The 56,022-nt window shown below is 59.4% G+C and carries 53 protein-coding genes and 1 pseudogene (2 of these 54 only partly in view); 23 read left to right on the top strand and 31 right to left on the bottom strand.

Features of this window, described 5'->3' with window-relative positions:
- A protein-coding gene (locus DA915_RS11085; protein WP_060725150.1) for a methyl-accepting chemotaxis protein crosses the window boundary here: on the bottom strand, positions 1-1,292 show its 5' portion. 973 nt of this gene lie to the left of the window's left edge; only the first 1,292 of its 2,265 coding nucleotides appear in the window; the start codon lies at positions 1,290-1,292; the stop codon falls past the left edge of the window.
- A 189-nt stretch (positions 1,293-1,481) separates the two neighbouring features.
- Here DA915_RS11085 and DA915_RS11080 point away from each other — a divergent pair, with 189 nt between their 5' ends.
- From DA915_RS11080 to DA915_RS11065, 4 genes are read left to right on the top strand one after another with little or no spacing between them, the layout of a single operon-like run.
- On the top strand, positions 1,482-2,321 hold the full coding sequence (locus DA915_RS11080; protein ID WP_107675827.1) for a glycosyltransferase family 2 protein: 840 nt from the start codon (positions 1,482-1,484) through the stop codon (positions 2,319-2,321).
- A 20-nt stretch (positions 2,322-2,341) separates the two neighbouring features.
- A complete protein-coding gene (locus tag DA915_RS11075; protein ID WP_020011353.1) occupies positions 2,342-2,629 on the top strand; it encodes a lipid-A-disaccharide synthase N-terminal domain-containing protein in 288 nt (95 codons plus the stop codon).
- Complete coding sequence (locus DA915_RS11070; RefSeq protein WP_192886463.1) at positions 2,604-4,112, top strand: glycosyltransferase family 39 protein; 1,509 nt, start codon at positions 2,604-2,606, stop codon at positions 4,110-4,112. The genes DA915_RS11075 and DA915_RS11070 overlap by 26 nt, the downstream gene beginning before the upstream one ends.
- Positions 4,102-4,950: a phosphatase PAP2 family protein gene (locus tag DA915_RS11065; RefSeq protein WP_060725148.1), complete on the top strand. Its 849-nt coding sequence runs from the start codon at positions 4,102-4,104 to the stop codon at positions 4,948-4,950. The genes DA915_RS11070 and DA915_RS11065 overlap by 11 nt, the downstream gene beginning before the upstream one ends.
- A 233-nt stretch (positions 4,951-5,183) precedes the next feature.
- Here DA915_RS11065 and DA915_RS11060 read toward each other — a convergent pair whose 3' ends face one another.
- From DA915_RS11060 to lgt, 6 genes are all read right to left on the bottom strand, one after another.
- Positions 5,184-6,116 carry a ribose-phosphate pyrophosphokinase gene (locus DA915_RS11060; RefSeq protein ID WP_003522877.1) on the bottom strand — a complete coding sequence of 311 codons (933 nt, stop codon included), beginning with the start codon at positions 6,114-6,116 and terminating at the stop codon, positions 5,184-5,186.
- A gap of 220 nt (positions 6,117-6,336) precedes the next feature.
- Complete coding sequence (locus DA915_RS11055; protein ID WP_107675826.1) at positions 6,337-7,086, bottom strand: hypothetical protein; 750 nt, start codon at positions 7,084-7,086, stop codon at positions 6,337-6,339.
- Between the two features lie 89 nt (positions 7,087-7,175).
- Positions 7,176-8,327 carry a Xaa-Pro peptidase family protein gene (locus DA915_RS11050; RefSeq protein WP_107675825.1) on the bottom strand — a complete coding sequence of 384 codons (1,152 nt, stop codon included), beginning with the start codon at positions 8,325-8,327 and terminating at the stop codon, positions 7,176-7,178.
- A gap of 1 nt (position 8,328) precedes the next feature.
- Positions 8,329-9,123, bottom strand: a complete 795-nt coding sequence (gene pgeF, locus DA915_RS11045; RefSeq protein ID WP_004430337.1) for a peptidoglycan editing factor PgeF — start codon at positions 9,121-9,123, stop codon at positions 8,329-8,331.
- 151 nt (positions 9,124-9,274) lie between these two features.
- A complete protein-coding gene (locus tag DA915_RS11040; protein WP_107675824.1) occupies positions 9,275-10,375 on the bottom strand; it encodes a class I SAM-dependent methyltransferase in 1,101 nt (366 codons plus the stop codon).
- A 15-nt stretch (positions 10,376-10,390) separates the two neighbouring features.
- On the bottom strand, positions 10,391-11,203 hold the full coding sequence (lgt, locus tag DA915_RS11035) for a prolipoprotein diacylglyceryl transferase (RefSeq protein ID WP_162687105.1): 813 nt from the start codon (positions 11,201-11,203) through the stop codon (positions 10,391-10,393).
- A gap of 310 nt (positions 11,204-11,513) precedes the next feature.
- Here lgt and DA915_RS11025 point away from each other — a divergent pair, with 310 nt between their 5' ends.
- From DA915_RS11025 to DA915_RS11010, 4 genes are all read left to right on the top strand, one after another.
- The gene (locus DA915_RS11025; RefSeq protein WP_003522871.1) at positions 11,514-11,777 is read left to right on the top strand and encodes an accessory factor UbiK family protein; all 264 of its coding nucleotides are present in this window, start codon (positions 11,514-11,516) and stop codon (positions 11,775-11,777) included.
- Between the two features lie 427 nt (positions 11,778-12,204).
- A complete protein-coding gene (locus DA915_RS11020; RefSeq protein ID WP_003522870.1) occupies positions 12,205-12,705 on the top strand; it encodes a YbjN domain-containing protein in 501 nt (166 codons plus the stop codon).
- Between the two features lies 1 nt (position 12,706).
- Entirely contained in the window at positions 12,707-13,525 is an 819-nt protein-coding gene (gene proC, locus DA915_RS11015; protein ID WP_107675822.1) for a pyrroline-5-carboxylate reductase, read from the top strand.
- A gap of 11 nt (positions 13,526-13,536) precedes the next feature.
- Positions 13,537-13,878 (top strand): tRNA-binding protein, encoded by a 342-nt coding sequence (locus DA915_RS11010; RefSeq protein ID WP_107675821.1) that lies wholly within the window; start codon positions 13,537-13,539, stop codon positions 13,876-13,878.
- A 14-nt stretch (positions 13,879-13,892) separates the two neighbouring features.
- Here the strand turns inward: DA915_RS11010 and DA915_RS11005 are convergent, their stop codons facing one another.
- The 4 genes from DA915_RS11005 to DA915_RS10985 form a co-directional block, all read right to left on the bottom strand.
- Entirely contained in the window at positions 13,893-15,272 is a 1,380-nt protein-coding gene (locus DA915_RS11005; RefSeq protein ID WP_087744670.1) for an ATP-binding protein, read from the bottom strand.
- 31 nt (positions 15,273-15,303) lie between these two features.
- Positions 15,304-16,017: a response regulator gene (locus DA915_RS11000; protein WP_020011341.1), complete on the bottom strand. Its 714-nt coding sequence runs from the start codon at positions 16,015-16,017 to the stop codon at positions 15,304-15,306.
- A 2-nt stretch (positions 16,018-16,019) separates the two neighbouring features.
- The gene (locus DA915_RS10995) at positions 16,020-16,547 is read right to left on the bottom strand and encodes a MarR family winged helix-turn-helix transcriptional regulator (protein WP_060725260.1); all 528 of its coding nucleotides are present in this window, start codon (positions 16,545-16,547) and stop codon (positions 16,020-16,022) included.
- Between the two features lie 214 nt (positions 16,548-16,761).
- Positions 16,762-17,361 (bottom strand): DUF1236 domain-containing protein, encoded by a 600-nt coding sequence (locus tag DA915_RS10985; RefSeq protein WP_004430356.1) that lies wholly within the window; start codon positions 17,359-17,361, stop codon positions 16,762-16,764.
- Positions 17,362-17,594: 233 nt separating this feature from the next.
- Here DA915_RS10985 and DA915_RS10980 point away from each other — a divergent pair, with 233 nt between their 5' ends.
- Positions 17,595-18,239, top strand: a complete 645-nt coding sequence (locus DA915_RS10980; protein WP_107675820.1) for an MBL fold metallo-hydrolase — start codon at positions 17,595-17,597, stop codon at positions 18,237-18,239.
- An 86-nt stretch (positions 18,240-18,325) separates the two neighbouring features.
- Here DA915_RS10980 and DA915_RS10975 read toward each other — a convergent pair whose 3' ends face one another.
- The 4 genes from DA915_RS10975 to DA915_RS10955 all read right to left on the bottom strand — a co-directional run bounded on the left by DA915_RS10975 (position 18,326) and on the right by DA915_RS10955 (position 21,425).
- A complete protein-coding gene (locus DA915_RS10975) occupies positions 18,326-18,541 on the bottom strand; it encodes a cold-shock protein (RefSeq protein ID WP_003494703.1) in 216 nt (71 codons plus the stop codon).
- Positions 18,542-18,986: 445 nt separating this feature from the next.
- Positions 18,987-19,889 carry a DMT family transporter gene (locus tag DA915_RS10965; RefSeq protein WP_004430381.1) on the bottom strand — a complete coding sequence of 301 codons (903 nt, stop codon included), beginning with the start codon at positions 19,887-19,889 and terminating at the stop codon, positions 18,987-18,989.
- Between the two features lie 151 nt (positions 19,890-20,040).
- A complete protein-coding gene (locus tag DA915_RS10960; RefSeq protein WP_080868451.1) occupies positions 20,041-20,352 on the bottom strand; it encodes a hypothetical protein in 312 nt (103 codons plus the stop codon).
- A gap of 146 nt (positions 20,353-20,498) precedes the next feature.
- Positions 20,499-21,425 (bottom strand): EAL domain-containing protein, encoded by a 927-nt coding sequence (locus DA915_RS10955; protein ID WP_107675819.1) that lies wholly within the window; start codon positions 21,423-21,425, stop codon positions 20,499-20,501.
- Between the two features lie 210 nt (positions 21,426-21,635).
- Here DA915_RS10955 and DA915_RS10950 point away from each other — a divergent pair, with 210 nt between their 5' ends.
- Positions 21,636-22,838, top strand: a complete 1,203-nt coding sequence (locus tag DA915_RS10950) for a pyridoxal phosphate-dependent aminotransferase (RefSeq protein ID WP_004430390.1) — start codon at positions 21,636-21,638, stop codon at positions 22,836-22,838.
- A gap of 163 nt (positions 22,839-23,001) precedes the next feature.
- Here the strand turns inward: DA915_RS10950 and DA915_RS10945 are convergent, their stop codons facing one another.
- Positions 23,002-24,108 carry a calcium:proton antiporter gene (locus DA915_RS10945; protein WP_107675818.1) on the bottom strand — a complete coding sequence of 369 codons (1,107 nt, stop codon included), beginning with the start codon at positions 24,106-24,108 and terminating at the stop codon, positions 23,002-23,004.
- 193 nt (positions 24,109-24,301) lie between these two features.
- On the opposite strand from DA915_RS10945, the gene DA915_RS10935 reads away from it, so the two are divergent.
- Positions 24,302-24,568 carry a DUF2188 domain-containing protein gene (locus DA915_RS10935; RefSeq protein ID WP_004430396.1) on the top strand — a complete coding sequence of 89 codons (267 nt, stop codon included), beginning with the start codon at positions 24,302-24,304 and terminating at the stop codon, positions 24,566-24,568.
- Positions 24,569-24,603: 35 nt separating this feature from the next.
- On the opposite strand, the gene DA915_RS10930 is transcribed toward DA915_RS10935, so the two are convergent.
- Positions 24,604-25,548 carry a LysR family transcriptional regulator gene (locus DA915_RS10930; protein WP_004430398.1) on the bottom strand — a complete coding sequence of 315 codons (945 nt, stop codon included), beginning with the start codon at positions 25,546-25,548 and terminating at the stop codon, positions 24,604-24,606.
- A gap of 89 nt (positions 25,549-25,637) precedes the next feature.
- Between DA915_RS10930 and DA915_RS10925 the strand changes: the two genes are divergently transcribed.
- Positions 25,638-26,675, top strand: a complete 1,038-nt coding sequence (locus DA915_RS10925) for an NAD-dependent epimerase/dehydratase family protein (RefSeq protein WP_107675817.1) — start codon at positions 25,638-25,640, stop codon at positions 26,673-26,675.
- On the top strand, positions 26,675-27,064 hold the full coding sequence (locus tag DA915_RS10920) for a DUF6220 domain-containing protein (protein WP_080866322.1): 390 nt from the start codon (positions 26,675-26,677) through the stop codon (positions 27,062-27,064). Before DA915_RS10925 ends, DA915_RS10920 begins: the two co-directional genes overlap by 1 nt.
- A gap of 54 nt (positions 27,065-27,118) precedes the next feature.
- On the opposite strand, the gene DA915_RS10915 is transcribed toward DA915_RS10920, so the two are convergent.
- The 4 genes from DA915_RS10915 to trxB form a co-directional block, all read right to left on the bottom strand.
- Positions 27,119-28,231 carry an alkene reductase gene (locus DA915_RS10915; RefSeq protein ID WP_060725136.1) on the bottom strand — a complete coding sequence of 371 codons (1,113 nt, stop codon included), beginning with the start codon at positions 28,229-28,231 and terminating at the stop codon, positions 27,119-27,121.
- A 123-nt stretch (positions 28,232-28,354) separates the two neighbouring features.
- Complete coding sequence (locus tag DA915_RS10910; protein ID WP_080790196.1) at positions 28,355-28,645, bottom strand: helix-turn-helix transcriptional regulator; 291 nt, start codon at positions 28,643-28,645, stop codon at positions 28,355-28,357.
- A 600-nt stretch (positions 28,646-29,245) separates the two neighbouring features.
- Positions 29,246-30,142 carry a LysR family transcriptional regulator VtlR gene (locus DA915_RS10905; RefSeq protein WP_034498849.1) on the bottom strand — a complete coding sequence of 299 codons (897 nt, stop codon included), beginning with the start codon at positions 30,140-30,142 and terminating at the stop codon, positions 29,246-29,248.
- A 24-nt stretch (positions 30,143-30,166) separates the two neighbouring features.
- On the bottom strand, positions 30,167-31,141 hold the full coding sequence (gene trxB, locus DA915_RS10900; RefSeq protein WP_004430412.1) for a thioredoxin-disulfide reductase: 975 nt from the start codon (positions 31,139-31,141) through the stop codon (positions 30,167-30,169).
- A 254-nt stretch (positions 31,142-31,395) separates the two neighbouring features.
- Here trxB and DA915_RS10895 point away from each other — a divergent pair, with 254 nt between their 5' ends.
- A complete protein-coding gene (locus tag DA915_RS10895; RefSeq protein ID WP_004430414.1) occupies positions 31,396-31,863 on the top strand; it encodes an Lrp/AsnC family transcriptional regulator in 468 nt (155 codons plus the stop codon).
- Between the two features lie 31 nt (positions 31,864-31,894).
- Here the strand turns inward: DA915_RS10895 and DA915_RS10890 are convergent, their stop codons facing one another.
- Together DA915_RS10890 and greA are read right to left on the bottom strand one after the other, a co-directional pair.
- On the bottom strand, positions 31,895-32,950 hold the full coding sequence (locus DA915_RS10890) for a glycosyltransferase family 4 protein (protein ID WP_087744650.1): 1,056 nt from the start codon (positions 32,948-32,950) through the stop codon (positions 31,895-31,897).
- Positions 32,951-33,038: 88 nt separating this feature from the next.
- Entirely contained in the window at positions 33,039-33,515 is a 477-nt protein-coding gene (gene greA, locus DA915_RS10885; RefSeq protein ID WP_004430419.1) for a transcription elongation factor GreA, read from the bottom strand.
- A gap of 221 nt (positions 33,516-33,736) precedes the next feature.
- On the opposite strand from greA, the gene DA915_RS10880 reads away from it, so the two are divergent.
- The 3 genes from DA915_RS10880 (at position 33,737) to DA915_RS10870 (ending at position 37,701) form a co-directional block, all read left to right on the top strand.
- The gene (locus DA915_RS10880; protein ID WP_107675816.1) at positions 33,737-34,969 is read left to right on the top strand and encodes a putative DNA modification/repair radical SAM protein; all 1,233 of its coding nucleotides are present in this window, start codon (positions 33,737-33,739) and stop codon (positions 34,967-34,969) included.
- Entirely contained in the window at positions 34,969-36,417 is a 1,449-nt protein-coding gene (locus tag DA915_RS10875; RefSeq protein WP_107675815.1) for a UdgX family uracil-DNA binding protein, read from the top strand. The genes DA915_RS10880 and DA915_RS10875 overlap by 1 nt, the downstream gene beginning before the upstream one ends.
- Before the next feature lie 144 nt (positions 36,418-36,561).
- Complete coding sequence (locus DA915_RS10870; RefSeq protein ID WP_107675814.1) at positions 36,562-37,701, top strand: GGDEF domain-containing protein; 1,140 nt, start codon at positions 36,562-36,564, stop codon at positions 37,699-37,701.
- Between the two features lie 35 nt (positions 37,702-37,736).
- Here DA915_RS10870 and DA915_RS10865 read toward each other — a convergent pair whose 3' ends face one another.
- The 3 genes from DA915_RS10865 to DA915_RS10855 all read right to left on the bottom strand — a co-directional run bounded on the left by DA915_RS10865 (position 37,737) and on the right by DA915_RS10855 (position 42,606).
- Positions 37,737-37,922, bottom strand: coding sequence for a hypothetical protein (locus DA915_RS10865; RefSeq protein WP_107675813.1), 186 nt, complete (start codon positions 37,920-37,922; stop codon positions 37,737-37,739).
- Positions 37,923-38,138: 216 nt separating this feature from the next.
- Entirely contained in the window at positions 38,139-41,627 is a 3,489-nt protein-coding gene (gene carB / locus DA915_RS10860; protein ID WP_107675812.1) for a carbamoyl-phosphate synthase large subunit, read from the bottom strand.
- A 157-nt stretch (positions 41,628-41,784) separates the two neighbouring features.
- The gene (locus DA915_RS10855; RefSeq protein WP_020808736.1) at positions 41,785-42,606 is read right to left on the bottom strand and encodes a LytTR family DNA-binding domain-containing protein; all 822 of its coding nucleotides are present in this window, start codon (positions 42,604-42,606) and stop codon (positions 41,785-41,787) included.
- 92 nt (positions 42,607-42,698) lie between these two features.
- Here DA915_RS10855 and DA915_RS10850 point away from each other — a divergent pair, with 92 nt between their 5' ends.
- Together DA915_RS10850 and DA915_RS10845 are read left to right on the top strand one after the other, a co-directional pair.
- On the top strand, positions 42,699-43,187 hold the full coding sequence (locus DA915_RS10850; RefSeq protein WP_107675811.1) for a DUF2306 domain-containing protein: 489 nt from the start codon (positions 42,699-42,701) through the stop codon (positions 43,185-43,187).
- A 98-nt stretch (positions 43,188-43,285) separates the two neighbouring features.
- The gene (locus DA915_RS10845) at positions 43,286-44,218 is read left to right on the top strand and encodes a neutral zinc metallopeptidase (protein WP_004430442.1); all 933 of its coding nucleotides are present in this window, start codon (positions 43,286-43,288) and stop codon (positions 44,216-44,218) included.
- Between the two features lie 30 nt (positions 44,219-44,248).
- On the opposite strand, the gene DA915_RS10840 is transcribed toward DA915_RS10845, so the two are convergent.
- Both DA915_RS10840 and DA915_RS10835 read right to left on the bottom strand, forming a co-directional pair.
- Positions 44,249-44,728, bottom strand: a complete 480-nt coding sequence (locus tag DA915_RS10840) for a DUF2938 domain-containing protein (RefSeq protein ID WP_107675810.1) — start codon at positions 44,726-44,728, stop codon at positions 44,249-44,251.
- 306 nt (positions 44,729-45,034) lie between these two features.
- A pseudogene (locus DA915_RS10835) lies at positions 45,035-47,118 on the bottom strand (methyl-accepting chemotaxis protein).
- Between the two features lie 328 nt (positions 47,119-47,446).
- Here DA915_RS10835 and DA915_RS10830 point away from each other — a divergent pair.
- Complete coding sequence (locus DA915_RS10830) at positions 47,447-48,844, top strand: MATE family efflux transporter (protein ID WP_107675809.1); 1,398 nt, start codon at positions 47,447-47,449, stop codon at positions 48,842-48,844.
- Positions 48,845-48,881: 37 nt separating this feature from the next.
- Here DA915_RS10830 and carA read toward each other — a convergent pair whose 3' ends face one another.
- Positions 48,882-50,087: a glutamine-hydrolyzing carbamoyl-phosphate synthase small subunit gene (gene carA, locus DA915_RS10825; RefSeq protein ID WP_004430447.1), complete on the bottom strand. Its 1,206-nt coding sequence runs from the start codon at positions 50,085-50,087 to the stop codon at positions 48,882-48,884.
- Positions 50,088-50,422: 335 nt separating this feature from the next.
- Between carA and DA915_RS10820 the strand changes: the two genes are divergently transcribed.
- Entirely contained in the window at positions 50,423-50,875 is a 453-nt protein-coding gene (locus DA915_RS10820) for a GatB/YqeY domain-containing protein (protein ID WP_004430448.1), read from the top strand.
- Between the two features lie 285 nt (positions 50,876-51,160).
- Here the strand turns inward: DA915_RS10820 and DA915_RS10815 are convergent, their stop codons facing one another.
- Positions 51,161-51,490, bottom strand: a complete 330-nt coding sequence (locus tag DA915_RS10815; RefSeq protein WP_107675808.1) for a BrnA antitoxin family protein — start codon at positions 51,488-51,490, stop codon at positions 51,161-51,163.
- Entirely contained in the window at positions 51,453-51,734 is a 282-nt protein-coding gene (locus DA915_RS10810) for a BrnT family toxin (RefSeq protein WP_107675807.1), read from the bottom strand. The genes DA915_RS10815 and DA915_RS10810 overlap by 38 nt, the downstream gene beginning before the upstream one ends.
- A 198-nt stretch (positions 51,735-51,932) precedes the next feature.
- Here DA915_RS10810 and dnaG point away from each other — a divergent pair, with 198 nt between their 5' ends.
- A complete protein-coding gene (gene dnaG, locus DA915_RS10800; RefSeq protein ID WP_107675806.1) occupies positions 51,933-53,918 on the top strand; it encodes a DNA primase in 1,986 nt (661 codons plus the stop codon).
- A gap of 393 nt (positions 53,919-54,311) precedes the next feature.
- Positions 54,312-56,022, top strand: the 5' portion of a protein-coding gene (gene rpoD / locus DA915_RS10795) for an RNA polymerase sigma factor RpoD (protein ID WP_003494761.1). Its footprint extends 344 nt past the window's final position; only the first 1,711 of its 2,055 coding nucleotides appear in the window; it begins with the start codon at positions 54,312-54,314; its stop codon lies beyond the right edge, outside the window.

The raw sequence follows: 56,022 nt of genomic DNA, 5'->3' as shown, positions 1-56,022 counted from the left end.
TGGGCGCGTTCCTCGTCCAGTTCCTCGCCTTTGCGATGGGCTTCTGTTTCCATGCGCTGCTTGTCCAGAATGCCCTGGCGGAAGGATTCCAGCGCGCGCGCCATGGTGCCGATCTCATCGCCGCGCGAAACGGCCTTGATCTCGATATTGTTCTCGCCGCCGTTCAGCCGCTCCATCAGCCCGGCAAGGCCGGTCAGCGGTTTGGTGAGACCAGCGGAAACGAAAATGCCGATCAGCGTCATGATCGCAAGCACGGCCAGTGTCGCAAGCGTCGCCCAGAAGGCGAGATCGTTGGCGGCGGCGAGAACCTTGCTCTCCTGCTGACCGATGGCCAGAAGATGTTTCTGTCCGAAGACGGAGACCGGGCGATAGGCATAGAAGATGTTGCCCGCAGGTGTCTGCGCCATCACCGTTCCGGCGTCGTTTGCGTTGGAAAGAGCCGCGAGGCTTTCGGAAACGGCGGCATCCGCGCCGCCCGAAAGAACGCCAGCCCGTCGTTTGCCGTCGGCGTTGAGAAGAACGGCGTCATCGATGGTCTTGCCGGTTTCCTCAGGCGTCACGACCGCACCGATGCGATCGGCGGCGATGCGCATGATGACGGCGCCCTTGCGCTGCAGCTGGCCCCAGTTGGAGACGGCGAGCGGCATGCCGATCATGGCCGAATCATTTTCCCCGCCGCTGAAACCGGTGGTGCTGACGACACCGTCCTTGCCGGCCTCGATGCGGTCGAACAGCTCCTTGATCGCGGCGTTCTGTGGTTCCGTCACGCTGGTCAGGAAGTTTTTCCCCTTGGTCACGGTGTAGATAATGAGACCGCTCTTGTCGATCACATAGATGTCGCTGACGCGGGTGTTGCGCCAGACGCTGGCGATGGTGGAGTTGATGGTGGCATGGCGAATGGCGTAAAGCAGTCGCAGACCTTCACCGTTGAAGGAGGCGCGCTCCTCCTCGGAGACGCCTTCGCGGCGGAACGCCTGGAGGATCGCATCCCTTTCCGTCGGCACGACCGTGGTCATCGTCTCCAGCGCCTGCGCGACCGCGGCATTTTGCGACAGTTCGGAAATGCTCTGTTCGACACGCAAAGTATAGGCGTCAAGCTGTTTGGATTGGTTGCTTGCAACCGTTTCGAGCCTGATTTCGCTGGCGTCGATCAGGCCCGACTTGCCCATTTCGTAGGACAACAACCCCACGGACAGGCATGAAACCAGCGTAGCGCCCGTGACGAGCGCGGCAAATTTGGCTTTTATCGACAATGATTTAGCTTTTACAGCAGTCGGATTCCCACCCGGCATCCTGTTTCCTCCCCCAAAAAAACGTGAGCGCACGGTGACAAAAATTGCTTACGGCCGCGTTAAAAGCACTGCGAATTGTACGATTATTTCCCGCATACCGTGAAAAAATAACCGGCCGCCACTGAGGCGTTTCCCGTAATAAAACTGCAATAGAACGGGCGCATATCGGGTGAAGTTCAACGGCTGTTCATGTTCATGCAAGCTTTTCGCGCTCCTTCTCTCGCCACTATCAATGATGTCTGCGGACTGAATGCAGACGGATATGACGGAGCCAGCGTGAGACCGAGGCCGGATTTCGCCGTTGTCGTGCCGATGCACAATGAGGAAGCGAGCGTCGAAACGCTCGTGGCGGAGATCGTTGCTGCCTGCCAGCCGGTTGGCGCCTTCGAGATCGTGGTGGTGGACGACGCATCTGCCGACGGCACGGTCCAGGCGGTGCTTGCGCTCGGTGACCGTTATCCGATGTTGCGGCTCGTCCGGCATGACCGCCAGGGCGGGCAATCGGCGGCGATCCACAGTGGCGTGCAGGCGGCGCGTGCGCCTGTTATCTGCATGCTTGATGGAGACGGGCAAAACCCGCCGGACAATCTGCCGGCACTTCTTGCGCCGCTTCTGTCCGCCAGCGCCTCGAGCCGGCTCGGCCTCGTCGCCGGCCAGCGTGTCGGCCGGCGTGATACGCTTGGAAAACGCCTTTCCTCCCGCTTCGCCAACGGGCTTCGGGCGCGGATATTGAAGGATGGCACGCGCGATACAGGCTGCGGTCTCAAGGCCTTCCGCCGCGACGCCTATCTCGCCTTGCCCTATTTCGATCATCACCACCGCTATTTTCCGGCGCTGTTCAGTCGCGACGGCTGGCAGGTCGCCCATGTCGATGTCACGCACCGGGCGCGGCTGCATGGAAATTCCCATTACACCAATATCGGCCGCGCGCTTGTCGGCATCCACGATCTGATCGGTGTCGCCTGGCTGTTGCGCCGGCGCAAGCGGTCAAGCTGGGCTGAAACTTTCAAAACGGAGACATTGCCGTGAATGCACCGGCTTTATGGTCCATGCTGCATGTGAACAGCTGGAAGGAATTTCTGTGGGTCTGCACCGGCTTCATGGGCCAGATGCTGTTTACCATGCGTTTTCTGGTTCAATGGATTTCCTCGGAACGGGCCAACCGCTCGGTCATTCCCGTGGCCTTCTGGTATTTTTCCGTTATCGGCGGTCTGGTGCTTTTGTCCTACGCCATCTGGCGGCGCGATCCGGTCTTTATCATCGGGCAGGCCTCCGGCCTTTTCATCTATGCCCGAAATCTCTGGTTGATTCATGCAGAACGCCGCCAGCATGCATGAGGCGGCGACGATGCCTTATGCGCAGGCAGGCGATGAGCGCCGATGGCTGACATTTGCGTTTTCAGCGATTGTCCTCGTAACCGCCCTGCGCGTCCTTGGTCTGGCCTTCAACCGCACCGACCTTTTTGTCGATGAGGCGCAATATTGGCTCTGGGGCCGCGAGATGGCGCTCGGCGCCTATTCCAAGCCGCCGCTGATCGGTTGGCTCATTCGCGCGGCAACCATTCTGGGCGGCGGCGAGGGCACTTTTCAGGTGCGGCTGGCCGCACCCGTGGTGCATGGCGTGGCGGCGGCGGCGATCCTTGTGCTGGGCCGTATGATCTATGATGTCACGCTGGGCTCGCTGGCTGCGGTGATCTATCTGACCTTGCCGGCCGTGACGCTCGGCAGCCTGCTGATCTCGACCGATACGCCGATGATGCTGTTCATCGTGCTGTCGATGATCTCGGTGCGGAAGCTTGCGCTCGCCCGTAGCGAGGGCAGGGCGGCGTTTGGCGGGAGCATCGCTCTCGGTCTCTGCTTCGGCCTCGGGCTGATGTCGAAATATGCGATGATCTATTTTCTGCCCTGTTTCATTGCAGCCGGCTGGCTTTGCGAGGCATGGCGCATCCGGCTGCGTGACGCGGCGATTGCCGCACTGGTCTGCGTTGCCGTCATCGCGCCCAATCTGTGGTGGAACGCTGCGCATGATTTCATGACCGCACGCCACACGGCCGACAATGCGAACTGGCATGGCGTCCAGCTGAAGATCGGCTCCGCGCTGGAGTTCTTCTTCTCGCAGGCGGGCGTGGTCGGACCATTCGTTTTCGCTGGCATGATCGTCGCGACAATCCGCGCCAGGACCGGTGAAGCCCGGGCGCTGGTCGCGCTTTCGGTGCCGATCGTTCTGCTGATCACCGCGCAGGGTTTGATGTCGCGGGCGCTCGCCAACTGGGCGGTCGGAGCCTATGCGGCCGGCGTGCTTCTGGCGGTGCCGGTGCTGGCGTCGCGGCGCTGGCTCACCGTGTCCACCCTCGTGCTTGGTGGCATCGTGGCCGTCGTGCTGCCGCTGATGACCATTGCCGGAACGCAATTGCGCCTGCCGAAAGGTGAACTGGCGATGGCGCGGTATCTCGGGCGCGCCGAGCTGGTGTCGACCGGCCTGTCACGGGCGCGTGAGGCGGGGGCGGATGCCATCGTCGCCAATGATCGTTCGATACTGGCCGAGCTTTTTTATCAATTGCGGGACGAAAAACAGGTGCTGACGCGGGCATTGCCCGAAACCGGCGTGCCCTCCAGTCACTATGCGCTTCTTTATCCGCTGAAAGCTGGCGAGGCGAAAAATCCCCTGTTCCTGGCAAGCGCGGATGGCCTGCCGGCCTGCCTTGTCGGCGAAGCGCCGGTTGCGCGCTGGACCGCCGGGCCGGGTTTCCTCGAGGGCAGGGAAATCGGCCTCTGGCGCCTGCTACCGAAATGCATGCCGGAGGGCAGCAATGGACAATGATCTTTCGCATATGCGGATCACGATCTGGCTGACACTCGCCACATTGGCGATCGTCATCCTGTTTGCGACTTTTCCCTCCATCGATCTCAGGTTCTCCGCGCTGTTTTTCTCTCCCGTCGAGCAGCCATGGTCCGGCCGGGAACCGTTTCCCGAATGGCTGCGGGATACGCTGCGTGAAGGTACGGAGCTTGCCACTCTTCTGGTTTTCGTGATCCTTGTCGGCAATCTGCGGCTGGGTACTCTACAGAGAACCGGATGGCGCGTCTGGGCCTTCCTGTGCGGGCCCGTGATCCTCTGTGCCGGTCTTTTCGTCAATGGCGTGCTGAAGGCGACCATCGGTCGCGCCCGCCCGTTCAGCGTTACCGAGTTCGGCGGGCAGCAGCTTTTCACGCCGCCTTTCCAGTTCAGCACGCAATGTTATTCAAACTGCTCGTTTTCCTCAGGTGAAACCGCCCTGATCGCCAGTTTCTTCCTGCCGCTCTGCGTGCTCGTCTGGCCCCGGCTGCAATGGCCCGGACGGTTCATGATGGGAAGCATTGCCGTCGGTATGATCATCCTCATGTCCGGTTTGCGCATTGCTGCCGGTGGGCATTTCCTCAGCGATGTGGTGATGTCCATCCTCTTTTCCGCCCTGACGACCCTGTTTCTCTACCGGGTACTGGCGGTAAACCGACACCGTCACCTGTTCACCGGTGACGCCGTCTCGGCCGATACGGTCAGCATCTGGCGTAACGGTCGCCATGCCGTCCTGACCCGGGTTCGGCGCTGGTGGCCGAAAATCAAGGCCGCCGCCTCCCGTCTGCAACGGCCCCCGGATGCGGGTGCGGCCTCGTCTTAAGCGGAAGGTCGGGGCGCTGCATCAATGCGATGAATGGCGAAGAACGCCAGACACTCCTGCATCATCCTCGGGCTTGTCTCGAGAATCTGCAATCTAATGATTTTAGTCAAGATGATTGAAGCTTCGGCGCAGGGCCTAGGATGACGCCGAGAGAATGTCAGCCCCATCGGCAGCCTGCCCGGAAATTAAACCGGGCAGCAGTTGGCAGCGCTAAGGGCGATTGGCGAAGTTCTTTAGTCGAACAGGCCGGAAACCGACTGTTCCTGTGCAGTGCGGTTGATTGCCTCGCCGAGCAGGCCTGCGGTGCTGACCACGCGGATATTATGCGCGGACTGGACACCGGTGGTCGGCTGGATGCTGTCGGTGATGACGAGTTCGCGCAGCTTCGAGGAAGCCACACGCGCAACCGCGCCGCCGGAAAGCACGCCGTGGGTGATATAGGCGGTGACGCTGGTCGCGCCCTTTTTCAGCAGGGCTTCCGCAGCGTTACAGAGCGTGCCGCCGGAATCGACGATATCGTCGATGAGGATGCAGTCCTTGCCGGAGACATCGCCGATGACGTTCATGACTTCGGATTCGCCCGGACGGTCACGGCGCTTGTCAACGATGGCCAGAAGACAGTCGAGACGTTTGGCGAGTGCGCGGGCGCGGACCACGCCGCCGACATCTGGTGAAACGACCATGACATTGTTGGTGTCGTAATGGTCCTTCACGTCGCGGGCGAGAATTGGTGCTGCGAAGAGATTGTCGGTGGGGATATCGAAGAAGCCCTGAATCTGGCCGGCATGAAGATCGAGGGTGAGAACGCGGTCGGCGCCGGCTTCGGTAATCAGATTGGCAACGAGCTTGGCGGAAATCGGGGTGCGGGGCCCGGCCTTGCGGTCCTGGCGGGCGTAACCGAAATAGGGTAGCACCGCCGTGATGCGCTTGGCCGAGGAGCGGCGCATGGCATCGATCATGATGAGAAGTTCCATCAGGTGATCATTTGCCGGGAAAGAGGTGGACTGGACGATAAAAACGTCCTCACCACGCACATTTTCGCTGATTTCTACGAATATTTCCTGGTCAGCAAACCGCTTTACAGTGGCATTTCCGAGAGGAACATTAAGATACTTGCAGATCGCTTCGGCAAGGTGCCGGTTCGAATTGCCTGCGAAAACCTTCATTGCGGCCGCCTGTTTCCATGCCATCGCCTTGCGCCACGGGGCTCAATCCACCGTAACCAAGCGTCGTTCAAGGGGAGGAACATCCGGCTGAAAAGCCTTTGCCGGATACGCCTTGTTGCCATGCGCGCCTTAATAGCGCTGTTGCTTCCGATTGCAAGAGGACTCCGCGCTTTCGCAATGATTTTCGTGAAATCTCTGTGACTTCTCCCGTCGATTCACCTCATCCGCGTTGAGATTGCTTCCATGACGAATAATCGTTGAGTGTTTTTGCAGCGATATCCTGCATGACCCTGTCGGTCACGGCGGCCCATGGATCGCTGCCTTTTGCCGCCACCGCCTCCTGTCCCTGCAGGCGATGCAGCCGCACGCCATTGGCGTCGAGAATGTCCCAGACGTAAACGATATTGACCTTGCCGCCATCGGCAAAGGCGGAGAAATATCCCTTCAGGATATTTTCGGCCGAATTGTCGTTTGAGGCGCGGATGGTCAACCCCTTCGCCCGCGCTTCGGCCCCGAGCTGACGCGATAGCGGCGTCACCGCCTGAACGGGTGCGCCGATGATGGGCAGGAAGCGGATCGAGTTTGCCGAGGAGGCGGGCGCAAGTGACGCCGTCTGCTGCGAGGGGGCGGATTGCGCGGTTGCGGCGGGCTGGGCTGCGGTCTGGTTCTGGCGAAGCGGTTCGCCATACTGGCTGCCATTGGACAGCGCCTGTGCCTGCGCCTGCAACGAGTTTTGCGGTGCATAGGCGGGAACGGATGTCGCGGTTGCCGGGGTGCCGGTGGGGGCGCGGTCGGCGGCGGCCGCCATCTGATCGAGATCGCCCTGCGTTACCGGCGTCGATTGCGAAGCGTTATGGCCGACATCCACCTGCGGTGTCAGCGCTTCCGTCGTGTTGCAGCCTGACAGGGCCAGGACAAGCGCTGGAACAATGACGGCCAGACAAAGGGGGGGAAACCCCGTCCGGCTCATGCGATTTTCCCTCTCATGTTCCGCTCCTTCTTGCCCAAGGTGGCGCAATGTAAGGGCGGTTTTCCCGCTCTGTCAAACCCGGTGGCGATTTAAGCTGTGAGAAGATCGAGGTTGTGTCGCGAGAGTGGCTCCGGCGCGCCGTCGGTGGTCAGATAGGTCTGGCCAAGTGTCATGGCCGTGCCGGAATCGGAATCCATCACGATCATATGCACGAACAGCGTCATGTCGGCGGTGATTTCCTGCGGATTGCCGGCGTGGAACATCTGATGCTCCATCCAGGAGGGCGAGAAACGCGCACCCAGCGAATAACCGCAGGAGTTCAGCCGGTGGCGGGTCAATCCTCGTTCGTCCATGACGCGGGCATGGACGTCGAAGACATCGCCAAAAGTCTTGCCGGGGTGGAGCACTTCTTCGATGGCGGTGAGGTTTTGCAAGCAGGCGCTGTTAAGCTCCTTCTGGCGGAAATCCTGTTCGCCGATCACCACCGTGCGCATCATGGCGGCATGGTAATGGGCGCTGACACCAGCCCATTCGAGCGTCAGCTGATCCTTGTCATCGAGCCTGCGACGGCCTGCCTTGTAACGGCACAGCAGCGCATCCGCGCCGGAGCCGATGATGAATTCATTGGCGGGATAATCGCCGCCGCCAGCCAGCACCGCGCCCTGCATCGCCGCCAGGATCGCGGCTTCGTCCGCGCCGGGCTTGATCAGCGGTAAAGCCGCGTCCAGCGCATCGTCGGCCAGTTGGCCTGCCTTGCGCGCATAGGCGATCTCGGCGGGGCTTTTGACGAGCCTGAGCGTGCTGACGAGATAGGAGGCGTCGCTCATCTGGCAGAAGCTGGCGAACTGGTTGTCCAGTAGCCGGGCGACACGGCCGGTCATGCCATGGGTGTCGTACTCCACCCCGATCTTTGCGCCGAGCAGGTCGAGATCGCTCAGCAGGTTCTTCAGGTCGAGTGTCGGGTCGGCATTTGGCCGATCGACCCAGATGAGGATATTTTCGACGATGGAGGTATTGCGGGCCTGCCGCAGATCCGCTGAACGGGTCAGCAGCGTCATGGAGCCGTCCGACTTGACCACCAGCGTCTGGAAAAAGCAGTAGCCGAAAGTGTCATAGCCGGTCAGCCAATACATGCTTTCCTGCGCGAAAAGCAGCAGCGCGTCCAGCTTCTCTTCGGCCATTTTCGCGAGCAGCCGCTCGCGACGGGCATCGAATTCCGAAAGCTCGAAATGCAGGGCCATATCAGTCCTCCAGAATTGCGATTGCGGAAATCTGCCGGCCATAATCGGGTTCGGCGCGGTGGGTCGTACGGCGATAGGAATAGAACCGCTCTTCGTCCGGATAAGTGCAGAGGCCGAGATTTTCCGCCTTCACGCCGGCGTTGGTCAGGCGGTCGATGGTGAATTGCTTGAGGTCGAACAGGGCGTGGCCCTGTTTCTCCGTCTCGGCGAAATAATCCGCATAGGCCGGATCGATATCGGTGAAGCGCGCCACATATTCCGGCCCGACCTCATAATTGCTCTGGCTGATGGAAGGCCCGAGCGAGGCAGCGATGCGCTCGCGGCTGGCGCCGAGCTTCGTCATGGTCTCGATGGTATTTTCAAGCACGCCGAAGAGCGCGCCCTTCCAGCCGGCATGGGCGGCACCCACGACACCCGCTTCCACGTCGGCAAACAGGATCGGGCCGCAATCGGCGCTCAGCACGCCCAGCACGAAACCCGGCGTTGCCGTCACCATGGCGTCCGCCTGCGGGCGGCTGCCGTCATAGGTGTCATCGACCACGAGGACATCGGGGGAATGGACCTGATGCACGGTGGCGAGGCGGCCTGAGGGCAGGCCGAACCATTGCGTCACGCGCCGGCGGTTTTCCTGCACCTTTTCGGGTTCATCCTGGGAGCCGAGGCCGACATTGAGGCCCTGATAAAGCCCTTCCGAGACGCCGCCCTGCCGTGTGAAGAAACCGTGGCGGACACGGTTTTCACCTGACGCGGCGAGCAGGGGGGACTGGAGCGGGAGCGGCAGCGTTGCGTTCTGCATGGTGCGGGAGTTCCTTGGAGAATATCGCTGTTGGCCAGTGAGCTACGGTTAAGCGAGATGTTTCCGGTTGCCGCGGCGTTGCGCGGCGCGTGTGATGCAGTGTGCCTGCTTCGTGTGTCGCAGCGATGTTGGCCCAGAGGTTATTGCGCTGTCAATCCACCGCGCGAAACGGCAGAAGATGAAGCGCGGGACTTGAAACGGCGATGACCTTGAAAAGTTCCCCCATCTTGCCGGCGCCTTCACCGGCGAGGCGATTGACCGCTTCGGCAATTTCAAGCGTCTGGTCGGGCGTCGCCTTCGCCGCAAGCGCGCCTGCTCTTTCCTTGAGGCCGAGGCCATACAGAAAATCGCCCTGTCGCAGCGCGCCGTTGACATGCACGCCGGTCGCTTCGGCTGTTTTCACAAGGCTTTCGAAATCGACATGGCTGGTGAGATCGGCTTCGCCGGGATGTGCAAGCGCCGGGTCGAAGGCGTGGTTGCGCATGGCCTGCAGCGTATCGCCATAACCGGCGACCAGATGGCCGTAATCAATGGCGAGCGCCGTGCCGCCATGGGCGGACAGGCGCTGGCAGATTGCGGTCATCACGGCTTCGCGGGCCGGTGCAATCTCGAATATGGCGCCGAGCGGCTGCTGTTCGGGCTGCGGCGGCAGCAGGGACGGGTCTATGCTGGCAAGACCCGTCGAGAAGACGAGTTCGTCATTGGCATCGAGGCTGACCACGCGCTCGCGGAAACCCTGCGGCGTCCTGACGAATTGCCGGATCGGAATGGCATCAAAGAGTTCGTTGGCGACAAGCAGCAGGAAACCATCCGGCACATCGTCGAAACTGTCATGCCATGTCAGCCTGTCCGCATGTTCGGCCAGCGTTTCCTTCTGGATGGTGGAAAGGCGGGGGCTGGTTTCGACCAGATGCACTCGCATCGTCTCATAAAGCGGCGGCGCGATGCGGCGGACGACGCGCAGCATATCCGACATCATGGTGCCGCGGCCGGGGCCGATTTCCACCAGCTGCGTTTGTGCGGGCGCACCATGCCGCTGCCAGGCATGGACCACGAAGACCCCGAGCATTTCGCCGAAAAGCTGGCTGACCTCTGGCGCGGTGATGAAATCACCCGAACGGCCGAAGGGTTCGCGGCTCTTGTAATAACCGTGTTCAGGATCGGCGAGGCAGAGCGAAAAGTAGTCGGTAACGCTGAGCGGACCGTTGAGCCGGATAAGTGATTTGATACGTTGCGCAAGCGGTGTCGTCATGGGCAATCATACCGCTTAGGCGCTTTTTGTCGCGCTGCGCGCCCGCAGGACCGCCCAGAGGCCGAGAGCGAACATCGGGGTGGAGAGCACCATGCCCATTGTCAGCCAGTTGCCGGCGAGATAACCGATCTGGGCGTCTGGCTCGCGGAAAAATTCCACGAAGATGCGTGACAGCGCGTAACCGCAGACGAAGATGCCGGTGACGGTGCCGGGCGTCTTCAGCGCCCTGAAGGCGTAGATGGCGATTGCCAGGATGATGACGAGCACGAGCCCTTCAAGGCCCGCTTCATAAAGCTGGCTCGGGTGCCGCGCAAAGGGGCCGCCCGTCGGGAACACGACCGCCCATGGCACGTCGGCAATACGTCCCCACAATTCACCATTGATGAAATTGGCGATGCGCCCGAACAGCAGGCCGATGGGCGCGACGGCGGCGACGACGTCGAACATGCTCCAGACCGGAATACCGTTCTTGCGGGCGAAGAGGATCATGGCGATCGTCGTGCCGATCAGGCCGCCATGGAACGACATGCCGCCGTTCCAGATCTCGATCGCCCTGATGGGGTTGGCGGCCACGGCTGCCATATCGTAAAACAGGATGTAACCGATGCGCCCGCCGAGTACGATGCCGCCGGCTGCCCAGAGGATGAAATCATCAAGATGCTGCGCCGAGACGGGCGACACATCGTTCGGCCACAGGCGATCCGTGCGGGCGAGGCGGCGGGCGTAAAACCAGCCGAGCATGATGCCGGCAACATAGGCAATGCCGTACCAGTGGATCGAGAGCGGGCCGAGGGACAGCGCCACCGGATCGATATTGGGGAAGGGCATGATGGCGAGTTGGGTGGGAGCGGCTAACAATCCGTATATTCCGTCATCGTTGCTGGGCGGACAACGGAACGATCCATTGCCTCAAGAGGGGCCGGGCGATGATGCTCACCGGTCTCCCTGACGCCAAGGAAAATGGCGATTGCGGTGGCGGCGGTCAAGGTGATTCTTCAAGCTGCTGCTTAAGATACCGAAGGCCACGCAAGCTCTTGCGATTTTTCGATTTCGCTTGCAAGGCGGCGGTGGAGTGCCTACCTGAAGACTATCAACAGCGGGCAAGACGATGCCCCTGAACCGACGAAGGACAAGCGCCATGAGCACGACAGGCACCAATCGTTTTCTGGATGAATTCGCCAAGCTGATGACCGACGCGGCCGGCGCGGCGCAGGGCGTGCGCAAGGAAGCCGAAGCGGCTTTTCATGCCCAGGCGGATCGCTGGCTGAACAGTCTGGACGTTGTCCGCCGCGAGGAATTCGATGCGGTTCGCGAAATGGCCATTCAGGCGCGTGATGAAAACGACGCGCTGCGCGCCCGTATCGAGGCTCTGGAAGCGAAGCTTTCCGCCGCCAAGGACTGATTTTTAGCGCCTTTTCTGACGGGTCCCGGATCGCTTGCGATTCCGGGACTTTTTATTTGCGGCTCATAGCGCCCGAAATGACTCCCGGTTGTTAAAAAACGGGCCTCGGACGCGAATTTTTTGGGCCTGTGGACACTTCCAAAAAACGCAGTCGGCAGAGTCGCTTATGTATCTCGCCTGAGGTGATGGGGGAGAAGATATCCACTGTTCAAAAAGCAAAAATGGCGGGGAAGGGGTGGCAGCAGGACTCGGCCATTATACACTGATTTTAAATGATGATTCGAAAAGACCTGGTAAGCTCCAGACAGGGTGAATGCGTAATTCTGGTGGTGTCGGGCAATCGTCTCAAATGTTTATCCCGGTTTGTATGTGCGTTTTGTGCCCGGCGTTCAAAACAGGACATCCCTACCGGCTGAGAAGGTGCCGCATGAGTCTGATAGAATTTGAAATTGAGCGTCAGTCCAATCCCGTGGACATGATCGAAATTGTCGCTGCCTCGAACGACTGGTCGTTCGAGCGTTCCGGCGAAGACGAGATCGCCATGACTGTCGCTGGTCACTGGGCGGACTATCACGTCTCCTTTTCATGGATGGAGGAGTTCGAGGCGCTGCATCTGGCCTGCGCCTTCGATATCAAGGTGCCGGACCAGCGCGTCAACGAAGTCATTCGTCTGCTCTCGCAGGTCAATGGTCAGGTGCTGATGGGTCATTTCGATCTGTGGCGGCAGGAAGACGTGGTGATCTTCCGCCAGTCCCTGCTTCTGGCCGGCGGCGCCGAACCGAACAACCAGCAGGTTGAAGTGCTGCTTTCCAGCGCGCTTGAGGCCTGCGAGCAATATTACCAGGCATTCCAGTTCGTCGTCTGGTCGGGGCTGGATGCGAAAAGTGCAATCGAAGCGGTCATGTTCGAGACCGTCGGGGAAGCGTAACATGGTGTACAAGGCTTCCGGGCCGCTCGTCCTCGTTGGCGCCGGCAATATGGGCGGCGCCATGCTTTCAGGCTGGCTGAAAAAGGGTGTGCCGGGATCGCAGGTCATCGTCATCGACCCGCGCCCTTCCGACGCCATGCGCACGACGATTGCGGAAGCCGGCGCCACCCATGCCGAAAGCGTGCCTGGGGGCGTGAAGGCCGGCATTCTTTTCGTGGCGGTGAAACCGCAGATGATGGAAGCCGTGCTGCCGTCGCTGAAGCCTCTGCTCGGCCCGGAAACGGTTGTGGTCTCCATCGCGGCTGGCACCACCATTGCCACCTTCGTTTCGCATTTCGGTGCGGTTGCCGCCGTGCGGGCCATGCCCAATACGCCGGCCATGGTCGGCCGCGGCGTAACGGGGGCCTATGCCAACGAACTGGTGACGCCCGAGCTTAAAGCCGTGGTGGACGGATTGCTGAAGGTCAGCGGTCCGGTCGAATGGGTGGATGCCGAAAGCGATATCGATGCGGTGACTGCGGTTTCGGGTAGCGGCCCTGCCTATGTCTTTTATCTCGTGGAATGCATGGCCGAGGCCGGGCGCAAGGCCGGTCTACCGGCGGATGTAGCCATGCGTCTGGCGCGTGAAACCGTGGCCGGCGCCGGCGAACTCCTGCACCAGTCTTCCGACGAGGCTGCGCGCCTGCGCCAGAATGTTACCTCGCCGGGCGGCACCACGGCTGCGGCGCTGTCCGTGCTGATGGCCGAGGACGGCATGCAGCCCCTGTTCGACAGGGCGGTCGCTGCCGCGAAAATGCGCGCCGAAGAGCTGGCGGGCTGAAGGGGCGAGCCATGAGCGGTGAAATTTCCTATGCCTATTTCGAGAAGGTCGATATCCGCGTCGGCACCATTGTCGAAGCAGAACCTTTTCCCGAAGCGCGCAAGCCGGCCTTCAAGGTAAAGATCGATTTCGGGCCGGACATCGGCATCAGGAAATCCTCGGCGCAGATCACGGTGCATTATACGCCGGAAAGTCTTGTCGGGCGGCAGGTTCTTGGTGTGGTGAATTTTCCGCCGCGCCAGATCGGCCCTTTCCGGTCCGAAGTCCTGACACTCGGTTTTGCCGATGCCAATGGCGATATCGTTCTGGCCGCGGTTGAGCGGCCGGTGCCGAACGGCGAGAAGATGTGCTGACCGGCGCTATGCCGCTAAGCCGGAATTTTCACGATTACCCGCAATCCGCCCATCGGGCTTTCATCCAGAGATACGTCGCCGCCATGGCTGCGGGCGATGTCGCGAACGATGGAGAGGCCAAGGCCCGTGCCCGAGGCGTTGAGGTTGCGCGCCTCGTCCAGCCGGAAGAACGGCTTGAACACATCCTCGCGTGAGATTTCCGGAATGCCGGGGCCATCATCGTCAAACGTCATGATGATGGAGCGTGGCGCCTTGCGGATATCGACGTGGAGGTTGCTGGCGTAGCGCCGCGCATTTTCGGCGAGATTGGCGACGAGCCGTGAAAGCGCATTTGGCCGCGCGATGATCCGCTCGATATTATAGAGTTCGTAGCTGAATTTCTTGCCGTGCAGCTCGAAATCATGGCCGATTTTTTCGAGAAGGGCTGGAAGTTCCAGCGTGCCGACATCCTCTTCGACATCGGTGCGGGCAAAGGTCAGATAGGCCTCCAGCATCGACTGCATGTCCTCGACATCCTTGTCGAGCCCCTCGAGATCGGGATTGTCGCCGGCGAGCGCCAGTTGCAGCTTGAAGCGGGTGAGGATGGTGCGCAGGTCATGGCTGACGCCGTTCAGCATGGCGGTGCGTTGCTCCATCTGCCGCTCGATACGCTCGCGCATCAATATGAAGGCGAGGCCCGCACGCCGCACTTCGTCCGCGCCGCGCGGGGAATAGGCGGTGATCTTCTGGCCTCTGCCAAAGTTCTCGGCCGCCTTGGCAAGCGCTTCGATGGGCTTGATCTGGCCGCGCAGAAACAGAATGGAGATGGCGATCAGCACCAGCGATGCACCCACCATCCAGACAAGGAAGATATGAGTGTTGGAGGCATAGGCCGCGCTGCGGCTGGTAAAGACGCGCAGGGTCTTGTCTTCCAGCTGGACGCGGATTTCGACCAGCGAGCCGTTACCATAGGTATCGATCCAGAACGGCCGGCCGATCTGCTGGGTTAGTTGATCTGCCAGAATCCTGTCGAGGATGGAAAACAGCGGCTCAGGTCTCGGAGCAGGCAGATCCGCCTTCGGTTCGATATAGACGCTCAGAGCCAGCTTGTCGCGGGCGATGCGGATGACGCGCTGATAGTCATCTTCCTCGGGGTCCGTCTGCAGAAGCTCGATGATTGCGGCGATATCGCGCGTCACGGCGGAGGAGAGGCGTTCGGTCACCAACTGCCAATGGCGTTCCATGAAGACCGCCGCGACCACGCCCTGAAGCAGTATCATCGGCAGGATGATGATGAGCAGGGATCGCGTGTAAAGGCCGGTGGGCAGCCAGTGGCGCAACCATCTACCGGAAAGGCGCCAGGCCTTGGCCACGCCGCTTTTTTTGACCGTGCTCAGAAAATCGAGGCTCGCCATGGCCGTGCGTTCGCCTTTCCTTTGGTGCTCGTCAGTCCACGCTCAGGCGATAACCGATGCCGCGCACCGTTTGCAGATAGACAGGATTGGCAGGGTCGTCCTCGATCTTGCGGCGAAGACGGTTGATCTGCACGTCGATGGTTCTTTCACCCACTTCCGATTCCGCTTCCACCAGTTCGTGGCGTGGAATGGTGTCGCCGGCGCGCAGTGCAAAAAGCAGCATGATTTCCTGTTCGCGATCCGTCAGGCGGATCGTTTCGGGGCCGCGCCGCAATTCCTTCTTCGGAATGGAGAAGCTGTAGGGACCAAACATGATCTGTTCGATCTTGGGCGTATCTGGCGAGGTGTTGCGCCGCAGGATGTTGTTGATACGCAGGACGAGTTCGCGCGGATCGAAGGGCTTGGCGAGATAGTCGTCCGCGCCCGCTTCCAGCCCGGCAATGCGCGAATCCGCCTCCGAACGGGCGGTCAGAAGGATGACCGGCACGGATTTGTCCTCGTTCAGCGAGCGGGTCAGCGAAAGCCCGTTTTCGCCCGGCATCATCACGTCGAGGATGAGCAGATCGAAGCGGATGCCTATCATTTTACGCCGTGCTTCGGCCGCATCGGCTGCCACGGAGATGCGGTAACCCTTGTCGCCAAGGAAGCGCTGCAGGAGATCGCGAATGCGGGCGTCGTCGTCGACGATCAGGAGATGGGCCGCATCGTCATCCGCTGGCGGTCGTTTTGTCGGAGCTTGCGCCATCGTCACTCGCCTTCCACGTTTGTCGGGCTGCGCATCTGCGCCAGGAATTTGCGCACGCAGGCACGGGCGTCAGGCCCGAGCCCTTCCAGCGCCCGGTCGATGCGGCGCGATTGCGGCTCGCTCAGCGCCAGCGCCAGTTCGCGGCCCGTCAGCGTCGGATAAAGCCTGCGCTGGCGACGGTCTTCCGGGCCTGCCATCTGACGGATGTAACCGTCGTCGATCAGTTGCTTGAGCACGCGGGCAAGGCTCTGCTTGGTGATCTGCAACGTGTCGAGCAAATCCGCCACCGTCATGCCCGGCTGCCGGCTGACGAAATAGACCACCCGATGATGCGCCCGGCCATATTCCAGCTTCGACAGAATGACATCGGGATCGGAGACGAAATCGCGATAGGCGAAAAACAGCGCCTCGATCGTATCGAAGTCGATCTTGCCGTCGTCCACCTTCGGAAGTGCCGGTGTCTGTCTGGCGGCTGCGGTTTTGAGCGATTGCGGTGGCACTGCGGTTCCTTCATATTCTGCGGCTGACATACGTCGATGCGCCAATATTCTGTAAACATAGCCGAAAATGCGTCCGCTCGGGAGAATGCCGCGATCATTTTCTGTTGCGGTGGATAATATGCTGCGGGTGCGGGTGCAACTGGAATCCTGAGTGGCCTTTACCGGAAATAGAAAAGAGCGCGGAAAGCCCACGCTCTTCATTTGTTTCATGTCGCCCGATGGGCGATTTGCCCGGCAGAAACCTCTACTGATAAACGTAGACGATCCGCCGCGTCGAAGGTTCGACGAGAACCGGCACATCGTTCACCCGGACATAACGATACTGGTAGTCGGGGATTTCGACGAGACGTGTATCTGACGGCAATACACTACCGACAGCTATGTCGCCGTCATAAGTGACGGTATCCGCTGGATGCTCGTCAATATAGGTCATCACCGATTGCGGCGGGTCCACCTCGCCAACGCGACCGAGGTTTGGATCGCCGGGATTGGGTTCGGCCTGTACGCTCGAGGTCTTTTCATAGGTGACCACCGGCACGCTGAGGTCCGAGCGGCGCTGTTCGAGAATGACGGGAGAGCCCTCATACATGACATTCAGATAATCCGCATGAGCCCAGCCGCGCAGACCGTTGACTTCGATGCGGCACCAGCTGCTGCCTTCCATGCAGCCATCCAGAACCGCATTGCTGCCGCGGGTGGCCAGCCCCACTTCGGGATAGTCTTCACCGGGGCCCGAGCGAACGGAAATATCCGATGCTGTCGTGGCGACCATGGCGGCGTTCGCGTAACCAGCCATCAGGGCGAAGGCGCCGCCAGCCATGAGCATTTTAAGCGTCTTGTCCATGTGTCTCACTCCTTTTCAAGACTGGAGCTAGAACGTCGCAGCCATCAGGGCGTTCCACATTTTTCGCCGGCAATTCCCGCCATATGCGGAGGACTTCTTGTTATCATGCTGTATTTCATGGTTATTTTTAGAATGGGTGGGTCGCTGAAAGCGGGTGTCATTTCCGCCGCCATTGTGCCGCAGGCGGTCGCGGGCTATAGGAGGCGCAACCTTTCAGACAGGAGATGCAGGATATGGGAAAGTTGCAGGCGGGCATTATTCCGGTCACGCCATTCGAGCAGAATTGCACCATCCTGTTCGATCAGGACACCAAGGAGGGCGTCGTCGTTGATCCCGGCGGGGATGTGGACGTCATTCTTCAGGTCGTTGCTGAAAACGGCATCACGCTCAAGGAAATATGGCTGACGCACGGGCATCTCGACCATGCCGGCGGCGCCGACGAACTGCGCGAGAAGCTCTCTTTGCCAGTCATCGGGCCGCATGAGGACGACCGGCCGCTGCTCGAGAGGATCGAGGTGCAGGCCGAAAAATACGGTATCAGCGGTTTGAAGAATGTCGTGCCCGACAGATGGCTGAAGGATGGCGACAAGGTATCCTTCGGAGACCACGTCTTCGAGGTCTATCATTGCCCGGGCCACGCACCCGGCCATGTCATTTACTACAACCGCGACCAGCAATTCGCCCATGTCGGCGACGTCTTGTTTTCGGGATCGGTTGGGCGCACGGACCTGCCGGGCGGAAACCACGAACAATTGATGGCGTCCATTCGCGACAAGCTGCTGCCGCTCGGCGATGATGTCGGCTTCATCTGCGGCCATGGCCCCGGTGGGCGGCTGGGCGAAGAGCGGCGTAACAATCCCTATCTCAAGGGTATCTGAGGTCCCGGCGATTTACGCCTATGGACGGCACAAAAAAACCCGGCATTCCTGCCGGGCTTCAACTAGAAAAGAAAGCCGTTTTAGGGTCAGCCAGCAATCTGCAGATTGACTGCCTTCGGGCCCTTGCCGCGACGATCCGGTTCCGTGTCGAAGCTCACTTTCTGATTTTCTGAAAGTCCGGACAGGCCGGAAGCCTGTACAGCAGAGATGTGAACAAAGATATCAGCGCCACCATTGTCTGGCTTGATGAAGCCGAAGCCTTTGTCTGTATTGAAGAATTTTACGGTGCCAGTTTCGGCCATGCATCAGGTCCTTTTCGCTCTGCCCGCGTTCAGCTACAGGCAGCATTACAGTTTTGCCCCGCGTGGGCGTTGGCAGGCAGTTTTTGACTATTGAGAAAATGGACCTTCGCAGCGGGAAGTAATGGCGTTCTCATCCAACGTTTTTCGTCCCACCGCCCGAGGTTTATAGCGTCCCCAGTGCGCAAATTTATAGGCCTTCCCATGCTCGCAAATTGCCCGAACCGCGGTAGAGTGATGCGTTTATCAAAAATTGGCAAGCAAAAGTTTTCACGGGCTTTTTGTCAGATAAAAAACCTGCGGTAGAATAACATCGCGCAATCGCATATTTTTTCTGCAGGGGCGACAATTGATGAAATAATTGCCGTTTACCGCAGGATTTCACGGCAAAATTTGAATGCTGTACCCCGCATTTATGGCGGAATAAGAAAAATAAGTTCTTTTTGCGTCAGGCCGCTCCGGCCATGGGTTTTTGCCGTTTGCGCGTCAGTTCCGGCACCAGTTCGACGATCAAAATCGCGACGAATATGATCAGGCAGCCGATGTAGCCGGCGCCTGAAATGGTTTCGTTGAGGAAAATCGAGGCCAGCAAAGCGCCGAAAAGCGCCTCCGAAGACAGGAATATCGCGGCCTGCGGGGCCGTCGTGTAACGCTGGCCGATGACCTGCAGCACGAAGGCGAGGCCGGAGGAGACGAGGCCGACATAGAGGATTTCCGCGAGCGACGCCTCGATGGAGGCCATGCTTATCGGTTCGAACACGACACCGATCATGCAACTAAGAAGGGAGCAAACGGCGAACTGGGTGCAGGAAAGCGCCAGCGGCCTTCCGCTTTCGGAGACGAAGCGCCCGGCCAGCGTGATCTGGATCGCCCAGAAGAAGGCGCAGATGATGCTGAGAATATCACCCGTTGTCAGCGTCTCGAAGGCACCGCCGGAGAGCAGGAATATGCCGCCCAGCATCATCAGCGCGCATGGCCAGACGATCCAGTGGGGATGACGCCGGTAAAGCACGACGGCAATCACGGGCACGAAGATGACGTAGAGCCCGGTCAGGAAGCTGGAATTGGTGACGGTCGTGGTCAGGAGCCCGACCTGCTGGGTGGTGGCGCCGCCGAACAGGGCGAGGCCCACGAGAATGAAGCTGCCGATTTCGCGCCGGCGCGGCGGCGATTTCAGCGACCGTGTTTCCATGAGCGCGAAGGGCAGCACGGCAATGGCGGCAATGGCGAAACGCAGACCGACGAACCAGAACGGGCCGATCGAGGCCATGGCGGAGGATTGCGCGACAAAGCCGCCTCCCCAGATTGCTGCGGCGAGCAGAAGCAGCATATTGGCCTGAATACGCGTCATTGTTGGCACCAGCAGAGCAGGGCCGAGAGATCATTCAGTCACGGCCGTGGCAAACAGGGGATTTTTGGAATGTCGATCCGGCGACGCGGACGACTGTTCCCGGGTGCTTTAGCAGCAACATGCCGAGGCCGCAAGTCGAGGGGAAGGCCGCTTATTTGTAGCGGCGGGCCTCGTCTTTCAGACTGCGCCGGGTGAGCGTCAGGCCGCCAATGCCAAGGCCGATGAAGGCTGCGGCTGACAGGACGATGAGCAGGATGTGAGGGCCGGCCTTCGTGGTTGCCGCTACCTGAGGGATGGCGGATGTGTGCAGGGTGTCGATCGCCTGAGCAGCCGCGTTGGCCGAGGTTGCGATGCCGGCGGCCATGGTGACGATGACAAGAAAAGCCGCAACGGCCATCCAGAGGGAAAACAGCGTTCTCTGCGCCCTTAACCTTTCAACGGAAGTCCGATCGTTGGTAAACATGGCTGTCGCCTCTTGTCCCTGTTCTTAAAGGATAAAAGAGGCTTCGAAATGGACGGCTTGGAGACCGAATTCTGGCGTTCCGCGGCATTTATTGCGGCAATATTGTGGCAAAGCCTGATATGGCGTCCTTTTGACCGGATATGGCGTCAGAGGCCGCGTTTTCCGAAGGTCCTGACCTGGCGCAGAGGATGCGGATCGACCGGGCGGTCTTCCCGAGAAAATGCGGTTGGTGCAGCATTTCTCTCCGCCCTTGACGGGGCGAAATATTCACTGCCGAGTTCCGGGAAACGTGTGTCGAAACTGGTCGGGGCAAGTTCGGGCTTCGCCAGCACGTAACCCTGCATGAGCAGGACGCCGAGTTCCTCGCAGAGATCGACTTGCCAGCCTGTTTCCAGCCCTTCGAAGACCGGCTCAATCCCATCGTCGCGGAACTGGCGGACGATGACGCGCAGAAGGGCTGCGCCCGCCGAATTCTGCATGAAATCGCGCACCCAGCCCGCTTCGAATTTCACATAGTCCGGCTTGATGAGTTTTACCCGGTCGATGTCGGAATCGCCGGCGCCATAGTCATCAAGCGCCACGCGAAAGCCGATATCGTGCATGTGGTAAGCGAAGTCCGCGACCATCTGTGTGTCGGAGGCCTTTTTCTCGGAGATTTCGCAGACGATGCGATCCGCCGTCATGCCGGCCTCGTGGGCGGCAAGCCGCATGCGCTCTACTTCCTGGCGCATCTTGGCCGGCGTCTGGAACAGGCCCGGATGGAAGTTGACGAAGATGCGGGCGCGGGAACGGTTGAGCCTGCCGGTGTTGAGAATATGGATCGTGCGCAGGATGCTGTCGATATTTTCGATGTCTTCCGGCGCGACCAGCGAGAAAAATTCGCCCGGCGTCACCGGCTCGCCATTGCGGTGGGGACGCACAAGACCCTCGAAGGAATCGATGTCGAGCACCCCGCTCATCGTGCGGCGGAAAATGGGCTGCAGTGCCGATTTCAGGTTAAAGGTGCGATAGACCGTGGACCATGTGCCATCGACCTCGCGGACAAGACTGGAAAAGATGCTTTTGAGCGCCATTTTTCAACCAGCTATAGAGACACGACCTCTAGGCTCGCGAATGTAGCGTATCAAGCGTTACTTCCGGGTTAAGGAAGGTTAAATTCTCTGCAGCGGCACATAAGCCGGCTTTTGACCTTGAAAGAAGGCCTGTCTTTCGACATAGAAAATGCCGCAGATGACAAGTTTTCCAACCTCTGCTGATGTCAACCCCAATAGGACCGATTAAAAATGGCCTTCCTTGCCGACATTCTCTCCCGCGTAAAGCCATCCGCCACCATCGCTGTTACCCAGAAAGCCCGTGAGCTGAAAGCGAAGGGCCGCGATGTGATCAGCCTTGGCGCCGGCGAGCCGGATTTCGATACGCCCGAAAATATCAAGGAAGCGGCCATCGACGCCATCAAGCGTGGTGAAACGAAATACACGCCTGTTTCCGGCATTCCGGAACTGCGCAAGGCCATTGCCGACAAGTTCAAGCGTGAAAACGGCCTGGACTACAAGCCGGAGCAGACGATTGTCGGCACGGGCGGCAAGCAGATCCTTTTCAACGCCTTCATGGCCACGCTGAACCCGGGTGATGAAGTCGTCATTCCAGCGCCTTACTGGGTGAGCTACCCGGAAATGGTGGCGATCTGCGGTGGTACGCCGGTTTTTGTCGACACGACGCTGGAAGACAATTTCAAGCTGAAGCCGGAAGCGCTGGAAAAGGCGATCACGCCGAAGACCAAGTGGTTCGTTTTCAACTCGCCTTCCAACCCGTCGGGTGCTGCTTATTCCCATGACGAGCTGAAGGCGCTGACCGACGTTCTCGTCAAGCATCCGCATGTATGGGTTCTGACGGACGACATGTATGAGCACCTGACCTATGGCGACTTCAAATTTGTCACCCCGGTCGAGGTAGAGCCTTCGCTCTACGACCGTACGCTGACGATGAACGGCGTCTCCAAGGCCTATGCCATGACCGGCTGGCGTATCGGCTACGCAGCCGGCCCGCTGCCGCTGATCAAGGCCATGGACATGATCCAGGGCCAGCAGACCTCGGGCGCGAGCTCCATCGCACAGTGGGCAGCTGTCGAAGCGCTGAACGGCACGCAGGATTTCATTCCGACCAATAAGAAAATCTTCGAAGGTCGTCGTGATCTCGTCGTTTCCATGCTCAACCAGGCCAAGGGCATCAATTGCCCGGCACCGGAAGGCGCGTTCTACGTCTATCCGTCCTGCGCTGGCATGATCGGCAAGACCGCGCCGTCGGGCAAGGTCATCGAGTCGGACGTGGATTTCGTCTCCGAGCTTCTGGAAGCCGAAGGCGTCGCCGTCGTGCAGGGATCGGCTTTCGGCCTCGGCCCGAACTTCCGCATTTCCTACGCCACGTCGGAAGCGCTCTTGGAAGAAGCCTGCAAGCGCATCCAGCGCTTCTGCGCCGATTGCCGCTGATCGGTTGATACAGTCTTGAAAGAAGCCCGGCAGCGATGCCGGGCTTTTTTGTTCGATGGAGCTTCCGCACGCTCGACGTCATCCTCGGGTCAAGCCCGAGGATGACGGAGGAGAGGTTTTTACGCCTTGTCAGATGCTTGAGATCCAGGCGCGACGCCCGTTTTTAAAGCCCAAGAAACAGCAGCATGATGAAGGTGGCGAAGAGGATGAAATGCGTCATTCCCTCGATCGCGTTGGTTTCACCGTCATTGAGGTTGATGGCGGCGGCGATGAGGGTGATGAAGACCATGACGGTCTGAACCGGCGTCATGGCCATGATGAAGGGCTGGCCGGTATAGAGCGCGATGCCCTCCATGACAGGCACGGTCAGGATAACAGTCGAGAGCGATGCGCCCATGGCGATATTGACCACGGCCTGCATGCGGTTGCGCAATGCGGAGCGGAGCGCGGTGAGGATTTCCGGTGATGCCGAGATTGTTGCCACCACGACCGCCATCAGTGCGGGCGGTGCGCTGGTGCCCTCGAGGCTTTCGCTCAGGAAGGTCGACATGAATTCCGCCAGCACGCCGATCAGCACCACGCCGGCGATGATGAGGCCGATCGAGAGCGGAACGCTGCCTTCGTCTTCCTCCTCGGCATGACCGTGTGACGGCTGGCCGGCCGGTTGCGCCTTGCGGGGATAGGCGTAGCTGAAGAAATAGCTGTGAGGGCCAACCTGCATTTTGAGGAAGAGCGCATAAAGCGCGATCATCGCGACGATGGTGAAGGCGGAATAGACGTGCCAGCTCTGCTCTGGAATGAACTCCGGCACGATCATCGAAATACCCATGGCCGTGAGGATCATCACGCCATAGGTCTTGCCGGAATCGTCATTATAGGGCTGCTCACCATGGCGGAGGCCGCCGAGCAGGGCGGCCAGGCCCAGAATGCCGTTGATGTCGATCATGACGGCGGAATAGATCGTATCGCGCACGAGGGTGGGTGAACTGGATTCGCTCATGATGATGGCGAGGATCAGCACTTCCACGGCGACCGCCGAGAGGGTGAGGATCATCGTTCCATAGGGATCGCCGACCTTGGCGGCGAGGATTTCAGCGTGGTGGGCGACCCGCATCGAGATGAGAACGATCAGTCCGATCAGCACGATTGCGGCAATGAGCGCCGCCGTTTTTCCGGCTTCGAATATGGCATGCTCGGTCATATAGGCGATGATTGCCGCCGGTATCGCGAGAAGCAGCATCCGCTCCTGTTTCAGAATAGAACCCGCCATTGATTTCCCTTCCCCTGTCAGACCCAGGCTGTGACGTATCGTCCGTGAGATCAAGCAGGATTTGCGCTTGAATGCTTTTGGTAGGATAGTGGTGTCGCAGGACATGCTGCTCATGCCGCGCTGTCCCATCGGGTGCAATGCTTGAAACGCGGTTGTGGTTGCCATGTCGCCTACCGAGACAGGAGGACCATGAATGACCAAAGTGGTGTATGAAATCGTCGAACATGACGGAGGCTTCGCCTACCGCATGAACGGCGCTTATTCCGAAACATTTCCTACCTATGCCGATGCGGTCGAGGCCGCGCGCATCGTTGCCGCCGAACAGCAGGTGGGAGGCGATGACGAGGAAATCAGCTATCAGGATGAGAGCGGCCACTGGCATGAGGAATATAGCCAGGGCGGCGATCGGCCGGAAGCCGAGGTGGTCGACAAGACGTCACAGCCGGCCAGACCGTTTTGATGAGCGAGTTTTGCGGTATCGATGCTGGATTGGCGCTAGCGCCGTTTTGGCGGAGCACCCGGATCGGTTTCTTTGAGATGACCCTTGAGGCCTTCGACGAGGGCGCTGAAGACGGCACGGCATCGCGGTGAAGTCTTGAGATTTTCATGCATCGCGACCCAGGTGTGGAGCGGGATGTCGATTTTCGGAAGCACCTGCACAAGCCGAGGGTCCTTGCGCGCCAGACCGATCTGACAGACGCCGATGCCCGCGCTGGCGCGGATCATGGCAAGTTGGGCAAGGTTGCTGTCGGCGCGGATTTCGAAGGAAATTTCCTCAATATCGGGTATTTCAGGATCGAGCGAGCGCATCCGCTGGATGGCCGCCCGGATGAAAGGCGTCTTGCGGTCGAAGCCGACCATGCGGTGATGGTTCAAATCTTCCATGCTCTTCGGAGCGCCGGCTCTCGCGAGATAGTCGCGCGTCGCATGAAATCCCAGACGGAAATTACCGATGTAACGCATGACGATCGCATCCTGCTGCGGCTCGGTCATGCGAATGGCGATATCGGCCTCGCGCCTCAAGAGGTCTTCCAGCGTATCGGAGAGCGAAAGCTCGATTTCAAGCCGGGGGTGTACCTCCTGCATGGCCGTGATGATCGGCGGCAGCATTTCCACGCCGATGATATCAGAGGCGCTGATGCGCACGGTGCCTTCGATCTTGCCGACCTCCCCGGAGGCCGCGCGCATGAGGGCCGCGGTCGTCGCCGCCAGATTTTCCGCATAGGGACGGAGCGCAAGCGCTGCTTCCGTCGGCATCAATCCATGGGGCGAACGAATGAACAGCGGAAAACCGACGGCTTCTTCCAGAGCGCCGATGTGGCGTCCCGCCGTCGGCTGGGTGATGCCGAGTTCGCGCGCGGCGGCGGAAAGCGAACCGTCGCTCAGCACGCTGAGGAAGGTGCGATAAAAATCCCAGCTGATGTCACGGCTTCTGGTCATAAGATTTTGTATAGCTGTTCCACTTATTTCGATAATTTCGTATATCGCAGAACGGGACGATACTCCAGCCCACAACATGGAGTACGGCGATGATATATGAAAACAACGCAGATACAGCGGCGAATGATCGGCCTCTGGCCCTGATTTTGGGGGTGAATGGCGGTGTCGGCAGCCAGGTCTCCAGGATGCTGCAGCAACGTGGCTGGCGGGTGAGGGCGATGATACGCCAGCAAACAGCGTCCCGCACCACTGGTGATATCGAGTTGGTGACCGGCGACGCCATGAACCGGCAGGACGTTCTGGACGCGGCAAAGGATGCGCGGCTGATCGTCCATGCGGTCAACCCTCCCGGATATCGCAACTGGGACAGGCAGGTATTGCCGATGCTGGACAACACCATCGCCGCCGCCGAAGCCTGCGGGGCGAGGATCGTCTTTCCGGGCAGCGTCTATAATTTCGGCCCGGATGCGTTTCCCCTCCTGACGGAAGAGAGCCCGCAAAAGCCCTTTACCCGCAAGGGTACGCTGCGTGTGGAAATGGAGCGGCGGCTGAAAATGGCGTCGATGCGTGGTGTGCCGGTTCTGATCGTCCGGGCGGGGGATTTCTTTGGGCCGGATGCGAGAAATAACTGGTTTTCGCAGATGCTGGTGAAGCCCGGAAAGCCGGTCCGCAGCGTCCAGAATCCCGCCGCCCCTCATGCGGGGCATCAATGGGCCTATCTGCCTGACGTGGCGGAGACGATTGGCCGGCTGCTGGACCGGGCAGGCGAGCTTCCGGCTTTCGCCGTCTATCATATGGAAGGTTTCTGGGATTTCGATGGGCTGCAGCTGATTGACGCGATCGAGCGGGTTGTGGGGCATCCGGTCAAGCGGAGGCGGCTATTCTGGTCGGGCATCAAATTGGCCGCCCCTTTCGTTCCCCTGTTCCGCGAAGTGCTGGAAATGCAATATCTCTGGCAGATGCCGATCCGGATGAGCAATCGCAAGCTGACGGATTTCCTTGGAACGGAACCCAAAACACCAATCGATGTCGCGGTATCGACGACATTGGCGAGCCTCGGCTGCCTTGAGCAGAGGCAGGACCCGACGAGCCTTCCTCATCCGGCCGATGCCGGGGGCAGGGTGTGATGGCGACGGTTGCGAATGGGGTGTCGGCTCGGCGTCGCCTGTTTGTCGTAATTTCGGCAAGCGTGCCGGTGCTGATCTTCGCGCAGGTGCTGCTGGCCGGGCTTTCGCTCTATTATGATGGATCGCTGCTTTCGCTGCACAAGGGGCTCGGTTTCCTGATCGCCGTTCCGATCCTGTCGCTGATGGTCCTCGCTCTGCGATATGACGAGCTGCGGCCTAACCTTGCCCGCGCGCTGGTCCTGCTCGGTCTTTATTGTCTTCAGGTGGCGCTGATGAGCATCGGCCGGGAAACGGGCAATGGCTTTCTGCAGGCGCTGCATGTGCCCAACGCCTTCGTCATGGGCGCGTTTTCCGATTTTGCCGCACGGCAGGCGCGAAGCCTGCGCTGAAAGAAATACGCCGCACCGCTCTCAAGCAGTGCGGCGTATTTGCTTGGTCCTTTATCAGGCGAGCGCCGGATAGTCGGTATAACCCTCGGCTCCGCCGCCATAGAAGGTCGGCTGGTTCGGCTCGTTGAGCGGCGCATCGTTTTTCAGGCGGCGCACCAGATCCGGATTGGCGATGAATGCCTTGCCGAAGGCCACGGCATCGACTTTGCCGCTTTCGACGGCTTCGATGGCGCTCTCGCGGTTGTAACCATTATTGGCGATCCACAGGCCCTTGCCGCCGGCATTGCGATAGGCGGCCTTGAAGGCTGCGTAATCGAAAGGCTTGTCGCCCTGCTTGAAATCGCGCGGACCGCCGGTTGCGCCTTCAACCACATGGATGAAGGCGAGATTGCGCTTGCCGAGCTGATCCGCCACGTAATTGTAGAGCGGCTGCGGGTCGGCCTCGAAAATATCGTTGGCGGGGGTAACGGGGGAAAGGCGGATGCCGGTGCGGCCCGCGCCAATCTCTTCCGCCACCGCATCGACAACTTCCAGCAGGAAGCGGGCGCGGTTTTCGATCGAGCCGCCATACTCATCCGTGCGCTGGTTGGTGCTGGATTTCAGGAACTGCTCGATCAGGTAGCCATTGGCGGCATGGATTTCGACGCCGTCGAAACCGGCCTCCAGAGCCGCGCGTGCGCCGCTGCGGTAATCCTCGAGGATGAGGCCGATATCGTCGATGGTGAGCGCGCGGGGCTCTGAGGTTTCGGCAAAGGCGCCGGTGCCGTCATCATTGATGATATAGGTCTTCGACTTGGCGGGAATGGCGGAAGGAGCAACCGGCTGACCGCCATGCGGCTGCAGCGAGGTGTGGGAAATGCGGCCCACATGCCAGATCTGCGCGACGATCTTGCCGCCGGCTGAATGCACGCCATCGGTGACCTGTTTCCAGCCTTCGATCGCTTCCCGCTTGTAGAGACCCGGAACGTCCGCATAACCCTGACCCTGCTGGGAAATCGGCGTGCCTTCGGTGACGATCAGCCCGGCTGTGGCGCGCTGCTCGTAATAGGTGGCGTTGAGATTGTTGGGAATTGCGCCCGGCGAGCGGTTGCGGGTGAGGGGGGCCATGACGATACGGTTGGCGAGTGCGATATCGCCGGCCTGTGCCGGTTCGAAAAGACTGGTCATGCGACTTCACTTTCTGGTCGGTTGGCGAAATTGCGCGGCAGGCGCGCTATCCGGGTCGGGTGCCGGATCGAAACCCGCGTTGCGGTTCCTGTCCGGCACCCCGGGGCTCAAAGCTTGGGAGGCTCAGAGATTGGCTTGCAGATAATTGCGGAAAGCGTCGATGGTTTCCTCGTTGCGTTCGAAAAACACCCATTGCCCGACCTTTTTCGACCTGATGAGACCGGCCGCTTGCAACACCGCCAGATGCGACGAGACGGTGGATTGCGACAGGCCACTGATCTGAAACTGGTTAGCGCACACCCCCATGCTGAGCGGGTGCTCCTGACAGAAGTGACTTTCCGGGCGCTTCAGCCATTCCAGAAATTTCAGCCTTGCAGGGTGCGAAAGGGCCTTGAGGATTTCCTCCGGGTTCATCTGGGTTTCTTTAATATCTGACATGAACGATATTTATATCGATCATTTTCGATATACAAGTCACGTCTCTGTGAGGACCGTGGGGAGTGGGCAGGCGGTTCCAAAAAAGAAGGCCGCTGGATGTCTCCGCGGCCTGACAAGTTTGAAGGTCAAAACCTCCAGAGGGGAACAGCTGTCGCGTGCCTTGGGCGAGCGTGACAGCCAACTAAAATATGGGAGCGGCAATAATGCAAAACAAGGTTGCATCATGCGATATTTCGCCAATTTGGAGAAAATTCTTGCGGGTAAAAAAAGAGGGCCGCCGGATAGATCCAGGGCCCTTTAAGTGTGAAGGTCAAAAACCTCCAGAGGGGAACAGCTGATGCGGTGGAACTGGGAGGAAAAGCCACCGTGTGCATCAGCTGAGAGCGATATGGTGCTTTTTTGTGCACGAAACAACTCTTTTTTGTGCAGGTCAGGCATGCGCACCACGCAGCCCTCGATATTTCCGGTATATTTTATGTGCAATGCTGCCGGAGAACGGCAACATTCCGCTCACGCAACGCTTTGCGTAAGCTATTGGAATTAAAGCGCGATAGCCAAGTGCCGGCTATTTTAACGTCAGAAGTTCCAGTTCCGCGCCTTGGCGACGATGAAGTCGCGGAAGGCTTTCAGCTTTGCAGCGTTTTTCATCTCGTCGGGATAGCAGAAGTAGGTATCGAATGACGGAATATCTGCGGCAAGCGACAGCTGGATAAGGCCGGGGTCGCGTCCGACGATATAGTCGGGCAAACAGGCGATGCCGATTCCCAGCAGGCAGGCGCGCTTGATCGATGTCTGGCTGTTGATCTGCAGATGCGGCGTGCGCGTATTGTCGGAAGAGCGTCCGGCATTTTCCAGCCAGTTGACATCAAGGAGATAGTTGGGCGCCGGTTCACCGAAGGAGATGATGCGGTGATTGTCGAGATCTTCGACCGACTGCGGCTCTCCGTGACGGTTGATGTAGGACGGCGCGGCATAGACGTGCATATGCACCGTGAACAGCTTGCGCTGGATCAGGTCCGACTGCTGCGGCTGACGCAGGCGGATGGCGCAATCGGCGTGCCGCATGTTCACGTCCAGCTCCTCATTGTCGAGGATGAGCTGGATCGACATTTCCGGATAGAGCTGCAGGAACTCCTGCACCTTGTCCGTCAGCCAGCCTTGGCCGAGACCAACGGTCGTCGTCACGCGCAGCTTGCCGCTCGGCTTCTCCGTCGTTTCGGTGAGCTGCATCTTGACGGTTTCGAGCTTCAGCAGCACGTCATGGGCTGTGCGATACAGCAACTCGCCCTGTTCGGTGAGGATCAGGCCGCGGGCGTGGCGATGGAACAGCTTGACGCCGACATCCTGCTCCAGTGCGCTGACCTGACGGCTGATGGCCGACTGGGACAAATGCAGCTTGTCGGCAGCATGGGTGAAAGACCCCGCTTCGGCTGCGGCATGAAAAATGCGCAGTTTATCCCAGTCCAATGGCATTGCCATGCCTATCCTGCCTTTCGGTTATTCCGCTGCTACCGCGAGCGGTTGTTGCGCGGTGAGGTACCGTTCTGCTTCGAGGGCGGCCATGCAGCCCATACCGGCGGCGGTGATTGCCTGACGGTAGATGTCGTCGGTGACGTCGCCGGCAGCGAAAATGCCCTCAACATCGGTTGCGGTGGAATCGGGTGCGGTCCACATATAGCCGTTGTCCTTGAGCTTCACCTTGCCCTTGAACAGTTCAACCGCCGGCGCGTGGCCGATGGCGACGAAGACGCCGTCGATCGGCGTGTCACTGATCGCGCCGGTCTTGGTGTCACGCAACCTCACGCCCGAGACGGAAGGCGGCATGGGCGGCTTGGCGGGAGCGCCGGTGATTTCGGCGATTTCCGTGTTCCACAGGATCTTGACGTTTTCCTTCGCGAACAGCCGTTCCTGAAGGATTTTTTCCGAGCGGAAGCTGTCGCGGCGGTGCACGACGGTCACAGATTTAGCGATATGGGCGAGATAGAGCGCTTCCTCCACGGCGGAGTTACCGCCGCCGACCACGATCACATCCTTGTTGCGATAGAAGAAGCCGTCGCAGGTGGCGCAGGCCGAAACGCCGAAGCCCTGGAAATGCTGTTCGCTCTCGATACCCAGCCACTTGGCCTTGGCGCCAGTTGCGATGATCAGCGTGTCGGCGGTCCAGACCTGACCGGAATCGGTCTTGACCACGAAAGGCCGTACATTGGTTTCAACTTCGGTGACGAGATCGCTGACGATTTCCGCACCCACATGGGTCGCCTGCTTCAGCATCTGATCCATCAGCCAAGGGCCCTGGATCGGATCGGCAAAGCCCGGATAGTTCTCGACATCGGTGGTGATCATCAGCTGGCCACCCTGTTCCATGCCGGCAATCAGCACGGGTTTCAGCATTGCGCGGGCCGCGTAGATCGCCGCGGTATAACCGGCGGGACCAGAGCCAATGATCAATACCTTGGTATGGCGGGCAGACATGGAAACATTCCTTTTTACGGTAGCGGGGCCTTTCAGCAGCAAGACCTTCCAGCCGCAACACGGCGGACAGGCCACAACCCCTTCATTGCCCGGTATTTAAGGTTGTCTAGTGTCTTTATTCAAGGGCAGCCTTGCGTTACCAACAAGGCAGTTGTGGATGCGCGCGCAATTTTGTGACCGGGCGGCGGCATAATGTTGCGAATCCCGCGCCGAATAGTACAAGGAAGTTCTACAGCTTAACGAGGTACTCCTCCGTGACCAGCGTCGAACTCGATGCCATCGATCTGAAAATCCTGCGCGAATTGCAGCGCGACGGGCGCATGACCAATGTGGAACTGGCCGAAAGGGTCGGTATTTCCGCGCCGCCCTGCCTCAGGCGGGTCCGCAAGCTGGAGGAGGCGGGCGTGATCGAGGGTTATCACGCCATGTTGAACGCGCCGAAGCTCGGTTTCGACCTCGTCGCCTTCTGCATGATCGGTCTCAAGCGCCAGTCGGACAGCAATCTGAAGGCTTTTGCGGCGGCAACCGCCGGCTGGTCGCTGGTGCGGCAGGCCTGGATGGTGTCGGGCGAAAGCGACTTCCTGCTGCATTGCGTCGCCAAGAACCTGACGGAATTTCAGGATTTCGTCATCGAGGTTCTGACGGCGGACGAAAATGTCGATACGGTGCGCACCATGCTCACCATCCGTCAGGTCAAGCGCGTCGGTCTGGTGGAAATCTGATTGGCCGGCTTTTTGTCGGCTTCGGGGGGCATTACCCCCGCCGCAACGCCTCATAGACTTCGCCGAGACTTGTCGCTTCTTTTTCCAGCGGAAAAGTGCTGCGCACATGCGCAAGTCCGGCACTTGCGTGGGCTTTGGCCAGAGCAGGATCGGCGAGATAGGTCTTTATCGCGTCTCTCAGCGAGGCATAGTCACCCGCATCGACAACCGCCCCGGTCTCGCCCGTGACGATCATTTCCTCGTAAGCGCCGGCATTACTGGCGACAACGGCCGTCTCGGAGGCCATGGCTTCGAGCGGTGTCAGGCCGAAACCTTCATTGCGGGATGGGGCGACATAGAGCGTCAGCCGCCGGTACCAGGGCTTGATGTCGTCAACTTCGCCCTGAAATACGATGCGGTCGGCAAGGCCGGCTGCGGCGACATCGGCCTTGAGCGCATCACCGAAGGCCTTGTGTTCCGCCGTGACGCGGCCGGACACTACGGCTGTCCATTGCGGATGGTTGGGCAGAAGTTCGATCATGGCGCGCACGAATAGATCGGTGCCCTTCTGGTGGCGCACGCGTCCGAAACAGCCGATCAGATATTGGCCCGGCAGGCCGGTTGCCGCGATCGTATCTTCCGGACCGGTGGCCGGGTGGAAAAGGTCGGTATCGACGCCATGCATGACGACGCGATGGGGCACTTCCAGGAACGAGCCGGAGCGGGCGTTGGTCGCAACCACGGCATCCATCTTCGAAATCAGAAAACGGGTATAGGCGGAATGCCGCCTCTGTGCCGCGGAGGTAAAGAGCAGCTTCACCTTCATGCGCAGCACATCGCGCATCAGAAGACCCGGCAGCATTTCGAGGTTGCGGCGGGCATGCCAGATGCGCGGGCCACCCTGCGGGCCGTTTTGCCAGAGCCGCCACAGATCGCGGAAACGCACATGCGGCAGATGCGGCGGCAGGCCGGGGCCGATGACGGCCACCTTCTGTCCCAGCCGGTTCTGCACGGGTATCAGCTGAACGATGGTGGAAGTGACGCCGGAGAGCCTGCGCTTGAAGTTCGGCGCAAGCACCTGCACATCTTTCAGACTGACGTGGGACAAGATGGGCTTCCGTCTCTGCGGCTGGTTTGGAGATTCAATACGTCAAAAAGCAATGCGCCCGCATGGGGCGCATTGCACGTCGGGGCAATCAGCCCCACTGTACCGCGAGAATCTCGTAGCCCTTGGCGCCGCCGGGCGCGTTGACTTCGATGCTGTCGCCGACTTCCTTGCCGATCAGGGCGCGGGCAATCGGCGAGGAGATGGAGATGCGGCCAGCCTTCACATCGGCTTCCTGGTCGCCGACGATCTGGTAGGTTCGTTCCTCGTCGCTATCTTCGTCGATCAGCTTGACGGTGGCACCGAACTTGATCTTCGAGCCCGACATCTTGGACAGGTCGATGACTTCCGCGCGTGCGGTCAGGTCTTCGAGTTCGGTGATGCGGCCTTCATTGTGGCTCTGGGCTTCCTTGGCAGCATGGTACTCGGCGTTTTCCGAAAGGTCGCCATGGGCGCGCGCTTCCGCAATTGCCTCGATGATACGGGGACGCTCCTCCTGCTGGCGAAAGCGCAGCTCCTCCTGCAGCTTGACGAATCCACCCTGAGTCATCGGTACTTTTTCTACCATTTTTTTATCCTTCGCATTCCGGTCGCTTTACTTGCAGACACAAAAAGAAACAGGTTCCGGAGAGGAACTCCGGAACCATGCCAAAATCATAACTGAGCCGACTATATCAGAAGACGACAGCGAAATGCCAGCAAATTTGAGGTGTGAGTATTTCCTCATTCAATCAAAGGCTTGACTGCCATTATTGACATTCCTCAATGGAACATATAGTGAACATAGCTATGAAGAAGTCGATCAGGCAACGGCTGGCCATTCTCTCCGACGCGGCGAAATATGATGCCTCCTGCGCATCGAGCGGCACGACAAAACGCAACTCCGCAGCGTCAGGCGGTCTGGGCTCCACGGAAGGGTCGGGCATCTGCCATGCCTATGCGCCGGACGGGCGCTGCATTTCGCTCCTGAAAATTCTACTGACCAATTTCTGCATCTATGATTGCGCCTATTGCATCAACCGCTCTTCCAGCAATGTCGAGCGAGCGCGGTTTACGCCAGAAGAAGTGGTTTGGCTGACGCTGGAGTTTTATCGGCGCAACTATATCGAGGGGCTGTTCCTGTCCTCCGGCATCATCCGCTCCTCCGATCACACGATGGAAGAGATGGTGCGCGTGGCGCGTGAACTGCGCGTTACCCATGGTTTTCGCGGCTATATCCACCTGAAATCTATTCCCGAAGCATCGCCCAGGCTCATCGAGGAGGCGGGACTTTATGCGGATCGTCTTTCGATCAATATCGAATTGCCCACCGATAGCGGCATTGGCCGCTTCGCGCCGGAAAAGCAGCCCGCCAATATTCGCCGCTCCATGGCCGATATCCGTTTGAAGATCGAGGAGGCGGGGGAGCCGACCGTCCGGACACGCAAGACCAAGCGCTTTGCGCCGGCCGGTCAGAGCACGCAGATGATCGTGGGGGCCGATGGCGCAGACGATAGCACCATTCTCTCCACCAGCGCCCGGCTTTATGGCAGCTACGGTTTACGGCGCGTTTATTATTCGGCCTTCAGCCCCATTCCGGATTCGTCGAAGAACCTGCCGCTCATCAAGCCGCCGCTCATGCGTGAACACCGGCTTTATCAGGCCGACTGGCTGTATCGCTTTTATGGCTTCGACATCGGTGAGATAACCGCGATCGGGGGCGATGGCATGCTTGATCTCGATATCGACCCGAAGCTTGCCTGGGCGCTGAAGCATCGCGAACGTTTCCCTGTGGACGTCAACGTGGCGGATCGGGAAATGCTGCTGCGCGTGCCCGGTTTCGGCACGAAGACGGTCGCATCCGTCCTGTCGTCGCGACGGTTCCGGCGGTTGCGGCTGGAGGATATTGCCCGCTTTGGTGTTTCCCTGAAAAAGGTGAAGGCCTTCATCGTCGCAGAGGGCTGGACGCCGGGCAAGCTGACCGAGCGGCCGGATTTGCGGGCGATGTTTGCGCCGCAGCCCGAGCAATTATCGCTCCTGTGATGTACGGCCCGGTTCTGGAAGGGCGGGGTGATTTCGGCGAGTGGCGCGATGCCGCCCGCGCGGCGCTTGCCGCCGATATTCGACCCGAGATGATTGACTGGCGGTTGCGGGATGACGGGGCAGGGCTGCTGGATTTTGCCGGCGAGCCCTTGCCGGCGGCCGGTTCTGGGTCCGGGCAGGTTTCCGTTCCAGCCTCGTTCGTGGCGCTGGCGCAGGCCGTCATCTGTCATGGCGATCCCGGGCGTTTTGCTCTGCTTTACCGGCTGTTGTGGCGGCTGAAGCAGGATCGCGCGCTGTTGCAGTTCAAGTCCGATCCAGATGTTTCAGATGTCCGGCTGCTTGAGAAATCCGTCCGACGCGATTGTCACAAGATGACGGCTTTTGTCCGATTCAAGGAAGTGCCCTTGCCTCAGGGGCAGGGCGGGCGGCGGCGGTTTATTGCCTGGTTCGAGCCTGACCATTTCATCGTCGAGCGCACGGCCGCGTTTTTCCAGCGGCGGTTTACCGACATGGACTGGCTGATCGCCACGCCGAAGGGCTCTGCACGGTGGGACGGAAACGCGCTGCAGACCTCGCGGGAGGCGGCGGAAAAGCCTGATCTGACGGACGAGACGGATGAACTCTGGCGGACCTATTATGCCAATATATTCAATCCGGCCCGCCTGAAGATCAAAGCCATGACGGCGGAGATGCCAAAGAAATACTGGAAGAACCTGCCGGAAGCTGATCTCATTCCCGGTCTGGTTCTCGGAGCAGAGGCGCGGGTGCTGGAGATGGCCGCCAAAGCGGCAAGCCAGCCGCAGCCGTTTCACCACCGCCTGCAGGCTGCGGCCGCTGCACGGGAGACGCCGCAACCGGCGCCGGATGGTACGCTCGCGTCGCTGGCGCGGGAGGCTGGCCATTGCACCCGCTGCCCCCTGCATTGCAACGCCACGCAGACGGTTTTCGGCTCTGGCCCAGAGGATGCGAACATCATGATCGTGGGCGAGCAGCCTGGCGATCACGAGGATCTCGCCGGCAAACCTTTAGTCGGCCCGGCCGGCCAGCTCTTTGACCGGACTCTCGTCCAAATCGGCATCGAACGCAAAAAGCTTTACGTCACCAATGCCGTCAAGCACTTCAAATACGAAACGCGCGGCAAACGGCGCATTCATCAGCGTCCGAATGCGGGCGAAGTGGAGCAATGCCGCTGGTGGCTCAATCAGGAAATCGCGCTTGTTCGGCCAAAACTGATCGTTGCCATGGGCGCAACGGCGCTTTATGCGCTGACCGGCGGCAAGGAAAAGGTCACGGAGATACGGGGGCGTCCTTTGCCAATGGAGGAGGGCCGGACGCTTTTTGTCACTGTGCACCCGTCCTATCTACTGCGCTTTGTCGATACGCAGGCGAAAGAGGCGGAAATGGCAAAATTCACAAAGGATATGCAGTTTATTAGAGCGTTCGAATAGATTTCTATCTGCGATTGGAGATTTATTTCAATAGGCGAATATTAACTTACAGTAGTATAATTTATTGATTATTTATATGTTATTTTTATTAAAATTTTATACTTAGTATTATAATTAAGTCCTCCGAATTTATATGGACAAATCATGTTGGGTGAGCTCGACCTTACGACAGTCATATTGATGCAAAAGTGTTCCTACATCGTTGGGCTTTTGAGTTTTATCTACCTGAAAATGACCAATCGCGATTTGCGCGGTCCCATTCCTCTCGCGGCGGGTTTTGCGACGATGGCGATTGGCTCCACGCTTGCCGGTTACGGAGAATGGGGAATATTGTCGCCGGCTTTATGGCAACTGGGCAGTGTCGTTTTTGGTGTTGTGGGTTATGCGCTGATCTGGCTCGGTTTGAAGACGTTGAGCGATGGACGCGCCGTCGACCGGCGAATCCTATCCTTTGTGTGTTTTATCGCCGTGCTGACGATGGTCGTCGCGCATCAGGTGGCGGACAATAATGCGCTTCGCGCGGCGCTCTTCAATGGCTGCGCGTCGCTGGCCTATATCGCCGGGGCGTTGGTGCTTTTTGCCGGATGGCGCAGGGAGCCGCTGCTTTCCCGTCTGGCGCTGGGTGCGATTACTGGCGTCTCCGGTCTCATTTCGCTGGCGGTGATGAAAAGCGTGCTTTTTCCCGGCTATGCCACCCTCAATCTGGTCAATGCGTTTTTCTTCATCATCATGCTGAACTTCGCGATCGCCCTGTTCGTGATGATGCTGGTTGCCGAGCGGTCGGAACGGAAATTGCTGGTTCTTGCCAATACGGACCCCCTGACCGGCGTTAAGAACCGGCGCTTCTTCTTCCAGACCATGCCCGCGACGCCTCATCCCGCCGACGCGGCCATGTTGCTCGATATCGATCACTTCAAGTCGATCAACGACCGTTTCGGCCACGCCGTCGGCGATAGCGTGCTGCAGGAAGTGGCAAAGCGCATTGGCGGCAGCATCCGTGGTGGGGATGTGCTGGCGCGTTACGGTGGTGAGGAATTCATCATCTATCTGCCAGGCGCCGGCGTTCACAAGGCCTGCATGATCGGCGAACGTATTCGCGATGCGATTGCGGTCAGCGAGGTCGACTGCGGCGGTTTGCGTGTCGGAGTGACGATCAGCATCGGCGTTGCCGCCACCGGCGACATGCGCTGCGATCTCCAGACGCTTGCCGAAATGGCGGATCGCGCGCTTTACCGCGCGAAGACCGAAGGGCGCAATTGCGTTCGCGAGGCGATGGCCGCCTAGGGGCATCCTCGTTTCTGCGGCTGACAGCTTGCGGTTCAGCCTCTTGGCGCGCTCGTATCCATCGCGGCGCGATGCCGTAAGGCTTCTTTCAGCAATATCTCGATCTGGGCATTGATGCTGCGCAGTTCATCGTTCGCGGTGTGGCGGATTTGATTCAATATCGCGGGTTCGATCCGCAGCGGAAAAGCCACGCGCTCCGGGCCTGGCGGACGTCCAGCCATGAGTTAACCCTGCAGCTTCAAGTTCAGGGAAATGATGCGACCGATGGCGGAAGCGGATTTTTCAGGTGTAGGAAAAGACATCATGTGCCTCGCGTGGGATGATGTCTTTTTGCTACCCGAAACGGATTGCAGCGGGATTACGCGATGCAAAACGCCGCGGACATGGGGATCCGCGGCGTTTTGGTTTCAATCTTGCGGGCTTCTCCCGCAGAAAGCTTAGTTGAAGTAGCTCTGCAGCGGCTTCACTTCCAGATTGCCGGCCTTCAGCGCCTTGATGGCAAGGGCTGCTGCTTCCGCACCGGCCATCGTCGTGTAGTAAGGCACCTTCTGCATCAGCGTCGCGCGGCGCAGCGACTTCGAGTCAGAGATCGCCTTGTTGCTGTCGGTGGTGTTGATGACCAGCTGGACCTGACGGTTGCGGATGGCGTCTTCGATATGCGGACGGCCTTCCTGCACCTTGTTGATTTTTTCGGCATTGATGCCCTGTTCAGCAAGGAAACGCTGGGTGCCGCCGGTTGCGAGAACCTTGAAGCCGCTTTCCACCAGAATGCGGATGGCCGGCAGAACGCCTTCCTTGTCGTCGTCACGCACGGAAACGAAGACCGTGCCGGAGCGGGGCAGATCGACGCCGGCGCCGAGCTGGCTCTTGGCGAAGGCCAGCGCGAAATCCGTGTCGAGGCCGATGACTTCGCCGGTCGAACGCATTTCCGGTCCGAGCAGAATGTCGACGCCGGGGAAGCGCGCGAAGGGGAACACGGCTTCCTTGACGGCAATGTGCTTCAGGTTGCGCGGATCAGGCTTTTGGCCATAGGCGGCAATCGCCGCATCGAGCTTTTCACCGGCCATGACGCGGGCGGCGATCTTGGCGATCGGCGCGCCGATGGTCTTGGCGACGAAAGGCACGGTACGCGAGGCGCGCGGGTTGACTTCGAGAACGTAGATCGTGCCATCCTTGATGGCGTATTGAACGTTCATCAGGCCGCCGACATTGAGCGCCTTGGCAAGAGCCGTCGTCTGGCGTTCCAGTTCGTCGAGAGTTTCCTTGCTCAGCGAACGCGAAGGCAGCGAGCAGGCCGAGTCGCCCGAGTGGATGCCGGCTTCTTCGATGTGTTCCATGATACCGGAAACGAAGACGTTTTCGCCGTCGCACAGCGCATCGACGTCGACTTCGACGGCGTTGGTCAGGTAGCTATCGAACAGAAGCGGGTTCTTGCCGAGCAGGGTGTTGATCTGGCCGGTCTTGTCGTTCGGGTAACGCTGCTTAATATCCTCAGGTACGAGACCCGGAACCGTGTCGAGCAGATAGGTCTGGAGCTGGCCTTCCGAATGGATGATCTGCATGGCGCGGCCACCCAGAACGTAGGAAGGACGCACAACCAGCGGGAAGCCGATTTCGGAGGCGACGAGGCGTGCCTGCTCGACCGAATAGGCAATGCCATTGTTCGGTTGGGCGAGGTCGAGCTTCATCAGCAGCTTCTGAAAGCGGTCGCGGTCTTCGGCAAGGTCGATCATGTCAGGCGCGGTGCCGAGGATCGGGATACCGTTCTTTTCCAGCGCTTCGGCCAGCTTCAGCGGGGTCTGGCCACCGAACTGCACGATGACGCCGACCAGTTCACCCTTTTCCTGCTCGGCGCGCATGATCTCGATTACGTCTTCGGCCGTCAGCGGCTCGAAATAGAGACGGTCGGAGGTGTCGTAGTCGGTGGAAACCGTTTCCGGGTTGCAGTTGATCATGATCGCTTCGAAGCCGGCATCCTTCAACGCGAAGGCGGCATGGCAGCAGCAATAATCGAACTCGATGCCCTGGCCGATACGGTTCGGACCACCGCCGAGGATGACGACCTTCTTGCGGTCGGAAACCTGCGCTTCCGAGCGGGCAGCGCCGACGAAGGGAATTTCGTAGGTCGAATACATGTAGGCGGTGGGCGAAGCGAACTCGGCCGCGCAGGTATCGATGCGCTTGAAGACCGGGCGAACGTTGAGGCTGTTACGCAGCTCTGCCACTTCCTTCGGGCGCTTGCCCGTCAGAATTGCAAGGCGGGCGTCGGAAAAGCCCATGGCCTTCAGCATGCGCAGGTTTTCGGCGTCCTGTGGCAGGCCTTGCTCGCGGATACGGGCTTCCATATCCACGATGGCCTTGAACTGGGCGATGAACCAGGGGTCGATCTTCGAGTTTTCGTGAACTTCTTCCGCCGTCATGCCCATGCGCAGCGCCTGTGCGACCATGCGCAGGCGATCAGGCGTCGGGGTGCCGATGGCGGCGCGGATGGCGTTCTTGGAGCCTTCGCCTTCTTCAAAGCCGGGGATTTCGATTTCATCGAGACCGGTGAGGCCGGTTTCCATGCCGCGCAGCGCCTTCTGCAGCGATTCTGCGAAGGTGCGGCCGATGGCCATGACTTCGCCGACCGACTTCATGGCGGTGGTGAGGATCGGCGAGGCGCCGGGGAATTTCTCGAAGGCGAAACGCGGGATCTTGGTGACGACGTAGTCGATCGAGGGTTCGAACGAGGCAGGCGTTGCGCCGCCGGTGATGTCGTTTTCCAGTTCGTCCAGCGTATAGCCGATGGCGAGCTTGGCGGCAATCTTGGCGATGGGGAAGCCGGTCGCCTTGGAGGCCAGCGCAGACGAGCGCGATACACGCGGGTTCATTTCGATGACGACGAGGCGGCCGTCCTTTGGATTGACGGCGAACTGCACGTTCGAGCCGCCGGTTTCCACGCCGATCTCACGCAGCACCGCGATCGAGGCGTTGCGCATGATCTGGTATTCCTTGTCGGTCAGCGTCAGCGCAGGTGCAACGGTGATCGAGTCGCCGGTGTGGACGCCCATCGGATCGATGTTTTCGATGGAGCAGATGATGATGCAATTGTCCGCGGTGTCGCGGACCACTTCCATCTCATATTCCTTCCAGCCGAGGACGGATTCTTCGACCAGAACTTCAGTGGTCGGCGAAGCGTCGAGGCCGCCGGAGACGATGTCGAAGAATTCCGAGCGGTTATAGGCAATGCCGCCGCCGGTGCCGCCGAGCGTGAAGGACGGGCGGATGATGGCGGGCAGACCGACATGGTCGATGGCCTGGGCGGCGATTGCCATGGCGTGCGCCATATAACGCTGCTTGCGGTCGGTTTCGCCGAGGTTCCACTGGTTTTCGAGGTCGTCCAGCGCCTTGTCGAGATCGGGGCCGGAAAGCTTGCCCTTCAGTTCAGTGCGGGCGGCTTCGTGCTTCTTGCGGTCGGCGTCCTTGATTTCGGTCGCATTGGCGAGCATGGACTTCGGCGTTTCGAGGCCGATGCGTGCCATCGCTTCGCGGAAGAGGGCGCGGTCTTCAGCCATGTCGATGGCTTCGGGCTTCGCGCCGATCATTTCCACATTGTAGCGGTCGAGAACGCCCATGCGCTTGAGAGAAAGCGCGGTGTTGAGCGCGGTCTGGCCGCCCATGGTCGGCAGAAGCGCGTCCGGGCGCTCCTTGGCGATGATCTTGGCGACGACTTCAGGCGTGATCGGCTCAACGTAAGTGGCGTCGGCAAGGCCCGGATCTGTCATGATGGTGGCCGGGTTGGAGTTGACCAGAATGACCCGGTAACCCTCTTCCTTTAGCGCCTTGCAGGCCTGCGTGCCGGAATAGTCGAATTCACATGCCTGGCCGATGACAATCGGTCCCGCGCCGATGATGAGGATGGACTTGATATCTTGGCGCTTCGGCATGGGCTCTCTCGTTCCGCTTTTTGGTTGCGCAAAACACCAGCCAGGGTGAAGGATCACCGGCCGGGGCGCGCAATTCAAAGTTTTCAGGCTAGAAGCGGCTTATAGGCAAATGTTTTTGAGAACGGAACCCCATAAATTCCGGAATCGACAGAAACTCTTAACGGGCTGGGGCAAGGGCCGCAAAACGGGCCTGCACCGCTGCATTATAAGAGCGGCTGACGGGGATTTCCGAACCGTCCCTTGTCATGAGAAGCAGACGGCCCGCCTGTTTACGCAGCGCGACGACATCGGCATCGGCGATCCAGTGCGACCGGTGTACCTGCAAGCCCTGCGTCTCGCCAATCTCTTTCAGAGCATCGGCAAAACGCAGCAGAACGAGCTGACGCCCGCGCGTGGTGACGATCTGCGTATAATGGTCCTGCACCGAAAGCCGCAGCAATTCTCCGCGCTTTTGCGGTGGCAGCCGCTCCAGCAGCGGCGCGACGCCTTTCACCTCACGCTTGGTATCATCGTCTGTGTCCGTAACGGCGTTGGCCGTTGTTTCGAGCGACTGGCCGGTGGTGAGATAACTCAGCAGGCAGAAGATGGCACAGAGAGGCAGGGCCGACAGGCTGCTTTCTAAAAAGGGGCCGAAACCCATTTCCTTACCTGAAAATACCCGGTTCGTGACGGTAAGCATGAGCCCGATCGGCAGGGTGGCCGTCAGCGAACCGATCATCATGCGCGTCAGCATGTTTTCGATGCTGCCGGCAAGGATGCTGTTGGCGATGATGGAAAAGGATATGGCGAATGTCCAGGCGACGGCCTGAATGATTGTCCAGTAAAGCAACCGGTCGGCGAAACTCATGGTTTCGCTCGTGCCGAAAGGCCCGGTCACGATGAAGATCGCCAGCACGGCGAGAAATGTCAGCCACAGCCTGCGCGATTGCAGGACGGCGTGCATTTCACGAAGCGTGGATTGCAGATACGGGTGATCCACGAAGTTTTCCTGCGGTTGGCGTCAATCCGTTTTTCTTGAGCGCATGTTTTGCCGAAATTGCCGGTGATTTCAACCGAGCCGAAACAGCACCCATGTCATTCCAGCCTTTGTTAGACGCACCGCTTGCCGTGCAATTCCATGTCGCCACCGTCGTGCCCGCAGCCATTCTCGGCGCCTTCATCTTCCTGCGCCCCAAGGGAACCGCCATCCACCGGCTGCTCGGCAAGATCTGGGTGATGCTGATGGTCACGACTTCCGTTTCGACGTTCTTCATCCATGAATTAAGGGTGTTTTACGGTTTCAGCCCGATCCATCTGCTCTCCGCCTTCACCCTCTATGGCTGTCTGCAATCGGTCTATTTCGCGCGGCGCGGCGATATCAGACGTCATATGCGCATCATGCAGAGCGTTTATCTCGGCGGCATCGTTGTTGCCGGAGGTTTCACCTTCGTTCCCGGTCGCCTCATGCATGAGGTTGCTTTTGGTGATGGCAAAGCCGGTTTTGCGGCCCTTTCCGCCGGCGCTCTCGTGTTTGCCTTCCTGTTTCTGACCGTATTGAAACAAAGACGCAGAGCCGCTTGAGAGACTCCGTTCGCCACCTCTGCTTTCTTCCGGAACAAGATGTATTATAGTGCCGTTATATGGCAGCTTGTTAAGGCGGTATCCGCCGGGAGAATAGCATGGAATGGAGAGGGCGCCGCCAGTCGGACAATATCGAGGATCGGCGTGGCATGTCGGCGGGATCGGGGCCAGGCGGTAACGATCCTTTTTCCCGTGGCGGAATGCGCGTGCCGATCGGGCGTCGCGGTGGCGGCATCGGTATCGGCGGCATTGTAGTCATCCTGCTGATCAGCTGGGTGCTTGGCATCAACCCGCTGACGCTGCTTACGGGTGGCGACATCTCGATGGACGGCGGTGGCACGACGCAACAATCCGGCACCCAGCAATCCGGCACACGCCCGCAGGGCGAATCGTCGGACGAGACGACGGCTTTCGTGCGCACCGTGCTGGCTGAGACGGAAGATACCTGGAGCGGCATCTTCCAGTCCGCCGGGGAGACCTATCAGAAACCGACGCTGGTTCTGTTCTCCGGGCAGGTGTCATCCGCCTGTGGTTATGCCTCTGCCGCCAGCGGCCCGTTCTATTGCCCGGGTGACCGCAAGGTCTATCTCGACACCAGTTTCTTCAATGAACTGGACAAGCGTTTCGGTGCGGCCGGCGATTTCGCACAGGCTTACGTGATTGCGCATGAGGTGGGCCACCACATCCAGAACCTGACCGGCGTTCTGCCGGAATTCAACCGCCGGCGCCAGTCCATGAGCCAGGTGGATGCCAACAAGATGTCCGTGCGAGTCGAGCTTCAGGCGGATTGTTATGCTGGCATCTGGGGCAAGTTTACCGAACAGAAGGGCATTCTCGAAACCGGCGACCTCGAGGAAGCGCTGAATGCCGCCCACCAGATTGGCGACGATACGCTGCAGAAGCAGACTCAAGGCTATGTTGTGCCTGACAGCTTCAACCACGGCACCTCGGCACAGCGCGCGGAATGGTTCAAGCGCGGTTTCCAGAGCGGCCGTGTCGAGGATTGCGATACGTTCTCGGCGAATATCTAAGGAGAGGGGGCTTTTCAGCCCCCTTTTCATTCAACGCATCAAAAGCGCTACGGCATACATGCCTAGGGCGAAGATGGTATGGGCCACGAGGTTGAGGACGCGAACCTTCGTGGGGTTCGGCGTTTTTGATGCGGCCCAGCCAATGCCGAGACCCGGCTGCAGCAGGAACCAGCCCGCGCCCACCGTTATGATGCCGATGATCCACGGCTCAATGAAGGACGGGTTTGCAAACCACGCGGCCGGGACCACCAGCGCAAGAATGACGCCGTAGAGAATGCCGACGGCGTAATGCGAAATCCAGCCGAGCACGAGCTCATGCTCGTAAGGTGCCGCCGTGGCGATGCTGTCGTGAAATATCCTGCCCTTCGGCACATGCCAGAACCAGCGGCCGACCGGCGCCCAGTTGGGGGCGGACTGGCCAAAAAACCGGTGCAGTATGATTGCCCATATGTCCATAAACACGGTACCGCCAATGCCCATGGCAATGCCGCGCCAAATCAAATCCAGCATAGATCCCTCCGCAAATCATGATCGATCAAGCTCTAGCGGATCGGGCCGGTAGAGAGAACCGGGTATCGTTCGCGCGGCAAATAAAAATGGCCGGATCGCTCCGGCCATGAAAGAGGTTGAAACCTCTCCTCCGTCATGCCGGTCCCCGGAACAAGCCCGAGGATAATCCGGCATCCAGCCACGGCGCGTCTGCGCCGTGGGGAATGAGTCCAGCGCGATCAAGGACTTGATCGCGCTGGACCCCGGATCAAGTCCGGGGTGACGGCGTTTGTATGCTTTGCCTTCGCCAAACGATCAGGCGGTTCCTTAAGCAGCACGCCCATATTGCGCCTGCCGCCGCGTGGCCGTGGCGAGCTGGAACTGTGCGAGCAGATCGTTGAGCGCCGCCGCTTCCGAGGCGAGGCCGTGGCTTGCCGCCGTCTGTTCCTCGACCATGGCGGCATTCTGCTGCGTGCCCTGATCGATGGTGTTGATAGCGGTGTTGATTTCCTGAAGTCCGGTCGACTGTTCGCGCGACGAGGTCACGATAGCGTCGATATGACGGTTGATCTCCTGCACTTCGCGGACGATGGTTTCCAGCGCCTTGCCGGCATTGCCGACGAGATCGACGCCGGACTGCACCTGCGATGTCGAGGCGTTGATCAGCGTCTTGATTTCCTTCGCGGCATTGGCGGAGCGCTGGGCAAGCTCGCGCACTTCCTGTGCGACGACGGCAAAACCCTTGCCCGCCTCACCGGCGCGGGCGGCTTCCACACCGGCATTCAGCGCAAGCAGGTTGGTCTGGAAGGCGATCTCGTCGATCACGCCGATGATGTTGCTGATCTCCGATGATGATTTTTCAATGCCTTCCATGGCGCGCACGGCATCTTCCACGATGACGCCTGATTGTTCGGCATTGTTGCGGGCGCGATCGACCAGACGGCCGACTTCTTCCGCACGGCGGGCGGAATCCTTCACCGTCGTGGTGATTTCCTCAAGCGCCGCCGCCGTTTCTTCCACGGAGGCTGCCTGCTGTTCGGTGCGCCGTGCGAGATCATCCGCCGACTGACGGATTTCTCCGGCGCCGGCGTCGATGGCGCGGGCATTCTGGCCGACGGTGCTGAGCGCCGCGTTCAGCTTGGCGACAGAATTGTTGAAATCGTCGCGCAGGCGGTCGATGCGGGTCACGAAGGGCGTGTCGATGCGATAGTTGAGATCGCCGTTCGAAAGATGAGCCAGTCCCTTGGCAAGCGAATCGACCGCGAACTGGATGTCCGCCGCGTCTTTTGCCGCCAGTCTCTCGCGGTCGCTGCGTTCCTGTTCGGAAAGCGTGCGGTTCTGCTCGGCATCGCCTTCGAGGCGCAGACGTTCCATGGCGTTCGACCGGAACACGGCAACCGCTGCCGCCATCGAGCCGATCTGGTCGGTGCGCTCCTGACCGGGAATGGCGACATCGAGATTGCCGGCTGCAAGACCTTCCATGGCCGAGGTCATCTGCGTGACGGGGCGGACGATGAAGCGTGAAAGGACGGTTGCGAGAAGTCCGATCATGATCGTGGCTGCGAGGATCGTGGCGATGGTTGCCGCCAACCGGAACTGGCCGATTGCGCTGTAGGCAACATCGGAATCGACGACGAAACCGAGATACCAGTCAACCGAGGGCAGGCCGGCGACCGGAATGAAGCTGGTGATCTTGCCCTTGCCGTCGATCTCGGTCTGGGAAATGGCGGAGGAAATAGCCGGTGTGTCGACCTTGAAGAGGTCGGCCAGCGGCTTGTCGACGAATTTCGGATCGGGATGGATGAGGATCTTGCCATCCTTGCTGACGAGGAAAGCGTATCCATCCGTGCCGGCATCCACCGACTTGATCATCTTCACCAGCGAATCCAGCGAGAAGTCACTGCCCGTCACGCCGGCAAGCTTGCCATCGATGGAAACGGGAATGGCGGCGGTGATGATGAGGCCGCCGGTCGATGCATCATTATAGGGTTCGGTCAGGACGGTCTTGCCGGCTTTCACCGCATCCAGATACCACGGGCGTTTGCGAGGATCATAACCCTCAGGCAGTGGTGTTTTCGGGAAGGTGGTGAAGCTGCCGGTGTCGGCATTGCCGAAATAGGTCGACATGAACTGGGCGGTGAGAACGTCGTTTTCCAGAAACCGCAGCTTGGCCTCGTCATCAGGTAGCTTGGCGAGCGTCTTTGCCACCGTTTCGGTCAGCATGATGCGGCCATTCAGCCAGTTGGCGATGCTTTGCGCGGCCTGCTTGCCGGAAGAATCGATATTCTCCGCCACCGCTTCCGTCGTGACCCGGTGCTGAAGACTGTCGATGTAGAAAGAGAAACCGGCAAAGGCGGCAGTGACGACGCAGCAACGAGAATGCGCGTCATGAGATTGGTTTTTTTGGGCAAGCTACACGTCCTTGAAACCGGGTGAACCCGTTCGGCTCATCTCGGAAAATGGTGGGAAAGACATGCCTCAAAGGCGGGAATATTCTGCGTCATGCAGCTTGTGGTTTAGAAGAACTACGCGATATTCTAATAAGTAAAGCGAAATGGTAAAATTCAGCTAAATTTGTCTTATGTCAGTCAGGCTCGGTCGCGGCGCGACAGATTGCCGTTTTGCGTAAATTTTGATCATCGATCTGCAAAGGTTGCGTGCAGGAAGGGAATATTTTATTCATCACCATGCTGCCGTTGCGCAATTCGCGGGCAACGGCCAAGGTTCAGGTGAATTACAATGTCTTCGTCGGTTGTTGCAGGAACCGTTCCGTCCGGATCGGGGTCGTGGTTTTCGCATTTCAAGGCTACGCTTGTGCTGGGAATTCCGCTCATCGGCGCTCAGCTCGCGCAGCTTGGCATTCACACCACTGACATGATCATCGTCGGCCAGCTTGGCGCCGAAAAACTGGCGGCCATGGTGTTGGCCGGGCAGTTCTTCTTTGTCGTCTTCATTTTCGGCTCTGGTTTTTCCGTCGCCGTGGTGCCGATGGTGGCGCAGGCCTACGGGCAGGGTGATGCGACGGCGGCCCGTCGCTCACTTCGCATGGGCATGTGGGTGGCGATCGCCTACTGGCTGCTTGCCCTGCCGATCTTCTTTAATGCCGAGCGCATTCTCGTTTCGCTCGGGCAGAACCCCAATGTTGCGGCGCTGACCGGGCATTATCTCGCCATCGCCAAGTTCGGCCTCCTGCCGGCGCTGTTGTTTTACGTGCTGCGCAGTCTCGTCAGCGCCATCGGGCGTGCGGGCATCATTCTTTATGTCACCATCATCATGCTCGTGATGAACGGCGTGCTGGCCTATATGCTGGTATTCGGCCATTTCGGATTGCCGGCGATGGGCATGAACGGCGCGGCCGTCGTTGCCGTCATCGTCAATGCCTTCAGCTTCATTTTCATCGTCGCCTATGTGCAGACGCGCGAGGAAACGACGAAATACGAGCTGTTCGTGCGCTTCTGGCGGCCGGACTGGCACGCGCTTTTTGAAGTGCTGCGGCTTGGTCTGCCGATCAGCATCACCATTCTCGCCGAAGTGACGCTGTTTGCCGCCGCCTCGATCCTGATGGGGCAAATCGGCACCGTGCAGCTTGCGGCGCATGGCATTGCCTTGCAGCTTGCTTCCATCGCCTTCATGATCCCGCTCGGCCTGTCGCAGGCGGCGACCGTGCGGGTGGGCATCGCCCGCGGTCAGGGCGATTTCAAGAATCTCATCCGCGCCGCCATCATGATTTATGCGATCGCCTGCGGTATTGCGATTTGCGGTGGCATCCTGTTTGCGGCCGTGCCGGAATTTCTGGCGAAGTGGTTCCTGGATGCGAAATTGCCCGAGGCGGCGGAAGTGCTTGCCTATGCCAGCAGCCTCGTGGTGATCGCCGGTATCTTCCAGCTGGTCGACGGCATTCAGGCTGTGACGGCAGGTCTGCTGCGCGGATTGAAGGATGCGCGCATTCCAGCGATGCTGGCGCTGATTTCCTATTGGCCGATCGGGTTGGCGCTTGCCTGGATCATGGCTTTTCCGCTCGGCTTTGGCGGACGCGGCGTCTGGTTCGGTTTCGTGATCGGCCTTTCAACGGCGGCCGTTTTGCTCACCATTCGCTTCGTGCTTCTGGTGAAGCGTGAAATGCAAACGGCCCGCTGAAAGCGGGCCGCATAATCTTTCCTGATCTCCGGAGGTATCAGCGCTCGGCGAGCGCTGCCTCACCCTTGTTCTCGCGCAGCAGGTTGACGAAGCGGCGGAAGAGGTAATGGCTGTCCTGCGGGCCGGGCGATGCTTCCGGATGGTGCTGGACGGAAAAGACCGGCTTGCCGACGATGCGCAGGCCGCAATTGGTGCCGTCAAACAGCGAGATATGGGTCTCTTCGACGCCTTCGGGCAGCGACTTGGTATCGACCGCAAAGCCGTGGTTCATGGAGACGATTTCCACCTTGCCTGTCGTGAAGTCCTTGACAGGATGGTTCGCGCCGTGGTGGCCCTGATGCATCTTTTCGGTCTTGGCGCCGACGGCGAGGCCGAGCATCTGGTGACCAAGGCAGATGCCGAAGATCGGCAGATCGCTTTTGATGAGGTTCTGGATAACAGGCACGGCATATTCGCCCGTCGCGGCCGGGTCTCCCGGGCCGTTGGACAGGAACACGCCATCCGGCTTCAGCGCCAGGATGTCTTCGGCCGAAGTCTGGGCAGGAACGACGGTGACCTTGCAATCCAGACCGGCAAAGAGGCGCAGGATGTTGCGCTTGACGCCGAAATCGACGCAGACGACGTGATACTTGGCATCGGCTTCACCGAGCGTGCCGTAACCCTTGTTCCAGACCCAGGGGGTTTCAGTCCAGGTGGAGGACTGGCCGGAGGTCGCTTCGATGGCGAGATCGAGACCAACGAGGCCGCTCCACGCCTTGGCTTCCGCCTTCAGCGCTTCGATGTCGAAGACACCGTTCGGGTCATGGGCGATGACCGCGTTCGGCGCGCCGTTTTCGCGAATCCATGCCGTCAGCGCGCGCGTGTCGATGCCGCAAAGGCCGATGACGCCGCGGGCCTTCAGCCAGGCATCCAGATGCTTGGCGGCGCGGAAGTTCGAGGGATCGGTGATGTCGGCCTTGAAGATGACGCCGACAGCGCCGCGGCGGGCGGCAGGCGTCAGGTCTTCAATGTCTTCCTCATTGGTGCCGACATTGCCGATATGCGGGAAGGTGAAGGTGACGATCTGGCCGAGATAGGAAGGGTCGGTGAGGATTTCCTCGTAACCCGTGAGCGCCGTGTTGAAGCAGACTTCGGCCTGAACCTTGCCGGTTGCGCCGATGCCTGTTCCCTCGATCACTGTGCCATCGGCAAGAACAAGCATTGCGGTCGGTTTGCGGGTAGTCCAGGGCGCTGTCTCGGTCATCTCGTTCCGTTTCTGCCGCTTCGCACCCCGCCTCTTGAAAGGCAGGGGGTAAGGGGCCATTTTTGTCGCAGGCTTCGTGACATAAAGGGGCGCGCGATAAAGCTCGCGTTCCGACCCTTCGTTAAAATCTCGTGCAGGTGCCGGAAAATAACGAAAGCAGCCCAAGCGGTCAACCGCAGGTCCAAGATTTACGCGGATTTAAGCTGTCGTAGATTCAATGGCTTATGCAATTGATTTGCTTGAGCGTGTTTGCTCGTTTATGTCGTTGCGAAAAATAAGGCGGAAAGTTTGCCGATCAGGAAGCTGCGGAACGGGCTTTCCCAAGGAGAAGAAAAATGCTGCGCGACGTGTTCGCTAATACTTTGAAAGATGCGCTGAAGGCTCGTGACGCCCGACGTACATCGACCGTGCGTCTCATCCAGACGGCCATCAAGGATCGCGATATCGCCAATCGCGGCGTGGGCAAGGACCCCGTCAGCGATGAAGATATCATGCAGATCCTGACCAAGATGGTAAAGCAGCGGGAAGAATCCGCCACCATCTATGAAGGTGCCGGCCGTCCCGAGCTTGCCGCTCAGGAGCGCGAGGAAATCGTCATCATCAAGGAATTCATGCCGGAAGAAATCCCGGCCGAGAAGGTGCGCGAACTCTGCCAGGCCGTTATCACGGAGACCGGCGCTTCCGGCCTGCGCGACATGGGCAAGTGCATGAATGCGCTGAAAGAGCGTTATCCGGGCCAGATCGACTTCGCGAAAGCCTCCGGTGTCGTCAAGGATTTGCTGAAGTAATTTTCGGTGCTCCGAAAAAGTAAAGGCAGGGCAGATGTGGGCTGCCCTGCCTTTTTTCTGTCGACGAAAACGCATTCCGGCGGATCAGAATGCTCTCAAGCGCAGGCGTTTTTTCGGGGGACGTGCCTGCGGGCGTCGGCAGATTTCTGCGAAAATTCATCGCTCTGTCTGTAAGTATGTTTTTACATCGCGGCTGCGTGGCACTCAAATTACAAAAACATAATTTTTGGTGATGTTGCGGCGCCACAAATTTGCCCGAAGCAGGCGCAAAGGGCGTTGCCACGCTTAGCCCTGCCGCTTTTTCTGCTCATGCACATAGTGGCGCAGGACGGCATTCATGCGGGTCTGATAACCTTTCCCGGTGGCCTTGAAGAAATCCACGACATCCTGATCGACGCGAATGGAAATTGACTGTTTGGGAGTAGGGAAAACCACTTCGGCCTTCGACCAGTCGATATCCTCAAAGCCGGCCCAATCGGGATCGCCGCGCGTGGCGCGGTCGATATCCTCGTCGGTCAGGGCGTCGACGCGTTTCCAGTCCGTTCGGTCGTCGCCCTTGGCGATCTTTTTTTGGATTTTATCCAGGGAATAGCTGACGGTACGTTCTTCGCTCATTTTGTCTCGCCGCTCTTGCCGATATGATCCGGCATACGTCTCCGCGCATCGTATACACGATTGCAATCAATCTGTCCGTTTCCGGACATATCGCCAGAACCCGGCTCTCTCCGTTCTGCTCAGATGTCTTCTCTAGATGGGGCATGGATAAAATCTTTGCCGCTCTCAGAAAGTCGATCCCGTGTTTCTCGATATTGATCAACCGCTTGTTTTCATCCCATTCAAAGGAGATGAAATCCTTCATCACGATTTCCATGCGCTGCCTACAACTGATGTCAGTTCATAGGCACTCATGCACCGAGTATGTATATACACTCGTATATTCTTCTGTATATACACCGATGTCAATTCCGCCTGTGAATAGTGGGTATTGTTTATCTCTCCATTTTGTATTGCGGCTCTTATGCGCTTATATGAAAGACTGGCCTCGAACAGGTAACCCATGCGCTTTTCCAATTCTTTCCTCGATGAGATACGCGACCGCGTGCACATCTCCGATGTGATCGGTCGACGTGTGTCCTGGGACAAGAAGAAGACCAACACGTCGCGTGGGGATTATTGGGCCTGCTGCCCGTTCCATGGCGAGAAAAGCCCGAGCTTTCACTGCGAGGACCGTAAGGGCCGCTACCATTGCTTTGGCTGTGGTGTTTCGGGCGACCATTTCCGTTTTTTGACGGAGCTTGAGGGGCTGAGTTTTCCGGAGGCCGTGCAGCAGATCGCCGATATGGCCGGCATTTCCATGCCGCAGCCCGATCCGCAGGCGGAAAAGCGCGAGCGCGAGCGGACCTCGCTTCAGGACGTCATGGAAATGGCGACCCTGTTCTTTCAGGACCAGTTGCAGACGGCGCTTGGCGCGCGGGCGCGGGCTTACCTGCGCGATCGCGGGTTGACCGGGCGCACCATCGAGACCTTTCGGCTCGGTTATGCGCCGGATAGCCGTAATGCGCTGAAAGAGCATCTGGCAAGCAAGGGCGTGTCGAAGGAACAGATGGAGGCCTGCGGGCTGGTGGTGCATGAGAACGTACCGGTCTCCTATGACCGGTTCCGTGACCGCATCATGTTCCCGATCCTGTCCTCGCGGGAAAAGGTGATCGCCTTTGGCGGTCGCGCGATGGCTTCGGATGCCGTGGCGAAATATCTGAACTCCAACGAGACTGAGCTCTTTCACAAGGGCAATGTTCTCTACAATTTCGCCCGCGCCCGGCGTGCGTCGCAGGCGGCAGGTGGTTCTGTCATTGCCGTCGAAGGTTATATGGACGTCATCGCGCTTTATCAGGCGGGTGTCGAAAATGCCGTCGCGCCGCTCGGCACGGCGCTGACGGAAAGCCAGCTCGATCTCCTCTGGAAGATGTCGCCGCAGCCGATCCTCTGCTTTGATGGTGACGGTGCCGGCATTCGCGCCGCCAACCGTGCCGCCGATCTCGCTTTGCCGCATATCAAGCCGGATCGGTCGGTCAGCTTTGCGCTGCTGCCCGATGGCAAGGATCCGGACGATCTCGTGCGGCTGGAGGGGCGCGCGCCGTTTGACCGGGTATTGTCCGAAGCCAAGCCGCTTGCGGCGATGATCTGGAGCCGCGAGACGTCAGGCGTCACCTTTGATACGCCGGAAAAACGCGCCCAGCTCGAAAGCCGGCTGCGGCAGATTGTTGCCGTGATCGGCGACGAGGCCGTGCGGCGGTTTTACCAGCAGGATATGCGTGACAGGCTGAATGGCTTTTTCCAGCCACGTTTTCAGCAGGGCGGGACACAGAACGGCAATTTCCGCCGCAATGGCGCGCAGCCGACGGGACGTGGCTTCCAGCGCAATGCGCCAGGGCGTGGCGGGGCGATGGCAGCACCAACCAGCAGCATTTCCGATCGCCTGGCGCAATCGGGCCTTGTCAGGGGCTATCAGACCAAGCCTTCGCTCCGGGAAAGCGTTCTCGCCATCACCATCGTCAACCATCCCGAACTGCTGCTCGAGGAATATGACGAGATCGCCGCTATCGATTACGAGAACCGCGATCTGCAGCGCCTGTGGTCGACGGTGCTGACCTATGCGGCGGAAAGTGCCGCGGAGATTTCGCGAGCAGGGCTGATCGAGCGGCTGTCGCAGCACGAGTTCGAGGTGCTTTTGAAAGCCATGGACCAGCAGGTACGCAATGCCCGCCTGTGGACCGCAACTGAACAGGCGGCGATGGAGGATGCGCGTGAAGGCTACGTGCAGGCGCTTTCCCTCCACAAACGGACAAAATCCCTGCTCTGGCAGAAACGCGAGCTGGAGCGGGAAATAGCCGAAGCGACGGATGACGAGCGCGGCACACTGCTGGTGCGCGCTCTGGCCGAGGTCCAGCTGGAAATCGGCCGCATGGAAAACCAGGAAGCGATCATCGATGGTTTCGGGGTCATGTCCGGCCGGGTGAAGGGGCCGGCTGTTGGCCATGGCTGAGGATGGTCGGCAGAATTGAAAGGTGTTTGGGGTTGCCTTTTGCGGCAAGCGTCCTAAATAGGGGATAGTTTGGTGATAACCCGCAAAATGCGGCTCTTTTTAAGAATTTCCGTGTCTGTCTCGCCCGCAAAGGCTTGACGGGGCGGGAAATAGCGGGAATCACCATTTCAGGAAAAGTAAGGTGGAATGAGCCTTGGCGGATAGAAATTGCATGAGCAAGCATTTCCGGGTGCACTGTCTTTGCATTCTGCCTGAGGCTGCCGTGGTTAATCGGCAATTAAAGATCACTCCGTTAGGTGTCTGACAGTGATTCGCGGCAAACCGCTGGATGCTCAAGGGGCGGACGGCGATGCGGCGGAACAGGTGTTAGCGTCAGGGAAAGCGACGAGATAGATGGCAACCAAAGTCAAAGAAAACGAAGAAGCAGAAAACGAACGCGACGGTGCGACGGACGGCCCGCTTCTCGACCTTTCGGATGACGCGGTCAAGAAAATGATCAAGGCCGCCAAGAAGCGCGGCTATGTGACGATGGACGAGCTGAATTCCGTCCTGCCGTCCGAAGAGGTGACTTCCGAGCAGATCGAAGACACGATGGCGATGCTGTCCGACATGGGCATCAATGTCATCGAGGACGAGGATGCCGAAGAGGCAACCGCGAGCGACGACGACAGCGATTCCGACGGCGAAGAGTCCGAAGGTGGCGAACTCGCTCCCTCCGGCGGCACCGCACTTGCGACCGCGAAGAAGAAAGAACCGACCGACCGTACCGATGACCCGGTGCGCATGTATCTGCGCGAAATGGGTTCCGTCGAGCTTCTGTCGCGCGAGGGCGAAATCGCCATCGCCAAGCGTATCGAGGCCGGCCGCGAAACGATGATTTCGGGCCTTTGCGAAAGCCCGCTGACGTTCCAGGCGCTGATCATCTGGCGCGACGAACTGAATGAGGGCACGACGCTTCTGCGCGAGATCATCGATCTCGAAACGACCTATTCCGGTCCGGAAGCCAAGGCGGCTCCCCAGTTCCAGAGCCCGGAAAAGATCGAGGCTGACCGCAAGGCCGCCGAAGAGAAGGAAAAGACCCGCAAGCTGCGTGCGCCGACCGGTGACGAAGATGTGACTGATGTGGGCGGCGATGGCCTTCCGCCGGAAGAGGAAGAAGAGGACGACGACGAGTCCAATCTTTCGCTTGCCGCGATGGAAGCCGAACTGCGTCCGCAGGTCATGGAAACGCTCGACACTATCGCTGACACCTACAAGAAGCTGCGCAAGCTTCAGGACCAGCAGGTCGAGGCGCGTCTTGCCTGCACCGGGACGCTGTCTTCCGGCCAGGAGCGTCGTTACAAGGAACTGAAGGATCAGCTGATCACGGCCGTCAAGTCGCTGTCGTTGAACCAGAACCGTATCGACAGCCTTGTCGAGCAGCTTTACGATATTTCGAAGCGCCTGATGCAGAACGAAGGCCGTCTGCTGCGCCTTGCCGAATCCTACGGCGTCAAGCGCGACAGCTTCCTCGAGCAGTATCACGGTGCGGAACTCGATCCGAACTGGATGAAGTCGATCGCCAATCTGGCCGCCCGCGGCTGGAAGGAATTCGCCCGCGAGGAAAGCAACACGATCCGGGAAATCCGTCAGGAAATCCAGAACCTCTCCACGGAAACCGGCATTTCCATCGCCGAATTCCGCCGCATCGTTTCGATGGTGCAGAAGGGTGAGCGCGAAGCGCGTATCGCCAAGAAGGAGATGGTCGAGGCCAACCTGCGTCTCGTGATCTCGATTGCGAAGAAATACACTAACCGTGGTCTTCAGTTCCTCGATCTCATTCAGGAAGGCAATATCGGCCTGATGAAGGCGGTCGACAAATTCGAATATCGCCGCGGTTACAAGTTCTCGACCTATGCGACCTGGTGGATCAGGCAGGCGATCACCCGCTCGATCGCCGACCAGGCGCGCACCATCCGTATTCCGGTGCACATGATCGAGACGATCAACAAGATCGTTCGTACCTCGCGCCAGATGCTGCACGAGATCGGCCGCGAGCCGACCCCGGAGGAACTGGCCGAGAAGCTGGCCATGCCGCTTGAGAAGGTGCGCAAGGTTCTGAAGA

Source organism: Agrobacterium sp. LAD9 (assembly GCF_003031125.1).
GTDB classification, from domain to species: domain Bacteria; phylum Pseudomonadota; class Alphaproteobacteria; order Rhizobiales; family Rhizobiaceae; genus Agrobacterium; species Agrobacterium radiobacter.
This window is presented reverse-complemented; position numbering and strand designations above follow the sequence as displayed.

Excerpts from the sequence above, each read along its gene's own strand:
- DA915_RS11080 (WP_107675827.1), top strand. The coding sequence starts at position 1,482 with ATGTTCATGCAAGCTTTTCGCGCTCCTTCTCTCGCCACTATCAATGAT.
- DA915_RS11075 (WP_020011353.1), top strand. The coding sequence starts at position 2,342 with ATGCTGCATGTGAACAGCTGGAAGGAATTTCTGTGGGTCTGCACCGGC.
- DA915_RS11070 (WP_192886463.1), top strand. The coding sequence starts at position 2,604 with ATGCAGAACGCCGCCAGCATGCATGAGGCGGCGACGATGCCTTATGCG.
- DA915_RS11065 (WP_060725148.1), top strand. The coding sequence starts at position 4,102 with ATGGACAATGATCTTTCGCATATGCGGATCACGATCTGGCTGACACTC.
- DA915_RS11060 (WP_003522877.1), bottom strand. The coding sequence starts at position 6,116 with ATGAAGGTTTTCGCAGGCAATTCGAACCGGCACCTTGCCGAAGCGATC.
- DA915_RS11055 (WP_107675826.1), bottom strand. The coding sequence starts at position 7,086 with ATGAGCCGGACGGGGTTTCCCCCCCTTTGTCTGGCCGTCATTGTTCCA.
- DA915_RS11050 (WP_107675825.1), bottom strand. The coding sequence starts at position 8,327 with ATGGCCCTGCATTTCGAGCTTTCGGAATTCGATGCCCGTCGCGAGCGG.
- pgeF (WP_004430337.1), bottom strand. The coding sequence starts at position 9,123 with ATGCAGAACGCAACGCTGCCGCTCCCGCTCCAGTCCCCCCTGCTCGCC.
- DA915_RS11040 (WP_107675824.1), bottom strand. The coding sequence starts at position 10,375 with ATGACGACACCGCTTGCGCAACGTATCAAATCACTTATCCGGCTCAAC.
- lgt (WP_162687105.1), bottom strand. The coding sequence starts at position 11,203 with ATGCCCTTCCCCAATATCGATCCGGTGGCGCTGTCCCTCGGCCCGCTC.
- DA915_RS11025 (WP_003522871.1), top strand. The coding sequence starts at position 11,514 with ATGAGCACGACAGGCACCAATCGTTTTCTGGATGAATTCGCCAAGCTG.
- DA915_RS11020 (WP_003522870.1), top strand. The coding sequence starts at position 12,205 with ATGAGTCTGATAGAATTTGAAATTGAGCGTCAGTCCAATCCCGTGGAC.
- proC (WP_107675822.1), top strand. The coding sequence starts at position 12,707 with ATGGTGTACAAGGCTTCCGGGCCGCTCGTCCTCGTTGGCGCCGGCAAT.
- DA915_RS11010 (WP_107675821.1), top strand. The coding sequence starts at position 13,537 with ATGAGCGGTGAAATTTCCTATGCCTATTTCGAGAAGGTCGATATCCGC.
- DA915_RS11005 (WP_087744670.1), bottom strand. The coding sequence starts at position 15,272 with ATGGCGAGCCTCGATTTTCTGAGCACGGTCAAAAAAAGCGGCGTGGCC.
- DA915_RS11000 (WP_020011341.1), bottom strand. The coding sequence starts at position 16,017 with ATGGCGCAAGCTCCGACAAAACGACCGCCAGCGGATGACGATGCGGCC.
- DA915_RS10995 (WP_060725260.1), bottom strand. The coding sequence starts at position 16,547 with ATGTCAGCCGCAGAATATGAAGGAACCGCAGTGCCACCGCAATCGCTC.
- DA915_RS10985 (WP_004430356.1), bottom strand. The coding sequence starts at position 17,361 with ATGGACAAGACGCTTAAAATGCTCATGGCTGGCGGCGCCTTCGCCCTG.
- DA915_RS10980 (WP_107675820.1), top strand. The coding sequence starts at position 17,595 with ATGGGAAAGTTGCAGGCGGGCATTATTCCGGTCACGCCATTCGAGCAG.
- DA915_RS10975 (WP_003494703.1), bottom strand. The coding sequence starts at position 18,541 with ATGGCCGAAACTGGCACCGTAAAATTCTTCAATACAGACAAAGGCTTC.
- DA915_RS10965 (WP_004430381.1), bottom strand. The coding sequence starts at position 19,889 with ATGACGCGTATTCAGGCCAATATGCTGCTTCTGCTCGCCGCAGCAATC.
- DA915_RS10960 (WP_080868451.1), bottom strand. The coding sequence starts at position 20,352 with ATGTTTACCAACGATCGGACTTCCGTTGAAAGGTTAAGGGCGCAGAGA.
- DA915_RS10955 (WP_107675819.1), bottom strand. The coding sequence starts at position 21,425 with ATGGCGCTCAAAAGCATCTTTTCCAGTCTTGTCCGCGAGGTCGATGGC.
- DA915_RS10950 (WP_004430390.1), top strand. The coding sequence starts at position 21,636 with ATGGCCTTCCTTGCCGACATTCTCTCCCGCGTAAAGCCATCCGCCACC.
- DA915_RS10945 (WP_107675818.1), bottom strand. The coding sequence starts at position 24,108 with ATGGCGGGTTCTATTCTGAAACAGGAGCGGATGCTGCTTCTCGCGATA.
- DA915_RS10935 (WP_004430396.1), top strand. The coding sequence starts at position 24,302 with ATGACCAAAGTGGTGTATGAAATCGTCGAACATGACGGAGGCTTCGCC.
- DA915_RS10930 (WP_004430398.1), bottom strand. The coding sequence starts at position 25,548 with ATGACCAGAAGCCGTGACATCAGCTGGGATTTTTATCGCACCTTCCTC.
- DA915_RS10925 (WP_107675817.1), top strand. The coding sequence starts at position 25,638 with ATGATATATGAAAACAACGCAGATACAGCGGCGAATGATCGGCCTCTG.
- DA915_RS10920 (WP_080866322.1), top strand. The coding sequence starts at position 26,675 with ATGGCGACGGTTGCGAATGGGGTGTCGGCTCGGCGTCGCCTGTTTGTC.
- DA915_RS10915 (WP_060725136.1), bottom strand. The coding sequence starts at position 28,231 with ATGACCAGTCTTTTCGAACCGGCACAGGCCGGCGATATCGCACTCGCC.
- DA915_RS10910 (WP_080790196.1), bottom strand. The coding sequence starts at position 28,645 with ATGAACCCGGAGGAAATCCTCAAGGCCCTTTCGCACCCTGCAAGGCTG.
- DA915_RS10905 (WP_034498849.1), bottom strand. The coding sequence starts at position 30,142 with ATGCCATTGGACTGGGATAAACTGCGCATTTTTCATGCCGCAGCCGAA.
- trxB (WP_004430412.1), bottom strand. The coding sequence starts at position 31,141 with ATGTCTGCCCGCCATACCAAGGTATTGATCATTGGCTCTGGTCCCGCC.
- greA (WP_004430419.1), bottom strand. The coding sequence starts at position 33,515 with ATGGTAGAAAAAGTACCGATGACTCAGGGTGGATTCGTCAAGCTGCAG.
- DA915_RS10880 (WP_107675816.1), top strand. The coding sequence starts at position 33,737 with ATGAAGAAGTCGATCAGGCAACGGCTGGCCATTCTCTCCGACGCGGCG.
- DA915_RS10875 (WP_107675815.1), top strand. The coding sequence starts at position 34,969 with ATGTACGGCCCGGTTCTGGAAGGGCGGGGTGATTTCGGCGAGTGGCGC.
- DA915_RS10870 (WP_107675814.1), top strand. The coding sequence starts at position 36,562 with ATGTTGGGTGAGCTCGACCTTACGACAGTCATATTGATGCAAAAGTGT.
- DA915_RS10865 (WP_107675813.1), bottom strand. The coding sequence starts at position 37,922 with ATGGCTGGACGTCCGCCAGGCCCGGAGCGCGTGGCTTTTCCGCTGCGG.
- carB (WP_107675812.1), bottom strand. The coding sequence starts at position 41,627 with ATGCCGAAGCGCCAAGATATCAAGTCCATCCTCATCATCGGCGCGGGA.
- DA915_RS10850 (WP_107675811.1), top strand. The coding sequence starts at position 42,699 with ATGTCATTCCAGCCTTTGTTAGACGCACCGCTTGCCGTGCAATTCCAT.
- DA915_RS10845 (WP_004430442.1), top strand. The coding sequence starts at position 43,286 with ATGGAATGGAGAGGGCGCCGCCAGTCGGACAATATCGAGGATCGGCGT.
- DA915_RS10840 (WP_107675810.1), bottom strand. The coding sequence starts at position 44,728 with ATGCTGGATTTGATTTGGCGCGGCATTGCCATGGGCATTGGCGGTACC.
- DA915_RS10830 (WP_107675809.1), top strand. The coding sequence starts at position 47,447 with ATGTCTTCGTCGGTTGTTGCAGGAACCGTTCCGTCCGGATCGGGGTCG.
- carA (WP_004430447.1), bottom strand. The coding sequence starts at position 50,087 with ATGACCGAGACAGCGCCCTGGACTACCCGCAAACCGACCGCAATGCTT.
- DA915_RS10820 (WP_004430448.1), top strand. The coding sequence starts at position 50,423 with ATGCTGCGCGACGTGTTCGCTAATACTTTGAAAGATGCGCTGAAGGCT.
- DA915_RS10815 (WP_107675808.1), bottom strand. The coding sequence starts at position 51,490 with ATGAGCGAAGAACGTACCGTCAGCTATTCCCTGGATAAAATCCAAAAA.
- DA915_RS10810 (WP_107675807.1), bottom strand. The coding sequence starts at position 51,734 with ATGAAGGATTTCATCTCCTTTGAATGGGATGAAAACAAGCGGTTGATC.
- dnaG (WP_107675806.1), top strand. The coding sequence starts at position 51,933 with ATGCGCTTTTCCAATTCTTTCCTCGATGAGATACGCGACCGCGTGCAC.